Annotated in this window: 53 protein-coding genes and 3 pseudogenes (1 of these 56 cut by a window edge); 30 read left to right on the forward strand and 26 right to left on the reverse strand. The window is 59.5% G+C overall.

Going from position 1 to position 56,266, the window contains the following annotated elements; all coding sequences use genetic code 11:
• The 7 genes and pseudogenes from AACY02_RS11355 to AACY02_RS11385 all read right to left on the reverse strand — a co-directional run.
• Positions 1–147, reverse strand: a pseudogene (locus tag AACY02_RS11355) (IS5/IS1182 family transposase); the annotation flags it as partial.
• A 241-nt stretch (positions 148–388) separates the two neighbouring features.
• Complete coding sequence (locus tag AACY02_RS11360) at positions 389–727, reverse strand: HopJ type III effector protein (RefSeq protein WP_339432018.1); 339 nt, start codon at positions 725–727, stop codon at positions 389–391.
• On the reverse strand, positions 720–1,016 hold the full coding sequence (locus AACY02_RS11365; RefSeq protein ID WP_339432019.1) for a DUF1244 domain-containing protein: 297 nt from the start codon (positions 1,014–1,016) through the stop codon (positions 720–722). The genes AACY02_RS11360 and AACY02_RS11365 overlap by 8 nt, the downstream gene beginning before the upstream one ends.
• A 100-nt stretch (positions 1,017–1,116) precedes the next feature.
• Positions 1,117–1,488 carry a dihydroneopterin triphosphate 2'-epimerase gene (folX, locus tag AACY02_RS11370; RefSeq protein WP_339432020.1) on the reverse strand — a complete coding sequence of 124 codons (372 nt, stop codon included), beginning with the start codon at positions 1,486–1,488 and terminating at the stop codon, positions 1,117–1,119.
• Complete coding sequence (gene folE / locus AACY02_RS11375) at positions 1,489–2,049, reverse strand: GTP cyclohydrolase I FolE (RefSeq protein WP_339432021.1); 561 nt, start codon at positions 2,047–2,049, stop codon at positions 1,489–1,491.
• Between the two features lie 21 nt (positions 2,050–2,070).
• Positions 2,071–2,781, reverse strand: a complete 711-nt coding sequence (gene folM / locus AACY02_RS11380) for a dihydromonapterin reductase (protein ID WP_339432022.1) — start codon at positions 2,779–2,781, stop codon at positions 2,071–2,073.
• Positions 2,782–2,891: 110 nt separating this feature from the next.
• Positions 2,892–3,467 carry an antibiotic biosynthesis monooxygenase gene (locus tag AACY02_RS11385; protein ID WP_339432023.1) on the reverse strand — a complete coding sequence of 192 codons (576 nt, stop codon included), beginning with the start codon at positions 3,465–3,467 and terminating at the stop codon, positions 2,892–2,894.
• A gap of 213 nt (positions 3,468–3,680) precedes the next feature.
• Here AACY02_RS11385 and AACY02_RS11390 point away from each other — a divergent pair, with 213 nt between their 5' ends.
• Positions 3,681–4,640 carry a MerR family transcriptional regulator gene (locus AACY02_RS11390; protein ID WP_339432024.1) on the forward strand — a complete coding sequence of 320 codons (960 nt, stop codon included), beginning with the start codon at positions 3,681–3,683 and terminating at the stop codon, positions 4,638–4,640.
• 18 nt (positions 4,641–4,658) lie between these two features.
• On the opposite strand, the gene AACY02_RS11395 is transcribed toward AACY02_RS11390, so the two are convergent.
• Positions 4,659–5,264, reverse strand: a complete 606-nt coding sequence (locus tag AACY02_RS11395) for a hypothetical protein (RefSeq protein ID WP_339432025.1) — start codon at positions 5,262–5,264, stop codon at positions 4,659–4,661.
• A 72-nt stretch (positions 5,265–5,336) separates the two neighbouring features.
• On the reverse strand, positions 5,337–5,795 hold the full coding sequence (locus tag AACY02_RS11400; RefSeq protein WP_339432026.1) for a PAS domain-containing protein: 459 nt from the start codon (positions 5,793–5,795) through the stop codon (positions 5,337–5,339).
• 153 nt (positions 5,796–5,948) lie between these two features.
• Here AACY02_RS11400 and AACY02_RS11405 point away from each other — a divergent pair, with 153 nt between their 5' ends.
• On the forward strand, positions 5,949–6,404 hold the full coding sequence (locus tag AACY02_RS11405; RefSeq protein ID WP_339432027.1) for a flavodoxin: 456 nt from the start codon (positions 5,949–5,951) through the stop codon (positions 6,402–6,404).
• Here AACY02_RS11405 and AACY02_RS11410 read toward each other — a convergent pair.
• Positions 6,394–7,281, reverse strand: coding sequence for a LysR family transcriptional regulator (locus AACY02_RS11410; protein ID WP_339432028.1), 888 nt, complete (start codon positions 7,279–7,281; stop codon positions 6,394–6,396). The genes AACY02_RS11405 and AACY02_RS11410 overlap by 11 nt on opposite strands.
• Before the next feature lie 95 nt (positions 7,282–7,376).
• Here AACY02_RS11410 and AACY02_RS11415 point away from each other — a divergent pair, with 95 nt between their 5' ends.
• From AACY02_RS11415 to AACY02_RS11455, 9 genes are all read left to right on the forward strand, one after another.
• Positions 7,377–7,763, forward strand: a complete 387-nt coding sequence (locus tag AACY02_RS11415; protein WP_339432029.1) for a CidA/LrgA family protein — start codon at positions 7,377–7,379, stop codon at positions 7,761–7,763.
• Positions 7,753–8,439: an LrgB family protein gene (locus AACY02_RS11420; protein WP_339432030.1), complete on the forward strand. Its 687-nt coding sequence runs from the start codon at positions 7,753–7,755 to the stop codon at positions 8,437–8,439. The genes AACY02_RS11415 and AACY02_RS11420 overlap by 11 nt, the downstream gene beginning before the upstream one ends.
• A gap of 131 nt (positions 8,440–8,570) precedes the next feature.
• Complete coding sequence (locus AACY02_RS11425; RefSeq protein WP_221730000.1) at positions 8,571–9,353, forward strand: class II aldolase/adducin family protein; 783 nt, start codon at positions 8,571–8,573, stop codon at positions 9,351–9,353.
• Positions 9,353–10,255, forward strand: coding sequence for an alpha/beta fold hydrolase (locus AACY02_RS11430; RefSeq protein WP_339432031.1), 903 nt, complete (start codon positions 9,353–9,355; stop codon positions 10,253–10,255). The genes AACY02_RS11425 and AACY02_RS11430 overlap by 1 nt, the downstream gene beginning before the upstream one ends.
• Before the next feature lie 157 nt (positions 10,256–10,412).
• The gene (locus AACY02_RS11435; RefSeq protein WP_339432032.1) at positions 10,413–11,324 is read left to right on the forward strand and encodes an SDR family oxidoreductase; all 912 of its coding nucleotides are present in this window, start codon (positions 10,413–10,415) and stop codon (positions 11,322–11,324) included.
• Between the two features lie 515 nt (positions 11,325–11,839).
• Positions 11,840–13,633 carry a DUF1302 domain-containing protein gene (locus tag AACY02_RS11440; protein WP_339432033.1) on the forward strand — a complete coding sequence of 598 codons (1,794 nt, stop codon included), beginning with the start codon at positions 11,840–11,842 and terminating at the stop codon, positions 13,631–13,633.
• Between the two features lie 23 nt (positions 13,634–13,656).
• Positions 13,657–15,024 (forward strand): DUF1329 domain-containing protein, encoded by a 1,368-nt coding sequence (locus AACY02_RS11445; RefSeq protein WP_339432034.1) that lies wholly within the window; start codon positions 13,657–13,659, stop codon positions 15,022–15,024.
• A gap of 139 nt (positions 15,025–15,163) precedes the next feature.
• Positions 15,164–17,722, forward strand: coding sequence for a LuxR C-terminal-related transcriptional regulator (locus AACY02_RS11450; protein ID WP_339432035.1), 2,559 nt, complete (start codon positions 15,164–15,166; stop codon positions 17,720–17,722).
• A gap of 175 nt (positions 17,723–17,897) precedes the next feature.
• The gene (locus AACY02_RS11455; RefSeq protein WP_339432036.1) at positions 17,898–20,291 is read left to right on the forward strand and encodes a dermonecrotic toxin domain-containing protein; all 2,394 of its coding nucleotides are present in this window, start codon (positions 17,898–17,900) and stop codon (positions 20,289–20,291) included.
• 7 nt (positions 20,292–20,298) lie between these two features.
• Here AACY02_RS11455 and AACY02_RS11460 read toward each other — a convergent pair whose 3' ends face one another.
• Positions 20,299–21,096, reverse strand: a complete 798-nt coding sequence (locus tag AACY02_RS11460) for an IclR family transcriptional regulator (protein WP_339432037.1) — start codon at positions 21,094–21,096, stop codon at positions 20,299–20,301.
• A gap of 163 nt (positions 21,097–21,259) precedes the next feature.
• Between AACY02_RS11460 and hmgA the strand changes: the two genes are divergently transcribed.
• The 3 genes from hmgA to maiA are packed head-to-tail and all read left to right on the forward strand — an operon-like array spanning position 21,260 to position 24,520.
• A complete protein-coding gene (gene hmgA / locus AACY02_RS11465) occupies positions 21,260–22,564 on the forward strand; it encodes a homogentisate 1,2-dioxygenase (RefSeq protein WP_339432038.1) in 1,305 nt (434 codons plus the stop codon).
• Between the two features lie 3 nt (positions 22,565–22,567).
• Positions 22,568–23,872, forward strand: a complete 1,305-nt coding sequence (gene fahA, locus AACY02_RS11470) for a fumarylacetoacetase (protein WP_339432039.1) — start codon at positions 22,568–22,570, stop codon at positions 23,870–23,872.
• Between the two features lie 12 nt (positions 23,873–23,884).
• Positions 23,885–24,520 carry a maleylacetoacetate isomerase gene (gene maiA, locus AACY02_RS11475; protein ID WP_339432040.1) on the forward strand — a complete coding sequence of 212 codons (636 nt, stop codon included), beginning with the start codon at positions 23,885–23,887 and terminating at the stop codon, positions 24,518–24,520.
• A gap of 99 nt (positions 24,521–24,619) precedes the next feature.
• Here maiA and AACY02_RS11480 read toward each other — a convergent pair whose 3' ends face one another.
• A complete protein-coding gene (locus AACY02_RS11480; RefSeq protein ID WP_339432041.1) occupies positions 24,620–25,423 on the reverse strand; it encodes a SirB1 family protein in 804 nt (267 codons plus the stop codon).
• Positions 25,424–25,608: 185 nt separating this feature from the next.
• Here AACY02_RS11480 and AACY02_RS11485 point away from each other — a divergent pair, with 185 nt between their 5' ends.
• Entirely contained in the window at positions 25,609–26,628 is a 1,020-nt protein-coding gene (locus AACY02_RS11485) for a Glu/Leu/Phe/Val dehydrogenase family protein (protein WP_339432042.1), read from the forward strand.
• A 143-nt stretch (positions 26,629–26,771) separates the two neighbouring features.
• On the opposite strand, the pseudogene AACY02_RS11490 reads toward AACY02_RS11485, so the two are convergent.
• A pseudogene (locus tag AACY02_RS11490) lies at positions 26,772–27,026 on the reverse strand (YebG family protein); the annotation flags it as partial.
• Between the two features lie 286 nt (positions 27,027–27,312).
• On the opposite strand from AACY02_RS11490, the gene AACY02_RS11495 reads away from it, so the two are divergent.
• On the forward strand, positions 27,313–27,813 hold the full coding sequence (locus AACY02_RS11495; RefSeq protein ID WP_339432043.1) for a phosphate-starvation-inducible protein PsiE: 501 nt from the start codon (positions 27,313–27,315) through the stop codon (positions 27,811–27,813).
• On the opposite strand, the gene AACY02_RS11500 is transcribed toward AACY02_RS11495, so the two are convergent.
• Both AACY02_RS11500 and AACY02_RS11505 read right to left on the reverse strand, forming a co-directional pair.
• The gene (locus AACY02_RS11500; protein WP_221729982.1) at positions 27,810–28,127 is read right to left on the reverse strand and encodes a DUF3509 domain-containing protein; all 318 of its coding nucleotides are present in this window, start codon (positions 28,125–28,127) and stop codon (positions 27,810–27,812) included. The genes AACY02_RS11495 and AACY02_RS11500 overlap by 4 nt on opposite strands.
• Before the next feature lie 258 nt (positions 28,128–28,385).
• Positions 28,386–29,762, reverse strand: a complete 1,377-nt coding sequence (locus AACY02_RS11505; RefSeq protein WP_339432044.1) for an L-serine ammonia-lyase — start codon at positions 29,760–29,762, stop codon at positions 28,386–28,388.
• Between the two features lie 135 nt (positions 29,763–29,897).
• On the opposite strand from AACY02_RS11505, the gene AACY02_RS11510 reads away from it, so the two are divergent.
• The 8 genes from AACY02_RS11510 to AACY02_RS11545 all read left to right on the forward strand — a co-directional run bounded on the left by AACY02_RS11510 (position 29,898) and on the right by AACY02_RS11545 (position 38,088).
• Entirely contained in the window at positions 29,898–30,848 is a 951-nt protein-coding gene (locus tag AACY02_RS11510) for a LysR substrate-binding domain-containing protein (RefSeq protein WP_339432045.1), read from the forward strand.
• Between the two features lie 196 nt (positions 30,849–31,044).
• The gene (locus AACY02_RS11515) at positions 31,045–31,449 is read left to right on the forward strand and encodes an HPF/RaiA family ribosome-associated protein (RefSeq protein ID WP_221729979.1); all 405 of its coding nucleotides are present in this window, start codon (positions 31,045–31,047) and stop codon (positions 31,447–31,449) included.
• Positions 31,450–31,675: 226 nt separating this feature from the next.
• Positions 31,676–31,981, forward strand: a complete 306-nt coding sequence (locus AACY02_RS11520) for a DUF3649 domain-containing protein (RefSeq protein WP_339432046.1) — start codon at positions 31,676–31,678, stop codon at positions 31,979–31,981.
• Positions 31,978–33,564, forward strand: a complete 1,587-nt coding sequence (locus AACY02_RS11525; protein WP_339432047.1) for a PepSY-associated TM helix domain-containing protein — start codon at positions 31,978–31,980, stop codon at positions 33,562–33,564. Before AACY02_RS11520 ends, AACY02_RS11525 begins: the two co-directional genes overlap by 4 nt.
• Complete coding sequence (locus AACY02_RS11530; RefSeq protein WP_221729976.1) at positions 33,564–33,890, forward strand: DUF3325 domain-containing protein; 327 nt, start codon at positions 33,564–33,566, stop codon at positions 33,888–33,890. Before AACY02_RS11525 ends, AACY02_RS11530 begins: the two co-directional genes overlap by 1 nt.
• Position 33,891: 1 nt before the next feature.
• A complete protein-coding gene (locus tag AACY02_RS11535; protein WP_221729975.1) occupies positions 33,892–34,458 on the forward strand; it encodes an RNA polymerase sigma factor in 567 nt (188 codons plus the stop codon).
• A complete protein-coding gene (locus tag AACY02_RS11540) occupies positions 34,455–35,444 on the forward strand; it encodes a FecR family protein (RefSeq protein ID WP_339432048.1) in 990 nt (329 codons plus the stop codon). The genes AACY02_RS11535 and AACY02_RS11540 overlap by 4 nt, the downstream gene beginning before the upstream one ends.
• Positions 35,445–35,658: 214 nt before the next feature.
• On the forward strand, positions 35,659–38,088 hold the full coding sequence (locus tag AACY02_RS11545; protein WP_339432049.1) for a TonB-dependent siderophore receptor: 2,430 nt from the start codon (positions 35,659–35,661) through the stop codon (positions 38,086–38,088).
• A gap of 120 nt (positions 38,089–38,208) precedes the next feature.
• On the opposite strand, the gene AACY02_RS11550 is transcribed toward AACY02_RS11545, so the two are convergent.
• Positions 38,209–39,084 carry an AraC family transcriptional regulator gene (locus tag AACY02_RS11550; protein ID WP_339432050.1) on the reverse strand — a complete coding sequence of 292 codons (876 nt, stop codon included), beginning with the start codon at positions 39,082–39,084 and terminating at the stop codon, positions 38,209–38,211.
• A gap of 139 nt (positions 39,085–39,223) precedes the next feature.
• Between AACY02_RS11550 and AACY02_RS11555 the strand changes: the two genes are divergently transcribed.
• The gene (locus tag AACY02_RS11555; RefSeq protein WP_339432051.1) at positions 39,224–40,126 is read left to right on the forward strand and encodes a DMT family transporter; all 903 of its coding nucleotides are present in this window, start codon (positions 39,224–39,226) and stop codon (positions 40,124–40,126) included.
• Between the two features lie 20 nt (positions 40,127–40,146).
• Here AACY02_RS11555 and AACY02_RS11560 read toward each other — a convergent pair whose 3' ends face one another.
• The 4 genes from AACY02_RS11560 to AACY02_RS11575 form a co-directional block, all read right to left on the reverse strand.
• Positions 40,147–40,656: a DUF2165 family protein gene (locus AACY02_RS11560; RefSeq protein ID WP_339432052.1), complete on the reverse strand. Its 510-nt coding sequence runs from the start codon at positions 40,654–40,656 to the stop codon at positions 40,147–40,149.
• A 144-nt stretch (positions 40,657–40,800) separates the two neighbouring features.
• Entirely contained in the window at positions 40,801–41,775 is a 975-nt protein-coding gene (locus AACY02_RS11565; protein WP_339432053.1) for a 2-hydroxyacid dehydrogenase, read from the reverse strand.
• Positions 41,776–42,458: 683 nt separating this feature from the next.
• Positions 42,459–42,833: a DUF6124 family protein gene (locus AACY02_RS11570; RefSeq protein WP_339432054.1), complete on the reverse strand. Its 375-nt coding sequence runs from the start codon at positions 42,831–42,833 to the stop codon at positions 42,459–42,461.
• 406 nt (positions 42,834–43,239) lie between these two features.
• Positions 43,240–44,208 carry a LysR family transcriptional regulator gene (locus tag AACY02_RS11575; RefSeq protein ID WP_339432055.1) on the reverse strand — a complete coding sequence of 323 codons (969 nt, stop codon included), beginning with the start codon at positions 44,206–44,208 and terminating at the stop codon, positions 43,240–43,242.
• Between the two features lie 194 nt (positions 44,209–44,402).
• On the opposite strand from AACY02_RS11575, the gene AACY02_RS11580 reads away from it, so the two are divergent.
• From AACY02_RS11580 to AACY02_RS11595, 4 genes are all read left to right on the forward strand, one after another.
• Complete coding sequence (locus AACY02_RS11580) at positions 44,403–45,902, forward strand: efflux transporter outer membrane subunit (protein WP_339432056.1); 1,500 nt, start codon at positions 44,403–44,405, stop codon at positions 45,900–45,902.
• 138 nt (positions 45,903–46,040) lie between these two features.
• Positions 46,041–48,233, forward strand: coding sequence for an FUSC family protein (locus tag AACY02_RS11585; RefSeq protein ID WP_339432057.1), 2,193 nt, complete (start codon positions 46,041–46,043; stop codon positions 48,231–48,233).
• Positions 48,223–48,423, forward strand: a complete 201-nt coding sequence (locus AACY02_RS11590; RefSeq protein WP_007896379.1) for a DUF1656 domain-containing protein — start codon at positions 48,223–48,225, stop codon at positions 48,421–48,423. The genes AACY02_RS11585 and AACY02_RS11590 overlap by 11 nt, the downstream gene beginning before the upstream one ends.
• A 10-nt stretch (positions 48,424–48,433) precedes the next feature.
• Positions 48,434–49,303, forward strand: a complete 870-nt coding sequence (locus tag AACY02_RS11595; protein WP_339432058.1) for an HlyD family secretion protein — start codon at positions 48,434–48,436, stop codon at positions 49,301–49,303.
• A 90-nt stretch (positions 49,304–49,393) separates the two neighbouring features.
• Here AACY02_RS11595 and AACY02_RS11600 read toward each other — a convergent pair whose 3' ends face one another.
• From AACY02_RS11600 to AACY02_RS11610, 3 genes are all read right to left on the reverse strand, one after another.
• Positions 49,394–50,395 (reverse strand): sel1 repeat family protein, encoded by a 1,002-nt coding sequence (locus AACY02_RS11600; protein WP_339432059.1) that lies wholly within the window; start codon positions 50,393–50,395, stop codon positions 49,394–49,396.
• 248 nt (positions 50,396–50,643) lie between these two features.
• Complete coding sequence (locus AACY02_RS11605; protein WP_339432060.1) at positions 50,644–51,468, reverse strand: SDR family oxidoreductase; 825 nt, start codon at positions 51,466–51,468, stop codon at positions 50,644–50,646.
• A gap of 35 nt (positions 51,469–51,503) precedes the next feature.
• Positions 51,504–51,968, reverse strand: a complete 465-nt coding sequence (locus tag AACY02_RS11610; protein WP_339432061.1) for a multidrug transporter — start codon at positions 51,966–51,968, stop codon at positions 51,504–51,506.
• Between the two features lie 325 nt (positions 51,969–52,293).
• On the opposite strand from AACY02_RS11610, the pseudogene AACY02_RS11615 reads away from it, so the two are divergent.
• A pseudogene (locus AACY02_RS11615) lies at positions 52,294–52,491 on the forward strand (RHS repeat-associated core domain-containing protein); the annotation flags it as partial.
• Between the two features lie 486 nt (positions 52,492–52,977).
• Here AACY02_RS11615 and AACY02_RS11620 read toward each other — a convergent pair.
• The 3 genes from AACY02_RS11620 to AACY02_RS11630 form a co-directional block, all read right to left on the reverse strand.
• On the reverse strand, positions 52,978–54,429 hold the full coding sequence (locus AACY02_RS11620; RefSeq protein ID WP_339432062.1) for a mannose-1-phosphate guanylyltransferase/mannose-6-phosphate isomerase: 1,452 nt from the start codon (positions 54,427–54,429) through the stop codon (positions 52,978–52,980).
• A 125-nt stretch (positions 54,430–54,554) separates the two neighbouring features.
• On the reverse strand, positions 54,555–55,211 hold the full coding sequence (locus AACY02_RS11625) for an alginate O-acetyltransferase AlgF (protein WP_339432063.1): 657 nt from the start codon (positions 55,209–55,211) through the stop codon (positions 54,555–54,557).
• Positions 55,212–55,225: 14 nt separating this feature from the next.
• Positions 55,226–56,266 carry the 3' portion of an alginate O-acetyltransferase gene (locus tag AACY02_RS11630; RefSeq protein WP_339432064.1) on the reverse strand. It continues 135 nt past the right edge of the window, so only the last 1,041 of its 1,176 coding nucleotides appear in the window; the start codon falls outside the window, past its right edge — the gene reads right to left on this strand; it ends in the stop codon at positions 55,226–55,228.

The following is a 56,266-nucleotide window of genomic DNA, read 5'->3' on the forward strand; positions in this document are numbered from 1 at the left end:
CGCTTTGTCAAAGCCCAGTTGCACCAGATCCAGCTTGGCGACGTAGAGGTCGATCACACGAACGAGGTGATCCTCGGGGATCAGTTCCTCCAGCGAGGCCGGGAACACGCTGGTCTGGCTGCGGGACTCTCCTTGGATGTAGGCAATAACGAAAAATGCTCCGTATCTTTCGATACGGAGCATTTTCATTGAGCGCTGCGCAGATTGCTAGGTTTTCACACAGTCTGTTCGGCCGGTTTTTTTGTGTCCGTTACTCACAGGCGCCACAGTCCAAAGGTGGGTGGGCTTGCTCGCGAAGGCGTCATTTCAGGCGATATTTTGGGTGACTGGCACACCGCTTTCGCGAGCAAGCCTGCTCCCACAAGGGACGCGGGTTGGCAATGCAGGATCAGCGGCGGCAAAGGGGCTGGGTTTCGAACTTCACGCCGGCCAGACCGTTGTTGATCAGCGCTCGAATATTGCCGTGATCGCTGCCTTCAGGCGCCGCCACCACCGAGCGGTAGTGCTCGCCGAACGCCAGCAGCGCTTCTTCATCGCTAAAGCCTTCCAGCAGCGCCAGACCGAGGGTCTTGCACGAGCCTTCGTTCTGCCCGGCAGCGTTTTCCACGCCGCCGTTGTTGAACGCCTGAGGCTGGTAGTCGTAACCGGCGGCGATGAAGGCCAGGGTGTCGGCAAAAAGGTGCTCGCCGCTCTTGAGGCTGGTGCGCAGGGTGTTCAGATCACTCATGAGGTTTTCCTTTGGCGAACGCCGCTTGTTGTTCGGCGCTGGCTTCTTGCTGAAATTGAGACTTCCACTCGGCGTACGGCATGCCGTAAACCACTTCGCGGGCTTCATCGAGGCTGACCTCGATCTGGCGCTCGTCGGCTTCGGCCTTGTACCACTTCGACAGGCAGTTGCGGCAGAACCCGGCGAGGTTCATCAGGTCAATGTTCTGCACGTCCTTGCGGCTGTCCAGATGGGCGACCAGCCGGCGGAAGGCGGCGGCTTCGAGTTCGAGGCGTTGTTGATCAGTCATGGGGGTCTCTGCGAGACAGCGTTGAGCGGCAAGCTTCAAGCTGCAAGATTTCAATGGTGGGGTGCCTGTAGCTTACCGCTTGCAGCACGAAGCTTGAAGCTCAGCGGCTTGCCGCAAGGGTAATCGACACCGACTCGGCAAAACGCAGCGCATGCGGCTTGTCGACTTCGACTTCGGCATACAGCACCGAGCCGTTACTCATCACCAGATCCAGTAGTTCCTGGGTCAGACGTTCGAGCAGCGCGAAGCGGTTGCCCTCGACGTGGGCGATGATCGCCTTGGTGATGGTGCGGTAGTTCAGCGCGTGATCGATGTCGTTGTCGCGCACTGCTTCCTGCGCCGCGTACAGGATGGTGAGGTTGATCAGCACATCCTGCTTGTTGAGGATTTCGTCCTCGTTGATCCCGATAAAGGTGCGCAAGCGCAGATCCTTGACCCGGATGCGTGCCATTCCCGGTTGAAGTTGTGCCATTTACTTGCTCCGTCCAATCAATTGCAGGAACTCCTGGCGGGTGTTGCTCGACTCGCGAAAGGCGCCGAGCATGACCGAGGTGTTCATGGTCGAATTCTGTTTCTCGACACCGCGCATCATCATGCACATGTGTCTGGCTTCAATGACCACGGCGACGCCGGCGGCATCGGTGACTTGCTGCACCGCATCGGCAACCTGTCGGGTGAGGTTTTCCTGAATCTGCAGGCGCCGGGCGAACATGTCCACCAGCCGCCCGATCTTCGACAACCCCAGCACCTTGCCCGTCGGAATATAAGCCACATGGGCCTTGCCGATGAAGGGCAGCAGGTGATGTTCGCACAATGAGTACAGTTCGATGTCGGCGACGATGATCATCTCGTCGCTGTCGGAGGCAAACAGCGCGCCATTGACGATCTCATCGACGCTCTGTTCGTAGCCGTGACACAGGTATTGCATGGCCTTGGCTGCGCGTAGCGGCGTGTCTCGCAGTCCTTCGCGTTCGGGATCTTCACCAAGACCGATCAGTATGTCGCGGTAATGCTCGGGCAGGGAGCGGGTCATCGAACATCCTCGCGGGCGTTGTTATTTGACGTGCCGTCCGCCGTTGACGGTCAGGGTCGTACCGGTGACATACGGGTTGTCGAGCAGGTAGCGCAGGCTCTGATAGATCACTTCACTGCCGGGTTCGATACCCAGCGCGGATTTGGCCAGCGCTTTGGCGCGGTACGCCGCGTCGTCGTCGGGATTGAACGATAGCAGGGCAGGGGCGATGCCGTTGACCTTGATCGCCGGCGCATAGCGAGCGGCGAACGACAAGGTCAGGCTGTCGAGCCCGGCCTTTGTGGCGCAGTAACCGATGTGCTTGCTGCTGCCCTTGCGGGTGACATCATCGCTGATGTGGATGATGTCCGCAGGCGTCGATAGCGTGAGCAGATCGGCGCAATGCAGGTTGATCAGATAGGGCGCGAGCATGTGCAGGTTGAACAGGCGTGTGAACGCTTCGGCTCCGTTGTCCGGGGTTTCGGCCAGCCATTCGGAGGCGTTGTGTACGATTGCCCGCAGGCTGTCGGTGTGGGTTTTCAGTTCGGCGATGAAGGCGAGTATGCCGGCTTCGCTGGAAAAATCCGCGAACACGCCGATGGCGCCCAGATCACGCAGCACTTGCACGCCGGGACGTTCGCTGCGGTAACTGAAGATCACAGCGTGGCCATCTTCAAGCAAACGCTGCGCGCAATGCAGGCCGACACGCTGGCCGGCGCCGGTGATGAGGATCGGGGCGGAGGTTGTGGTCATGTACGGCTCGCGTCGCGGTTGAAGTAAAAACTATAACAGCGACACGAGCGACCTACCTATTGCAGAACCGACTTCAGATGGCTGCGAGCAAGCCCGCTTCCACAGAGGGATCAGCGATTTTGCGCGCAAGGGGTAACGGGCAACGGGCGGGCTGGCGTACTGTTCAGCCAATTTGCCAGTAATCGGGTCGACAACGGAATAAAGAAATAAACCATCAACGGCGTCAGGCATGCCGTGCTGATCAGCATCCGTGGCAGCAGGCTCATTTCACTGAGCAGCGGACCGAGGACAAAGTTGAACAGCAGCGATACCGGGAAGAACGCCAGCCAGATCGCGACAGCCTGTTTCCAGCGTGGCGGGCGCTGGCCGATCGCATCGGCGCCGAACCAGCCCTCAATGCCGCTGACGCGATGCTCCTTCGGGTGCGCAAACAGGTCGCTGCCACGATCCAGCCAGGCAGTACGCGAGGCCGAATGCTCCCACGCATGCAGTGTGTGCTCATCGGCAAAGCGGAAAATGATTTGAAACTCGTTATCGCCGGGCGGTGGAGCGAGCACACCGGAGCCGAGATAACCGGGGAAGTCGGTGGCCAGTTGTTCACCTTCGCGCAGCCAGGCGATCAGATCCTGATAGCGTCCATCGGCGACGCGACGCGCAACCATCAGCGTGACGGGGGAAGTAGACATTGTATATCTCCGTATTTCGAGTGCGTCGCTCCGGGTAGGAGTTTCGCCTGACGCAGGGCCGGGGGTAGTGGCCAGCGTTTTACAGTATGCAAGGAATATTCCGGATTTTACCGATTTAACCAGCGACTTTGGTCGCTGTTCATCGCTTGAATCTTAATGCTCCATCAAGGTTAGAATAGGATCCAATTCGCCAACAAGGAAGTTGATTGTCTTATGTCTGTCATCACGGACAAAAGCCCTGCTTCGCAGGCATCCATTGCGCTGGAATGTGAAGATCTGTTCCCCATACGTGAAGTCGCACGATTGACCGGCGTTAACCCGGTCACGTTGCGTGCATGGGAGCGGCGCTATGGTTTGATTCAACCAACACGCACCGAAAGTGGGCATCGCTTGTATTCGATGGCCGATATCGAGCGCGTTCGCAGCATTCTCGACTGGATCGATCGTGGTGTGTCCGTCAGCAAAGTCGGCAAGATTCTGGCCAAGACCGAGCCGTTGAAAGTGCTGGCGCACATCATCCCCGACGATCGGGTGCAGGCCGATTATCTGCAATGGCAGGTGCAACTGCAGGATGCGATCAGTTCGTTCGATGATCAGCAACTGGATCTGGTCTACGGTCAGATCTTTTCTTCTTATACGTTGCCCGTCGTGTTCCAGGACATTCTGATGCCCTTGTGGCTGCAACTGCTGCAGCGACAAGATGCTTTTGGGCAAACCAGCGAATGGCTGTTCTTCGATGGGTTTCTCAGAGCGCGGGTATTGCAGCGGATCGTCATGCTGCGCGGCTCGAAACCGCGCAGGGTGATTGTCAGTGCCTTGGCCGGACAATGCCGAGAGCTGGAACTGCTGGTGACGGCACTGTTCCTGAGTGGTAATGGCTCAGGGATCCGCGTGCTGACCACCGGCCAGCCGTTCGATGAACTCACCCTGGTCTGCGAACGGACCCGGCCTGACGTACTGGTATTGTTTTCCAACCACGCACCGAGCGCCGACCTTCCGCGACGCTTGAGCCGGCTGGCGTTGAGCCTTGATTGTCAGGTGCTGCTGGCGGGGGATGCCTCCGATCTGGCGCAGGAGAGCCTGGCTGGAACGTCAATCGGTTGCATTGGTAATGAAGGGGCGACAATGTTTCAGCGGCTGACGCAGTTTCTGGCGGGCACGCTGGATACCTGAAGGCCAGGTTTTAAAGGCTCAGGTGTGCAGGGCCGGATGTGTCAGGCGATGTTGTTGCAGGATGAACTGGCGCAGACGTTCGGTTTCATCGGCATCGGTCTGGCTCAGTTCGTAGGCGAAGAAACCTTGCTCGGTTTCTCGTTCGAAATGGCCACGCAATGAAATCCGCTCATAACCCGATGGGCTGAACCACAGAGCGAAATGCTTGGGCGGTTTGGTTTTGTTGCGCACTTCCAGCAATACGCCTTTGTGCGAGATCTCGTGTACCCACAGCGGGCCCGGCTGGCCTTTGGCGTTCTCCAGTGCCACCGGTTCTTCAAGAGCCAGTCGCCATGGGCGAACCATCGGGCCGTCTTCGTAAATGCTAGGTACGCCGAGGCGCAGATGCAGCGCGTGAAACTCGTCCTCCACCAAATGCAGCGGGAAGGTCATCTGCTGATTTTCGAAGTTGGCCTGGATGGTGACCTGTTCGTGAGCGGCCAGACGCGTGAGCAAGTCACGGATCTGCGAACCACCATTCACCAGCAGGCTCGACGTCGCATCCCGCACATTCAATTGCGGGTTGTGTTGCATGGTCTGGATGAAATCCAGCTCATCCTGAGTGAGGAGGGCGTCGCGTTGCATGGCGGACTCGAAAGGAATAGTTACAAAGTCTTTGGTGATTGTAGTTAATGACAATTGGTTCGCTGTTTTGTTTTAACCGTTTGTCGCTTTCAGTTCAGCCAGTTCGGCTTTGAGTGCGGCGACCTGTGCTTCCAATTGCGCAACGCGTTGCTGGGCCTTGACCTGAACCGTCACATCTTTTTGAACACCGACGAAATAGGTTTGTCCGTCATCGGCGTTTTTAACCGTTGAAAGCGACAGTTCATTCCAGAACGGTGTGCCGTCCTTGCGATAGTTGCGCAAGATTTCCCGGCAAGATCCGCTATTGCGCAGCGCTTCGCGAATCAGTGTCAGGTTTTCCTGATCCCTGTCTCCGGATTGCAGAAAGCGACAGTCTTGATAGAGGATTTCCTCGCTGGCGTAACCGGTCAAGCGCTCGAAGGCCGGGTTGACGTAAATCAGGATGTTGTCCTGTTCGCCTTCCTTTTCCGCGACCACAATTCCATCGTTCGATGCGTTGATTACCATTTGCAGCAGGCTGGCGTTGATCATCTTTGAATCCTTTCAGAGGTGTCTGTGACGGGCATTCTAGAAGATCGGCGGAGGCTGTCTATAGGTCATTGGCGCTTATTGGGAGTTAATCGCAACTTCACGGCTCAGGCTGTTAATATCGGCGCTCTTTTTTTCAGCTCCAGGATCAGATTGATGAAAGTCGCCATCCTCTCCGGTTCGGTCTACGGCACCGCCGAAGAAGTCGCCCGCCACGCCCAGAATCTGCTGAAAGCCGCCGGCTTTGAAACCTTCTACAACTCGCGCGCCAGCCTGACGGACCTTCAGTCTTTTGGCCCTCAAGCGCTGCTGGCGGTGACCTCGACCACCGGCATGGGCGAGTTGCCGGACAACCTGCAGCCGTTGTATTCGGCCCTTCGTGACCAATTACCCGCTGCCTGGCGCGGTTTGCCGGGGGCGGTGATTGCGTTGGGCGACGCCAGTTACGGCGACACCTTCTGCGGCGGCGGCGAGCAGATGCGCGAACTGTTCGGCGAACTGGGCGTGCGCGAAGTGCAGGAGATGCTGCGCATCGACGCCAGCGAAAGCGTGACCCCGGAAACCGACGCCGAGCCTTGGCTGGCTGAGTTCATCGGCGCGCTCAAGGGCTGATTGGTCGCTCGCGCAGCAGAGAAAGCCAGGCTTGCGCCGCTTTCGACAGATAGGCGCCCTGACGCCAGATGAAAACGATATCCCAGCGAAGCGAGTCCGGTGCTTTCAAGGTCAGGCGCACGACGCCTGGCCGCACCAGACCCCGCGCGACCACGCTGGGCAGCAACACCACGCCTTGCCCGGCGGCCACCAGTGACACCAGAAAATCCGCCTGCCCACTGCGTCCGCCTTCCTTCGGTGTGAAGCCCATCTGCTGGCACGCCTGGAGCAAGCGATCATTGAGCACAAAACTGCGCTGATACAGCAGAAACGGCGTATCGGCCAATTCTTCCAGACCGATTTCGCCCCGCTCAGCCAACGGATGATCCCTCGGCAACAGTGCATCGAGCTTCTCATCGCAGAACGGCTGATAGTCGAACTGCGCATCCTTGGGCAACAAACTGCCGCCCAATTCCAGTTCTGCACTCAACACGGCTTGCTCAATATGGCGGCTACCGCCTTCAAGTAATTGGATCTTGATATTCGGATAGCGCCGACGGTATTCGGCAAACAGCCCGGCGAACAACGTGTCACTGCCCAACAGCGGCAGGCCCAGGCGCAATTCGCCACGGGCCAGATGGCTGAGGTCGTCGAGTTCGCTGAGCAATTCGTTGCGCAAGCGCAGCATGCCCTCGGCTCGTTGCAACACCACGCTGCCGGCGGTGGTCAGGCGCAACTGCGAACCCAGCCGTTCGAGCAACGGGGTGCCCAGGCTTTGTTCGAGTTGCGCGACTTGTTTGCTCACGGCCGATTGGCTGATGTGCAGGGTTTTCGCGGCCTGGGTAAAACCGCCCTGATGCATGACTTCGACAAAACTGCGCAGTTGTTTGAATTCCATAGTCTGATTCCTTTTTGGAATGGCTTGGAGTCTAACAATTCGCTTCTGGGATGGGTGCTCGGTTCGTAAAATAAGCCCCTGTCAGGAGCAAAGCCATGAACGCCGCAACCCTCAAGTACCTTTCCCGCCTTGTTGTCGAACTGGCCGTGCTGCTCGGTCTCTACCTGCTTGGCTGCCAACTCGCCGCTTGGCTGGCGTGGCCGATTCCCGGTGGCGTGATCGGCATGGCGCTGTTGCTGCTGGCGTTCGCCTTTGGCTGGGTCAAACCGGCGGCATTGCAATTGGGCGCGGGGCTGCTGATGGCGGAGATGCTGCTGTTCTTCATCCCGGCGTTGATGAGCCTGCTTGATTATGGCGCGCTGCTGCGCAATGACGGTTGGCGGATTCTGTTGGTGATCGCCGCCAGCACGTTGATGGTCATGCTGGTGACGGCGTTCACCGTGGAATGGGCCGTGCGCCTGAGGCGGTCCCATGAAGCTTGAATTGATGCCGATGTTCTGGCTCGCATTCACCCTGCTGGCGTACTTGTTCAGCCGCTGGATTTATCGGCGCACCGGCCGTTACCTGCTGTCGCCGCTGATTCTGGTGCCAACGCTGTTGTTGGCGCTGGCCGTGCCGCTGCACACCGCTTACGCCGAGTATTCCAGCAACACCCACTGGTTGATGCGGGTGCTCGGTCCGGTGACAGTCGCCTTCGCCGTGCCGATCTGGCAGCAGCGGCATCTGTTGATGCGGCACTGGCCTGCATTGATGCTCGGCATGGTTGCCGGCAGCACGGCATCAATCGCCACCTCGTTCGGACTGGCCAAGGCCCTGGCACTGGACAGTTCGGTGACGATGTCGCTGGTGCCGCGCTCGATCACCACGCCATTCGCCATGCCGCTGGCTCATGATCTCGGCGGCGTACCGGAATTGACGGCGGTGTTCGTGATGTTTACCGGGGTGTTTGGCGCGATGCTCGGCGGCGTTCTTTTGAAGTGGTTGCCAGTGCGCAGTGCCTTGGCCCGTGGCGCCCTGTTCGGTGTCGGTGCCCATGGCGCCGGTGTCAGCCGCGCCCATGAAGTGGGCGGTGAGGAGGGCTCGGTGGCGGGGCTGGTGATGGTCCTCACCGGGTTGCTCAATCTGTTCGCGGCCCCTTTGTTGGCGTCGTTGCTTTGACACGGATCCAAGCTGTTTGCCGGGCTGACTCGTTCAGTCATCAAGCTGGCTGCCAATGCAACTACGCGATGGCCTGCGCCTGACTAGACTGCTCACACGTGCAGAACAATAAGAACGCAGAGGTGCATACAGTGAGCGTAGCCCCCGTCCAATCGTCCCTAAATGTCAAAGATCAGGTCAGCGCTGCGGAATGGCAGACCCGAGTCGATCTCGCCGCCTGCTATCGTCTGGTCGCGCTGCATGGCTGGGATGATCTGATCTTCACGCACATTTCGGCCAAGGTGCCGGGCACCGAAGATTTCCTGATCAATCCGTTTGGCCTGATGTTCCACGAGATCACCGCATCAAGCCTGGTGAAAGTCGATCAGGCCGGCAACAAACTCATGGACAGTCCTTACGAAATCAACCCCGCCGGTTACACCATCCACAGCGCCGTGCACGAAGTTCGACACGATGTGGTTTGCGTGCTGCATACGCACACGGCCTCGGGGGTTGCGGTGTCGGCGCAAAAGCAGGGTGTGCTGCCGATCAGTCAGCAATCGCTGTTTGTCCTGTCCAGCCTCGCTTATCACGCCTATGAAGGCGTGGCCCTCAATCACGAGGAGAAGGCGCGCTTGCAGGCCGACCTCGGCGATAACCATTTCCTCATGCTGCACAACCACGGTCTGCTGACCTGTGGCGGCACTATCGCTGACACTTTTCTGATGATGTTCACCTTCCAGCGTGCCTGCGACATTCAGGTGATGGCGCAGACCGGCGGCGCTGAACTCATTGCCATCGAACCGCAGGTTCTGGCGGGCGCCAAAGCGATGATCGCCGGCGTCACCAAAAGTGCTCAAGGCATGGGCGGCGCGCTGGCGTGGCCGGCATTGCTGCGCAAACTCGATAAACAGAACCCTGGATATCAACTCTGATGCCTCTTGCCGAGATTCCGTTGTGTGTCTGGCGCAAGCGCAGCCAGACCTTTGTTTTTGGTGGTCAGTCGATCCGTTACTGGACGGCGGGGCAGGGTGAGCCGCTGCTGCTGATCCATGGTTTTCCGACCGCCAGTTGGGATTGGCATTACCTGTGGCAGCCACTGGCTCAACGGTATCGCGTGATCGCCTGTGACATGCTCGGTTTCGGCGACTCGGCCAAACCGGTCAATCACCGCTACAGCCTGCTGGAACAAGCCGATCTGCAACAGGCGTTGCTCGCGCATCTGCAGGTCGAGCAGCCGGTACACCTCCTCGCTCATGACTATGGCGACAGCGTCGCGCAGGAACTGCTCGCGCGGCATTACGAGGCGCACATCAAGGTCGCCAGTTGCGTGTTCCTCAACGGCGGGCTGTTCCCGGAAACCCACCGCCCGGTGTTGATGCAAAAACTGCTGCTCAGCCCTTTAGGCTGGATGATCGGTCGCGCCTTCACCCGAGACGCGCTGGTGAAAAGCTTCGGCCAGATTTTCGGCCCGCAGACCCGGCCAAGCGAGAGCGAGCTGGATGATTTCTGGAGTCTGATCGACACCCATCAAGGCCCGCGCATCATGCACAAGCTGATTGGCTACATCCCCGAGCGTCGCGTGCAGCGCGACCGTTGGGTGGCGGCCATGCAGCGTGGCGAAATCCCGTTGCGGGTGATCGATGGCGAAGTCGATCCGATCTCCGGTGCGCACATGGTCGAGCGGTACCGGGAGTTGATTGCAGACGCGGACACCGTGCTGTTGCCGGGTATTGGTCACTATCCGCAGACCGAAGCGCCGGTGCAGGTGCTCACGCATTACCTGGCGTTCCGCGACCGTTTGGCGCTGCCGCCGCGCAAAGTGGCGTGCTCCTGAAAGATCAATGGATCGCCGCCAGCGATCTATTGATCTTGCTTGGCATCATCCCCTCACCTTATCGCGCATCATTCAGCCTCAGCCGTGTTCGTTGTGACCCAAAGCCCCGTGCCTGACACTCGGGCTCTCTGTCCTTTGGCCTGCTGGAGTTGCCCTGATGAATGAGTCTGTGCGTTTCGAAGATAAAGTCGTGATCGTCACCGGAGCCGGTGGCGGTCTGGGACGGGCGCATGCACTGCTGTTCGCCAGACAGGGCGCCAAAGTGCTGGTCAATGACCTCGGAGGCTCGACCCAGGGCGAAGGCGCCAATGCTAGCGCCGCCGACCGCGTGGTGGCAGAAATTCGTGAGGCCGGCGGCATCGCCGAAGCCAACCACGACTCGGTCACTGACGGCGACAAACTGGTGCAGAACGCCCTCGACGTCTTTGGCCGCGTCGACGTGGTGGTCAACAACGCCGGGATCCTGCGCGACAAGACCTTCCACAAAATGGACGATGCCGACTGGGATCTGGTTTACCGCGTCCATGTCGAAGGCGCCTACAAAGTCACCCGCGCCGCGTGGCCGCACCTGCGTGAACAAAACTACGGTCGAGTGATCTTCACCGCGTCGACTTCCGGCATCTACGGCAACTTCGGCCAATCCAACTACGGCATGGCCAAACTTGGCCTGTACGGCCTGACCCGCACCCTTGCCATCGAGGGCCGCAAGAACAACATTCTGGTCAACGCCATCGCCCCGACTGGCGGCACGCGCATGACCGAAGGCCTGATCCCGCCGCAAGTATTCGAGCAACTGAAGCCGGAGCTGGTCAGTCCGTTGGTGGTGTATCTGGCCAGTGAACAGTGCCAGGAGACCTCCGGGCTGTTTGAGGTCGGTGGTGGCTGGATGGGCAAGGTGCGGTGGGAGCGCAGTTTGGGGGCCGGGTTTGATCCGCGTGCTGGATTTTCCCCGGAAGATGTCGCGGCGCACTGGCAGCAGATTTGCGATTTCGAAGGCGCGGCGCACCCCAAGGACAACATTGAGGCGCTGAAGGAAATGATGGCGAATTTGCAGAAATATTCGCTCTGAACCCTGCGCAACAATCGGCAGGGCTGCGCCAGCCCTGCCATCTCCCCGCTAAAACCCGTCACCCATAAAAAAGGCCGCTGCAAACGCAGCGGCCAAGGTAAGACGTTGGATCAAGGAGCTACAAATCAACGTCAGTGAACACCGGGGCGAGCAACCGAAGACCTTCGGTTGATCTGAAATCTGTCAGCAATGGCTTGAGTGGTTAAGGCGCCAAGGCCGAATGCTTTGCGGCGTGTCCCGTGAAAGCCCGCTCAGAATACGGATTTGAGTCTGTAGGAAAAATAGCGATTGCGGACATGAACTGTTACGGGGCATGTAACAGTCTGCCCCGTACCACATGCACCATGCGCTGCAATGATGTTCGACTATCCAGCGCACTCATGGCCCGCGCAAAGGCGCATCCCACCGGGGCATTCATCCTTTCGAGCGACAACGCGAATACCTCCTTGGTGCGCTTATCGACCCGTTCAACCGGCAGTAGGGTGGGGCCTTCTGTCACTCACCGGGGAAGACGCATGAAAACAAGAACAATGCGCGCCATCTTCACACCGCAGGCGCTGGCAGCCGCGGTGGCTATGGGCTGCTGCGCCCAGGCGCACGCGGTTTCGTTCAACATCGGGGAAATCGAGGGCACCTTCGACTCGTCACTGTCGGTCGGTGCGAGCTGGGGCATGCGCGATGCCGACAAGTCGCTGGTCGGCACGGTCAATGGTGGTACCGGGCAATCTTCGACGGGTGATGACGGACGCCTGAATTTCAAGAAGGGCGAAACCTTTTCGATAATCTTCAAAGGCATTCACGACCTCGAACTGAAGTACGGCGACACCGGGGTGTTTGTGCGTGGCAAATACTGGTACGACTTCGAACTCAAGGATGAAGACCGCGAGTTCAAACAGATCAGCGACAAGGGGCGCAAGGAGGGCGCGAAGTCTTCCGGCGCGCAGATTCTCGATGCGTTCGTCTATCACAACTACGCCATCGCTGACTTGCCGGGCACCGTGCGTGCAGGCAAGCAAGTGGTGAGCTGGGGCGAAAGTACCTTCATCGGCAACTCGATCAACAGCATCAACCCGATCGACGTGTCGGCGTTTCGGCGTCCTGGCGCCGAGATCAAGGAAGGTCTGATCCCGGTGAACATGCTGTTCGGCTCGCAAAGCCTGACGGACAAGCTCTCTGTCGAAGGTTTCTACCAACTGGAATGGGACCAGACCGTCCTCGACAACTGCGGTACGTTCTTCGGCGTCGATGTGGCGGCGGACGGTTGCAACAACGGGTATACCGTCGGCAGCCCGGCGATTGCGCCGTTTGTGCCGTTGACCACGGCCTTCGGTCAGGGCATTGAGGTGACTCGCGAAGGCGTCGTGGTGCCCCGGGGTGGCGACCGCGATGCACGGGATTCGGGGCAGTGGGGCACGGCGTTGCGCTGGCTCGGCGACGACACCGAATACGGTCTCTATTTCATGAACTACCACAGCCGCACGCCGACGGTGGGCACCACCACGGCCGGGCGTTCGACGCTTGCCGCGTTGCCGGGCATGGTCGGCATCGCCAATGGTCTGGCCCCCGGCAGCGGCTCGGGACTGGCGCAAAGCGTGATGTTGGGACGCGGTCAGTATTACCTCGAATATCCGGAAGACATTCGTCTGTACGGCGCCAGTTTCTCTACCACACTGCCCACCGGCACCGCGTGGACCGGCGAGATCAGCTACCGGCCAAACGCGCCGGTGCAGGTCAACACCAACGACCTGACCCTGGCGTTGCTCAACCCGATTGCCGGGGGCGCTGCTTCGCCACTGGCGACTTCGCCCGGTGCTGACAACAAGGGCTATCGTCGCAAGGAAATCACCCAGATCCAGAGCACCCTCACGCACTTCTTCGATCAGGTATTAGGGGCCCAGCGCCTGACCGTCGTCGGTGAAGCAGCGGTGGTGCGGGTCGGCGGTCTGGAGTCGCGCAGCAAGCTGCGTTACGGCCGCGACTCGGTGTACGGCCAATACGGTTTCGGCGGCGACACCGATGGCTTCGTCACGTCGACTTCGTGGGGCTACCGCGCCCGGGCCATCCTCGATTACGCCAACGTGATTGGCGGGGTCAACCTCAAGCCGAACCTGTCGTGGTCGCATGACGTCGCCGGTTACGGCCCCAATGGCCTGTTCAACGAAGGCGCCAAAGCGATCAGCGTCGGCGTCGATGCCGACTACCGCAACACCTACACCGCGAGCCTCAGTTACACCGATTTCTTCGGCGGCGATTACAACGTCCTCGAAGACCGTGACTTCGTCGCCCTGAGTTTCGGCGTGAACTTCTGATCTGCCCGAGAAGGATGAATGCAATGCGCAAAATGATTCTGCAATGTGGTGTCCTGGCCCTGAGCCTGCTGGCGGCCAACGTGATGGCGGCAGTGTCACCGCAAGAAGCCAACAAGCTTGGCACCAGCCTCACGCCGCTGGGCGCCGAGAAGGCCGGTAACGCCGATGGCTCGATTCCGGCATGGACCGGTGGCATCCCGAAAAACGCCGGGGCGGTCGACAGCAAAGGGTTCCTGGCTGACCCGTTTGCCAATGAAAAACCGTTGTTCACCATCACCGCCGCCAATGTCGACCAGTACAAGGACAAACTCTCGGACGGTCAGGTGGCGATGTTCAAGCGTTACCCGCAAACCTACAAGATCCCGGTTTACCCCACCCACCGTACCGTCGCCGTACCGCCTGAGATCTATGAGTCGGCCAAACGCAGTGCGCTGAACGTGACCACGATCAATGACGGCAACGGCCTGGCCAATTTCACCGGCAACCGCTACTACGCCTTCCCGATTCCGAAGAACGGCGTTGAAGTGTTGTGGAACCACATCACCCGTTACCACGGCGGGAATCTGCGCCGGATCATCACTCAGGTCACACCACAGACCAACGGCAGCTACACGCCGATCCGCTTCGAAGAAGAGATCGCCGTGCCGCAACTGATGAAAGATATCGATCCGGAAAAAGCCGCCAACGTCCTGACCTTTTTCAAGCAGTCAGTCACCGCGCCGGCACGTCTGGCCGGCAACGTGCTGCTGGTTCACGAGACGCTCGATCAGGTGAAGGAGCCGCGTCTGGCGTGGGTCTACAACGCCGGTCAGCGTCGGGTACGCCGCGCGCCGCAAGTGGCCTATGACGGGCCGGGCACCGCCGCGGACGGTCTGCGCACCTCGGACAACTTCGACATGTTCTCCGGCGCCCCGGATCGTTACGACTGGAAACTGGTGGGCAAGAAGGAAATGTACATTCCTTACAACAGCTACAAGCTCGATTCGCCGAAACTCAAGTACGACGACATCGTCAAGGCTGGCCACATCAATCAGGATCTGACCCGCTATGAACTGCATCGCGTGTGGGAGGTGATCGGTACGGTCAAACCGAACGAGCGGCACATCTACGCCAAGCGCCACATGTACATCGATGAGGACAGTTGGCAGGTGGCGCTCGCTGACCATTACGACGGTCGCGGCCAACTGTGGCGGGTCGCCGAAGGTCACGCTCAGTACTACTACGATCACCAGACGCAGGCCTACACTCTGGAAGCGCTCTACGACATCATTGCCGGCCGGTACATTGCCCTGGGGATGAAGAACGAAGAGAAACACAGCTTCGAATTCGGCTTCGAGGCCAAGGCTGCCGACTACACACCATCGGCCCTGCGCGCAGCGGGTGTGCGGTAACGTTTGTGATACAACGGCTGTACAAAAGGCGACCGCACGGTCGCCTTTTTTATGGCTGCCAATCAGCGCGCTGAATATTTATCAACAAGCTGACAGCAGAGGGCTAGGGTGGCTGCAAAACAATAAGAAGGCTCACCCGATGACCGCCATGACGCCGTGTCTGGATCGCCCCGGTTTCCTGCCCAGACTGTCTTCCCATCACCAGCCACGTTTGCGATTGAGCGAACCACTGCTTGAGTCGATGGCGCGGGTCAGGCTGATCTGTGCGCCCCCCGGTAGCGGAAAAAGTGCGCTGCTTACCGAATGCCTGCTTCAGGCGCCCGCGACGTATAAGGTGCTCTGGTTGCCACTGGCAGGTGCGCAATTGAGCAACGGCGAGATGTGCCATCGATTGACTGCAGCGCTGGGCCTGACCGACACGGATGAGGCTGGTCTGATCGCGGCATTGACTCATTGGGAGGCACCAACCTGGCTGTTCATCGACGATTACAGCCGTTTGCCGGATCCGTCACTCGATGCCTTGCTCGACCGTTTGCTGACAATCAGCAGCCCCGCATTGACCTGGTGGATCGGCTCTCGCCGGCGTCCGCAATGCAACTGGCCGCGGCTGTTGCTGGACGACGAATTGTATGAATGCGAAAGCCCGACGCTGGCGCTGACCCAGGACGAGATCGCCCAGGCACTGAAACACTTGTCAGCCGAGCAGGCCGCCAATGTGGCTGGACGGATTGTTCATCGCACCGGTGGCTGGTGCGCCGGAGTGCGAATGACGTTGCTGCAAAAATGCGACTGGTCGCAAAGCACCCAACCGCAGCAACGTGTGGAAACCTTGCTTGATTATCTGCAGCACGAACTGTTCAGCGGTTTGACGCCGGAGCTGGCGGAAGTCTGGCGAGTACTGGCGAATTTGCCGCGTTTCAACGCTGAACTGTGTGAACACTTGTTCGGTGCCGGTGAGGGGGCTGATTACCTGCGAACGCTGCAAACGCTGGGTTGCTTTATCGAGCCATGGAATGAATCGTCGCAGTGGCTACAGATATTCGCGCCTTTGGCGCAGGTGATGCGCGATGAACATTGGCCCGCGTCTCGTTCATGGCATCGTCGGGCGTGCCAATGGTTCGCCGCTACCGGTGATTGGCGTTCGGCTTTCGAGCAGGCGTTGCTTGCCGAGGAATTCGAAACGGCAGTGAGCCTGTTGCAGCATTTCAACTTCGAGCATCTTTTTGAAGAGCAAACGGTGGTGCTGTTGTTGCGCCTGCATGAATCTCAGGGCGAAGGATTGACCTTGGGATCACCGCAGTTGGTCGGGCTGATCAGCGCAGCGCTGTTGTTTGCCGGCCGGTTCGAACAGGCCACGCAGTGCATCGCGCACCTGGCGAGGTTCATGCCACAGCCTTCGGCCACGCTCGAGCGGCAACTGATTGCGCGCTGGCAAACCTTGAATGGCTGGCTGCTGCATCTGGAAGGGCAGATGACTTGCGCTCAGGGTCATTTTTCCGAGGCGCTGGATTCGCTCGACGACGACCACTGGATGGCTCGGGTGATGTGTTTGTCGGGGGTGACGCAACAGGCGCTCTTGAGAGGGGCGCTGGATGTGGCCTACGCCCACAATCGGCAGGCGCTGTGTCTGGCGCGGGCGCAAAATTCGCTGGTTTTCGAGGCGCTGCTTGAGCTCGATCATGCACAAATACTGGAGCAGCGTGGCGCGGCGGCGCGGGCCGAATGTCTGTTGGCCGCAGTGCACGCTCTGCTCGGCAGACGACCGGATCGACCGACGCCGCTATTGGGCAGGATTGCACTGCGTCGGGGGCGTCTGGCTCTCAGTCAGGGGCAGGATGCCCTGGCGGCCGCTTTTTTTCAGTCCGGCCTCGACGATTGCAAGCGCAACCATGACAAGCGGGTCTTGTATGGCTATCTGGGGCAGGCACAACTGGCGGCCAATCAGGCGGATTTTGAAGGCGCATTTGTCTGGTTGCGCGATGCACAGCGGCTGATGCAGCAGCGGCAGATTCCGGAGACTGTCTATCGTGGGGTGTTGTTGCAGATCAGCAGTCTGTTGTGGCTTCAGCAAGGGCGTGCCGAACTGGCCAACGAGGCGATGGCGCGTCTGCTGCGTCACTATCAAGGGGCCGGTGCATTGCAGGCACCGCCGGCGACCATCGAGTTGATTCCACGGGTTGAATACCTGCTGATCCTGGCGCAAACGGGTCTGCGCATCGCCAATAATCCGATCATCCGCCTTGAGCAGTTATTGGCGGACGCGAAGCAGTGCAGAATGGTCGCCCTCGAAACTGACTTGCTCCTGGCGTTGGCCGAAGTTGCCTTTCTGCAGTGCGATCAGGCCGGCGCGCAACACTATTTGCAGCAGGGCCTTGAATTGGTTGCTCATCACGGCCTGCACCAGGCGTTGCGTGAACTGGAATTGCGCCAGCCGAACGTGTTGCAGGCACTGAATAACAAGATCGCTGAAGATGCAGCCGCGCAGACATTAAGCAACTACGGCGTGCTGAGCCAGCGAGAACTTGAAGTTTTACGACTGATCGCCAAAGGCTATTCCAATCAACAGATTGCAGATGAACTGTTTATTTCGCTACATACCGTAAAGACTCATGCCAGGCGTATACACGGAAAGTTGGGTGTCGAACGAAGAACTCAAGCGGTGGCAAGTGCAAAGCTGTTGGGTCTCGATCTAAGTTGAATTTGTGACAGTCAAATGGAGGATTATTTATTTTGGCGTTTGTCTGAGATGTTTTATGACGTTTGAAAACTTGCAGTAACGGCTGTTGGATTTTGTTCGCTGTTTATATTCGATAACTTGCTCGCAATCGAAGTGGCGCAATGTCATTTCTTGATCGTGGACCAAGGAGTTAGGTATGAGCGTTATCAATGGCTTTTCAGAAGTTCGACCCGCATGGCTGTCAGGTGCCAGTGAACAAAATAAGCAGCGTCATGACCATTTGCTACAGCAAGTGCGCGCTGAGGAAACCCGGCGTGACCAGTTTCTGGATAAGGCAGCATCGCTGAAAGCCTATGCTGCTGCGCGAAGTAAAGAGTGGATCAACAGTGCATTGGGTGTTTCGGTTGATCCTGAAACTATCAAGGTCACCTGTCGCTATACCATCAAGGTCGGAGCGCGCACCCTGGTTCAGGAAGACAAGCGCACGTTTGTGGAACTGGCGCTGTTCGGCGTACATGATCGCAATCAACGCTTCGAGATGGCTTTTGAAGGGCCGGTTCCTTCCGGCTTGACACCTGTGCGCGTAGAAAACTGGCTGGCGTCTGTCAACATCCGCTCGGATTTCTGGGACACGCGCCGTAAAGCCTTTAACGATTACGACGTGCAGATGGCACTTCTGCAGGTCTTGGGGGCGCGCATCGCCTACAGCACTTTTTGCGCTGCCGTGCAGGGGCATCTCAATCAGCCAAACATGGCAATGGTCGAACGCTTTATGCAAGGAGACCGGAGTATTTCGGCATCGGCCTTCGTGATGAATGGCTTCCGGTTCGGTTTCCGCGATCTGATGGTTTTCCAGCAAAAGGCCAATCCCCACGGCAACTGCGTCTTGTACGCTCCAGGTTCGCCGGAAGAGCGCGACTGGTATCAATTTCCCAACAGTCGCGAACTTGAATTTCATGTGGCTGGCTGGGTGAGAACAGCCGAAGGGCAGAGCTATCTGGCGGCGCAAACCCAACCTGCGGAAAGGGCGCCACTGGCCAAATACGTGGCCACGCTGCGGCAGCTACCGAGTGCCTGGAAAGGGGTAACGTTTTCCGAATGGCCGGACGCACCGGAAGGCATTCTTGTCGAGGCAATCTTCCATCAGATCGCCTGGGACCTGGCACAGGAAACGCTCGCCCATCCTGCCGCCTATCGAAGCGCCCCTGATGAAATGCGCCAGTCGTTTGCCCGCTTGAATACGGAGTTGAAAGCGCTCTACACCATCGGCACTCGCGAAGCGGGCATCCTGACCTATGAGCGCTTCTGTTACGACTTGATCAAGCAACGGATCGAAGATCTTTTAAAGACCTTTGGAAAAACGGTGCAGGTAAACCCGGACGAGATCCTCCTTGATCTGAGTGAAAACGAGACGATTACACTCACCCGGTTGATCATCAAGGAAACGCAGTTTTATGCCCATGATCGTGGCGGCGAAGTGATTGGGATTTATCCGCGCTTTCGTGTAGGCGCGAAGCATCCAGCACTGCCCGACCTGGACATACGTCAACTGGCCAGTTGGTCGAGAACGTTGCGTCCGGGAGAGAAGTACATCGCCATGTTGCGTGCCGATTATTTAAACAGACAACACCCCGATTATGAATTCAAGAAAGACGTTCACTTCAAGTCTCGACAGGTTGAAATGCAACGTTCGGTGTTGTCGAGTTTTTATGCCGGTGCTATCACCCTCACGTTGGCTGAGCAATTGCGCACGTTGATCCTGAACTTCGATAAAGGAACGCCTGCCTCTTTTCCGCCTTTCGGAGAAGTGCCTTCGACCGTGCAGTTCAGTGCAGTCTTCAAGTTTCACGTAAAACGGTGTCTGGTTGAGGGCGTGTATGTTTTCAGGCTGGTACAGGGCGGCAAAGTCAGTGAAATTCTTTATACGCCTGACGCGCCGGACGGCGTCTACTTGCGACCGTTGAGCGGTTTTTTCGAGGCGATCAAGGAACACGGGCTGGGTCAGTATTTCTACGACCGGGTCAAGTACGTCGATCAACGGATCATGGGGACGTTCATCAATAACATTGAATTCAACAATGTTTCTGAAAAACTTCCCGTGCTTGAGCTCAACAGCCGCGTGCTGTCGTTGCGCGCGAGTTATAACGAACGTATTGAACGGATCATTGCTGATATTGACGCGCAAACCACCAGCCTGAACGAAATCATTGGCAAATTGGCCTATGACTCGGTGGCGTTGGCTGCGAGTGTCGTCAGTTTGGTAATACCGCCCGTTGGTTTCGCGCTGTCCGTGGTGCAAATCACCAAAAACGTACTGGAAGGCGCCGAGTCCTACCGATATGGCGATCGAGAAACGGCCTTCAACAGTTTCAAGGAAGCTCTACTGGACCTGGCGTCTTTGATTCCTGGAGGCAAGGAAGCAACCAAGGCGCAGAAGACGCTGATTCAACTCATGGGTGACGGCAAGGCAATCGTCGGCCTGATTGGATCGGCGACCGGCCAGACCCTCGGCCATGAACGTCTTTTGGCGATAATTGAAGAAATTCTCCAGGAGGAGCCAGCGGGGGACAGCAAAACCGTATTGCTGTAACCCCCTGTTAGCGAACCGGCGGCGCCGCTGCGTCGAACCCCATTCGCCAACTCACGGCCCGCGTCGCAGCCAGCAAGCGCTGCGCCGCCGGGCCGTTTTCGTCGGCGTGAAACAGTGAGGTCGGGCCGACGATGGTGATCACGGCGGCGATCTGTCCGACAGCGTTGAATACCGGGGCCGACAAGGCATCCACCCCCGGCATCAGCAAGCCATGCACATGATGCAAACCACGTTCGCGGATCTGCTCACACAACGTCGTGTAGGCGTGCTCGTCTTTTAATGGATGATCGGCGACGGCGATTTCCTGCTCGCGCAATTCGTCAACTTCCCGATGGGGCAAGTAGGCGCTGAACACCAACCCCGTCGAAGAGCTGAGCAGCGGCAGCACTGAACCCAATTGCGTCACCACCGTCACCGCACGCACCGCCGGCTCGATGTGCACCACAGTGGCCCCCTGATTACCCCACACCGCGAGGAAACAGGTTTCGTTGAGTTCGTCGCGCAATTGGGCCAATGGCAGGGCCGCAACTTTCAGCACGTCCATACTGTTGAGTGCGGCCAGACCCACGCGCAGCGCTTCGCGGCCGAGGCCGTAATGGTTGGTGGCGGGGTTCTGTTCGGCAAATCCCGAGGCGATCAACGCTTGCAGGTAGCGGTGCACCTTGCTTGCGGGCATTTGTACGTGCTCGGCCAGGCGCGACAAGGAAGTGGCGGGCGACAACTCGGCCAGGGCCTTGAGGATGTCGGTGCCGACTTCGGCGGAGCGGACTTTCTGTTTGCCGTGACTGTCGCTGGTTTTTTCCATGATGCTGCCGGGTTCCGGAACGAATGGGCGTCTTTATAGCTTGACGCTGGATAGCGAGCAAATTACGTTATGCGTAATCGAATTACGATAAAAACAACCCCGGCGTGCCGAAACCTCTGAGCCAGAGCGATGGGCCATGCCGACTCCCTGTTCAGGAGGCTCCATGAACCTCGATTCAACCGTGTCGACGCTGACTTATCAGTCCGGTTTCGGCAACGAATTCAGCACTCAAGCGTTGCCCGATGCGCTGCCCGTCGGCCAGAACTCCCCGCAAAAAGCCCCGTACGGTCTCTACACCGAATTGTTTTCCGGTACCGCGTTCACCATGACCCGCAGTGAAGCCCGGCGTACCTGGATGTACCGAATTCAGCCATCGGCCAATCACCCGGCGTTCGTCAAACTTGAACGGCAACTGGCTGGCGGGCCGTTGGGCGAGGTGACCCCCAATCGTCTGCGCTGGAACCCGCTGGATATCCCCAGCGAGCCGACCGATTTCATCGACGGTCTGGTGAACATGGCCGCCAACGCCGGCGCCGATAAACCCGCTGGCATCAGCATCTACCACTACACCGCCAACCGCTCGATGGAGCGTGTGTTCTTCAACGCCGACGGCGAACTGCTGCTGGTGCCGCAACTCGGTCGTCTGCGCATCGCCACCGAACTGGGTGTGCTGGAAGTGGCACCGCTGGAAATCGCCGTGCTGCCACGCGGTTTGAAATTTCGCGTCGAACTGCTTGACCCGCAAGCACGCGGCTACATCGCCGAGAACCACGGCGCGCCGCTGCGCCTGCCGGATCTGGGGCCTATCGGTAGCAATGGCCTGGCCAACCCGCGGGATTTCCTGACCCCGGTCGCCGCTTACGAAAACCTTCAACAACCGACCACCCTGGTGCAGAAATTTCTTGGGCAGTTGTGGGCCACCGAGCTCAATCATTCGCCGTTGAATGTGGTCGCCTGGCATGGCAACAACGTGCCGTACAAATATGATCTGCGCCGCTTCAACACCATCGGCACGGTCAGTTTCGATCACCCGGATCCGTCGATCTTCACCGTACTGACCTCGCCGACCAGCGTGCACGGTCTGGCCAACCTCGACTTCGTGATCTTCCCGCCGCGCTGGATGGTGGCCGAGAACACCTTCCGTCCGCCGTGGTTTCACCGCAACCTGATGAATGAATTCATGGGCCTGATCCAGGGCGAATACGACGCCAAGGCTGAAGGCTTTGTGCCTGGCGGCGCCTCGCTGCACAGCTGCATGAGCGCCCACGGCCCGGACGGTGAGACCTGCACCAAGGCCATCAACGCCGACCTCAAACCGGCGAAGATCGACAACACCATGGCCTTCATGTTCGAGACCAGTCAGGTGCTTCGCCCAAGCCGCTTCGCCCTCGACTGCCCACAACTGCAACCCCATTACGACGCCTGCTGGGCCACACTGCCCGCCACGTTCGACCCGACCCGGAGATAACCCATGACTCAGAATTCCATCACCCGCAGTTGGGTGGCGTCGGCCAACGACCACGCTGATTTTCCTCTGCAGAACCTGCCGCTCGGCGTGTTCAGTGTCGACGGTTCGGCGCCGCGCGCTGGCGTAGCGATTGGCGATCACGTCTTCGATCTGCAAGTGGCGCTTGAAGCCGGTCTGTTCGACGGCGCAGCGCGCAGTGCCGTCGAAGCCATGAAGGGCGGTTTGCTCAATGCGTTCTTCGAACTCGGTCGCCCGGCTCGCACTGCGCTGCGCCAGCGTCTGCTTGAATTGTTTGCAGAGGGCAGCACCGAGCGCGGCAACATCGAAGCCCAAGGGGCAACACTGCTGCCTTTGGCCGTGGACTGCCAGATGCATCTGCCGGCGCGCATCAGCGACTACACCGACTTCTACGTCGGCATCGAACACGCGCAGAACGTCGGCAAACTGTTCCGCCCCGACAACCCTCTGCTGCCCAACTACAAGCACGTACCGATCGGCTACCACGGTCGCGCCTCGACGGTGCGCGCCTCCGGCACCGACGTGCGCCGCCCCAAAGGCCAGACGCTGCCCGCCGGTCAGACCGAACCGACTTTTGGCCCGTGCGCTCGCCTGGACTATGAACTGGAACTGGGTATCTGGGTCGGTCAGGGCAATGAGATGGGCGACTCGATTGCCATCGGTGATGCGGCTGAGCACATCGCCGGTTTCTGCCTGCTCAACGACTGGTCGGCTCGCGACATTCAGGCGTGGGAATATCAGCCGCTGGGCCCGTTCCTGTCCAAGAGCTTCATCACCAGCGTCTCGCCGTGGGTGGTGACCGCCGAAGCGCTGGCGCCGTTCCGCACCGCGCAACCTGCGCGCCCGCAAGGTGATCCGCAGCCGCTGCCTTACCTGCTCGACAAACGCGATCAGGACGCTGGCGCCTTCGACATCGAGCTGCAAGTGTTGCTGCTTACCGAAGCCATGCGCGAGCAAAACCTGCCGGCCCATCGCCTGACACTGAGCAACACCCGCTACATGTACTGGACCGTCGCGCAAATGGTTGCGCACCACAGCGTCAACGGTTGCCAGTTGCAGGCCGGTGATCTGTTCGGCTCTGGCACTTTGTCCGGTCCTGAAAACGGTCAGTTCGGCAGCCTGCTGGAAATCACCGAGGGCGGCAAAAAGCCGATAGAACTGGCGTCCGGCGAAGTGCGCAAATTTCTTGAGGATGGCGACGAAATCATCCTGCGTGCGCGTTGTGCCCGTGACGGTTTTGCTTCCATCGGTTTTGGCGAATGCCGCGGCAAAGTGCTGGCGGCGCGCTGACAGGAGCGGCTCATGGATCTCTATACCTATTACCGTTCGACCTCGTCGTATCGGGTGCGGATCGCGCTCGCGCTCAAGGGGCTTGATTATCAGGCACTGCCGGTCAACCTGATTGCACCGTCCGGTGGCGAACATCGGCAAGCGGCGTATCTGGCGATCAATCCGCAGGGGCGGGTGCCGGCGTTGCGTACTGACGAAGGCGAACTGCTGATTCAGTCGCCGGCGATCATCGAGTATCTGGAAGAGCGTTATCCACAGATGCCTCTGCTGCCCGAAGACCTTGCTACCCGTGCGCATGTGCGCGGCGTGGCGGCGGTGATCGGGTGCGATGTGCACCCGCTGCACAACGTCAGCGTGCTCAATCGTCTGCGTCAGTTGGGGCACGATGAGCCGCAGGTGGTGGAGTGGATCAGTCACTGGATCGGGCAGGGGCTGGCGACGGTGGAACAGTTGATCGGTGACAGCGGTTTCTGTTTCGGTGAGTGGCCATGCTTGGCGGACGTCTACCTGATCCCGCAGTTGTATGCCGCGCAGCGGTTCAATGTTTCGCTGCAGGCTTATCCGCGGATTCGCCGCGTGGCGGCATTGGCCGCTGAACATCCGGCGTTCATCAAGGCGCATCCCGCCAACCAGCCAGATACACCGTAAATTCCTGTGGGAGCGGGCTTGCTCGCGAAAGCACCGTGTCAGACACAGAGATTTTGACTGATACAGCGCATTCGCGAGCAAGCCCGCTCGCACAAGGGATCAGTGGACTATGGAATTGGGCGGGAGATGCCCGAGCCGTTCGGTCAGGCGCAAGCGCTGAATCGGGTCATCACTGAGCAGTAGCGCATGCTCCAGATCGAAGCGTTCGGCATTCGGGCAGTCGAGCCGCTGATAGAGACTGGCGCGGGCCAGGTAATCGGCGGCGTTGGCGTCGCCCAGTTCAAGCACGCGTTCGGCGTCGATCAGGGCCGCGATAAAGTCATCGTGAGACAGGTACAACTGGCGCAGGTTGCGTGACAAGCGTTGAAGCATCTGCACCGGCGTTGCAGTCAGCAGATGGTCGGCGTTGAGCTTCATGTTCGGGCCGTATTGGCGCTGCAACAGTTCTCGACAGTCGTTGGGGTACAGGCGTCGCCCCCCGCAGGGGTCAAGCAAGTGGTCGGCCCCGGGTACCCGGAGCAGGAAGTGCCCGGGAAAGTTGACCCCGGCCAGTGGAATTTCCAGCGCGCGCGCCAGTTCCAGGGCAATCAACGCCAACACCAAAGGCTGGCCGCGTCGGGTTTGCAGCACTTTGTGCAACAACGCGGCTTGTGGGCGCAGCGGGAGGAAGTCGTCCTGAGCGAAGCCTAGCTCTGTCATCCGCCGTAATAGCGGCTGTGCCAGTTCGCTGACCGGCAGCATCGGCAAGCCATAGCTGACCCGCTGCTGCAACTCCTTGAAGTCCTGCATAAGCGCCTCGGGATTGACCGTTTTATCGTGTTCGGCCGCGATCCACAGCGCGGTCTCGAACAGGGCAGGCGGTGAACGTTGCAGACACTCGAAAAAACGTTGGCGCGCACTCATCAGGATCTCCGGGTAATGCCCCGTTTTAGCCCCGTCCATGCCATTCGTCCAGTGCCTGGCTGCGCCAATCTGGGGTTATGCCGCAAATCCAGTGTCAGCGCGGGTGCTTATTCCGGTGCGCTGCAGCAATTTTCGGGCGCAAGCCTATACTGGCGTTCTACAAGAAGTGATTCGGGAGCCCAACGATGTTTGCGCTCATGCAAAGCACTCGCCTGGAATCGCTGCACCTGAGCGTTGATCCGGTCTCCGGGTTGAAGGCGGTCATTGCCATCCATAACAGTCGCCTCGGGCCAGCCCTTGGCGGATGTCGTTATCTTGCCTATCCCAATGACGAATCAGCCGTTGAGGACGCCATTCGTCTCGCTCAGGGCATGAGCTACAAAGCTGCGCTGGCCGGGCTGCCGCAGGGCGGAGGCGTGGCGGTGATCGTGCGCCCGGTGCATGTGGAAAATCGCGGGACGTTATTTGAAGCCTTCGGCCGCTGCATTGATCAACTCGACGGTCGCTACATCACCGCCATCGACAGTGGCACTTGCGTGGCGGACATGGATTGCATCGCCCAGCAGACGCAGCATGTCACCAGCACCACCTCGGCCGGCGACCCCGCGCCACACGCGGCCATGGGCGTGTTCGCCGGAATTCGGGCCACCGCCATGGCGCGGTTGGGCAGCGATAACCTCGAAGGCCTGCGCGTGGCGATTCAGGGTTTGGGCAATGTCGGTTACGCACTGGCCGAGCAGCTTCACGCGGCGGGCGCCGAACTGCTGGTCAGCGACATTGACCACGGCAAGGTGCAACTGGCGATGGAGCAACTCAACGCCCATCCAATCGCCAACGATGCGCTGCTCTGCACGCCTTGCGACATTCTGGCGCCGTGTGGGCTGGGCGGTGTGCTCAACAGTCACACGGTCACGCAACTGCGTTGCTCGGCGGTAGCGGGTTCTGCGAACAATCAGCTGACGCATCTGGACGTGGCCGATCAACTGGAGCGGCGCGGCATACTGTATGCCCCGGATTACGTGATCAATGCCGGCGGCCTGATCTACGTTTCACTGAAACATCGCGGCGAAGAGTTGCCCACGATCACCGCGCATCTGTCGAAAATCAGTTCGCGGCTAACTGAAGTGTTTGCCCATGCACAGGCGGAAAAACGTTCACCGGCGAGGGTGGCCGATGAGTTGGCGGAAAAAGTGTTGTATCGCTGAGACACCTGCATGAAAAAGGCCCTGAGCCATTCGACTCAGGGCCTATTCAGTTCGGGCATTGATTACTTCGCAGCTTTCACCGCTTTTGCCGGTTTCAACGGCGCTTCGGCAGATTCCTCTGCCTCGGCCTTCTCGACCGGCTCAGCCGGTGCATTGATCAGCTCCGAGAGTGCATCAGGCTGGTTCTTGAACGCCCGGGCGAACACATCGCGGTTCTTCGCCATGTAGATCCCGGCTTCTTCCACTTGCTGCTCAGTCATGGACGGAACGGCTTTTTGCAACACATCGGCCAGATATTCGGCCAGTTCGAGCATTTTGTCATGACGGTCAGCTTCGGCTTTATCCATGAACAAGCGCTCCAGATCTCGGCTGCTGCGGTATACCACTTCGACGGCCATTCACCACCTCACATGCCTTCACGTTAAGTTGTCTTCACGACTACTGTATCCATATACAGCGAAAAGGATAAGCGAATCCCTGCGCCATGGGTAGTGGCTTTTCAATGTAGACCGAATTCAGGGTTTGTCAGCCTTGCGCAGGCACTGCGACGAAACGCCACGGCGCGCGCTTCGTGGCACCTCGCCATGATGGCGTGGCCTCTTTTCTGCATGAAACCCAAAGCATGCAGAAAAACGTCATGTCCAACACGCATCATCCGCTCGAATCGGGCTAAGGAACATCATCGTGAAAATCAACTGGGCCGAGAAACTGCGGCAAAACGTGCATCAACTGGCCGAGTCCCTGGGCAACCTGTTCGTCGAAACTTTCCACTACCTGGCGCTGTTCGCCATCGGGGCGGTGACGGCGTGGGCGGCGGTGATGGAGTTTCTCGGGATGCTCGAAGAGGGGCATATCAAGATTGATGACATTCTGTTGCTGTTCATCTATCTGGAACTGGGCGCGATGGTCGGGATTTACTTCAAGACCAACCACATGCCGGTGCGCTTTCTGATCTACGTGGCGATCACCGCACTGACCCGTCTGCTGATCTCCAACGTCTCGCACCACAACCCTCCGGACATGGGCATCATCTACCTGTGCGGCGGGATTTTGCTGCTGGCGTTTTCGATTCTGGTGGTGCGTTACGCCTCGTCGCAATTTCCTTCGGTGAAAATCGACAAGCCGCAACGCAAGCTCGGAGCAGGTTCCGGTGAACACCCTGAGATCGAGAAGGGCGAGCTTTAAAGCCCGGCAGCCTGCCGAGGCTCACCGCTGATTCGCTGCGGTGGCGGGGTCAGGCCGTCGCCGCTGGTCATCGCTTCAAGGATCGCCATGGCACTGTGGCCTTGTTCGATGGCGATGCCGAACTGGATGCTTTGCACCAGACGCTTGAGGCGCTTGGGGTCGTTGCGTTGTTCGGTGCTGATCATGCGTTTGGCCACGATGCGGCCGCTGTTGGACAGGGTCAGCATGATGCTGCCATCCAGGCCCTGAATGCTCAGGTTGATCTGATAGTCCGGCGCGAAGGCATCGGTAATGATCTGAAAAGGATTGTCCATGATGCGTCACCGCCTGATTGAACGTGCAGTTGTTGACCGGCCGCGATCGGGTTGGTTCGCCCATCCAGACCACCGGCCATTCCGTGGCCATTTCGCCATATCGCTTTATGCAAGTGCTGTAGCAAGGGCTATGCCGGAATAATTGTCGAATAATGAACACGGACAAAAACAAGGCGAGCCATGGGCTCGCCTTGTTCATTGACGTCCTGTTTCAGGGCAGGAACGCGTCGATGATCGCTGACAGTGCAGTCAGGCTGATCAGCATTCCACCCAGTTCACCGCCAGGCCACCCCGTGAAGTCTCTTTGTATTTGTCGTGCATGTCGGCGCCGGTATCGCGCATGGTGCGGATCACCCGGTCGAGGGAAATGAAGTGGTTACCGTCACCGCGCAGGGCCATTTGCGTGGCGTTGATCGCCTTCACTGCGGCGATGGCGTTGCGCTCGATACAGGGCACTTGCACCAGCCCGCCGACCGGATCGCAGGTCAGGCCCAGGTTGTGTTCGAGGCCGATCTCGGCGGCGTTCTCCAGTTGCTCCGGGGTGGCGCCGAGCACGTCGGCCAGGCCGGCAGCGGCCATCGCGCAGGCGGAACCGACCTCGCCCTGACAGCCGACTTCGGCGCCGGAAATCGAGGCGTTTTTCTTACACAAAATGCCGACAGCGGCGGCGCTCAGGAAGAAAACGACGACGTCATCGTCGGACGCGTCCGGGTTGAATTTCATGTAGTAGTGCAGAACCGCAGGAATGATCCCGGCGGCGCCGTTGGTCGGTGCGGTAACCATGCGCCCGCCCGCGGCGTTTTCTTCGTTGACGGCGAGGGCGAACAGGTTGACCCACTCCATCGCCGACAGCGTCGAGCTGATGACATTCGGTTTGCCGATTTCCAGCAGACTACGGTGCAGTTTTGCCGCGCGGCGCGGCACATTGAGACCGCCGGGCAACAGGCCTTCGTGGCGCAGGCCTTGCTCGACGCATTCGCGCATCACCGACCAGATGTGCAGCAGGCCCTGACGAATTTCGGTGTCGCTGCGCCAGGCCCGTTCATTGGCCATCATCAGCTCGAAAACCCGCAGGTTGTGCTGCTTGCACAGCGACAACAGTTCGGCGGCGCTGGAAAAGTCGTACGGCAATACCACGTCGCTGGCCGGCGCCACGCCGGATTCGGCTTCTGCCGCTTCGATGATGAAACCGCCACCGACCGAGTAGTACGTTTGCGTAAACAGTGCAGCGCTTTCGCCAAAGGCTGTCAGGGACATGGCGTTGGGATGGTAGGGCAGGCTCTCGTCGAGCAGCAGGAGATCGCGTTGCCAGTTGAAGGCAATTGACCGCTGGCCGGCGAGGGACAGTTGGCCGGTCTCGCGCAGTTGCTGGATGCGCGGGTCGATGGTCGACGGATCGATGCTGTCCGGCCACTCGCCCATCAGGCCCATGACCGTGGCGCGGTCGGTGGCGTGGCCGACGCCTGTGGCGGACAACGAACCGTACAAGCGGATTTCCACGCGTTGCACATCGTTGAGCCAATGCTCGTCGATCAGTGCCTGAGTGAAGGTTGCAGCAGCGCGCATCGGGCCGACGGTGTGGGAACTGGACGGGCCGATGCCGACTTTGAATAGATCGAAAACACTGATAGCCATGCTAAAGCCTTACAAGCAATGGTGTAGGAATCGCTGCCATTTTTTGTAGGCCAAGCGCAAGGTCGGCGATACTGCCTACCTCGGTCTTGTGTGACCAACGAAATTTCCTAAGACAGCCTTTAGCAGGACTAAACGATGAGTCGTCAATTGCATGCCCAGACTTACGTCTGGCTGCAGGTGTTTTCCTGTGCCGCGCGGCACCTGTCCTTCACTCGCTGTGCAGAAGAACTGCACATCACGCCGGGGGCGGTCAGCCAGCAGATTCGTCAACTGGAGGAGCGTCTTGGTTTGCGTTTGTTTCATCGTCGTGCGCGAGGGGTGGAACTGAGCGCCGAAGGGCAGCGGTTGGCGATGACGGTCAACGAGGCCTACGGCAGCATCGACGCCGAATTGCGGCGCCTGGATGCGGGGATGATCAGTGGGGTTTTGCGGCTGCGTTCGATTCCGTCGTTCCTCAGCAAATGGCTGACGCCGCGCCTGCCACGCTTGCAGCAACGATACCCGGACATCCAGTTGCGGCTGGTGGCTGAAGACAGCAGTGTGCCGCTGCACGAGGGCGATTTCGATCTGGCGATCGATCTGAACGACGGCAGTTACCCGGGATTGTTATCCACAGCCTTGCTCGATGAGCAGATTTTCCCGGTGTGCGCGCCGAGCCTGCTGCGCGGGCGTCCGCCGCTGCATGGGCCGGCGGATCTGGGGCATTTTCCGTTGCTGCACGACATCACCGCCTGGCGCGGCAGTTATGAATATGCGGAATGGGAGTTTTATTTGAACGCGATCGGCTTCGAGGGCGCGGACGTGCGACGAGGGCATACCTTCAATCGCAACCACCTGACCATCGAAGCGGCCATCGCCGGTATGGGGGTGGCGATTGCCCGGCGCACGCTGCTCAACGATGAGCTGGAGCGGGGCACGTTGATGGTGCCGTTCGGGCTGTCGGTGCCCAATCACAAACGTTACATGTTGCTGTATGCGCCGGGGGCGTTGAGCCATCCTGGCGTGCGTGCAGTGCACGATTGGCTGGTGGAGGAGGCGGGGATTTTTCGCAGTTTGCACCCGTTGAACGAGGGCAATTGTGAGTAAATCTTGCAGGATGACGAGTCGACCCAACTCCCGACATTACCAGTGACTTGCTCGGTTGTCCGGCTTTTTTTGCGAATGAATATTTATCTTTTTTCAGGGGTTGAAATGTTCGTCAGTCGGGCCGATTGTTGTAATCAAGGGGTCACGAAATCCTGATCAAGGCCTCTTGCGAGCTAGCTGAAATAAGGGATGAACTATGCAAATCCAAGTCAACAGTGATAACCATATTCAAAGCAGTAAACGACTGGAGGAGTGGGTACGTACAACCATTGAGAGCACGCTCGACCGTTATGAAGAAGACCTGACCCGTGTCGAAGTCCATCTGAGCGACGAGAACGGTGACAAACCTGGTCCCCATGACATGCGCTGCCAACTGGAGGCGCGGCCAAAAGGCCATCAACCGATTTCCGTCACCCATAAAGCCGATACGCTGGAACAAGCGATCGATGGTGCAGCCGAAAAACTGGAGCATGCGCTGGATCACCTTTTCGGCAAACTGCGGGGCAAACCACGCGCTGCTGTGGTGCCATTTAGCAAGGCGAATGACGCACTGCTGGAGGAAGAATTTCTTGAGAATGAACAGGCAGCGATCAACAGTTGATACGCTGATTTTTTAAGCCATCCCCAGAAAACGGGCCTGCGAAAGCAGGCCCGTTTTGTTTTCAGCGCATTTTGCCAAGGCAAGCCACGGCCCGGCTTGCCAATTGAACGGGTAAAACCCTGCGCCGGCAATCAGATGCTTTTGCGTATGAGAATATTTATCATTAGTATTGCTCGCCTGTTGGTTCGGCTTGTCGGCCGAGCGTTTTCCGTTTCAGGGTCGAAACATGAAAGGCAAACTTGCCACTCTCCCCATGTCCTATCGTCTGGCCGTTACCTCACGGGTGTTGGCCGCGGTGTTCGGCGGCTATCTGGTTGCGGCGCTGGCCAGCGTGACCTTGACGATGTGGCTGCCACTGAGCCGTGCTGAAGCCGTGGTCACCGGCATGACCCTCTCGTTTCTGGTCTATCTGGTCGCTGTGCTCTGGTGCTTTGCCTGTCGCACGGCGTGGTCGGCATGGGTTGGCTTGCTGGTGCCGAGCGTGATTCTGGCGACCATTTGCGGCGCGGCACGTGGGTTGGGTTTTGCATGAAAGAGGGTTTTCGTCAGGCCATGGCCTGGCTGCACACGTGGGCCGGACTGCTGTTCGGCTGGCTGTTGTTCGCGATTTTTCTGACGGGAACCCTGGCTTATTTCAAGGATGAAATCAGTCACTGGATGCAGCCGGAAATCCCCGCGCGGCCAATCAATGCCGAGGCAAGCCTGAGCCTGGCCCAGGATTATCTGCAACAACACGCTGCGGGTGCCTCGCGTTGGCTGATCGACTTGCCCGATGCTCGCGATCCCGGCTTGACCGTGCGCTGGCAGCAGGCACCTGCGAAGCCTGGCGAGCGCGGCCGCTTTGAATCCAAAACCCTCGACGCGCAAACCGGCACCGAAGTGCTGGGCCGCCAAAGCATGGGCGGCGAGTTCTTCTACCGTTTCCACTTCCAGCTACAAATGCCATACCCGTGGGGCCGCTGGCTGGCGACGATCGCCGCGATGGTGATGTTCGTCGCGTTGATCACCGGGATCATCACCCACAAGAAAATCTTCAAGGACTTCTTCACGTTTCGCCCGCGCAAGGGCCAGCGTTCCTGGCTCGACGGACATAACGCCGTGGGCGTGCTGGTGTTGCCGTTTCACTTGATGATCACCTACAGCAGTCTGGTGATTTTCATGTCGATGGTCATGCCCGCGAGCATTAAGGCGTCTTACGGCGGCGACGTGCGGTCGTTTTACGATGAGGTGTTTCCCGCCTCGAAGGCGCCGGAACGGGCCAATATCCCTGCTGCACTGGCACCCATGGCACCCTTGTTGGCCAAGGCCAGTGCGCAATGGTCCGGTGGCCGCACCACGCGGCTAACGGTGAATAACCCAGGGGATGAGAATGCCTCTGTGGTGCTCTCGCGTGCTGGTGACCGTGTGGTGCACGATTTCGGCAGCGCAGTGACCTTCAATGGCGTTACCGGAAAAATGCTCGGGCGCACACCGGCTCAACCCGTGGCGATGGAGGTGAGCGGCACTTTCTATGGTTTGCACATGGGCCACTTTGCCGGGCCGGTGCTGCGCTGGCTGTATTTCATTTGTGGTTTGGCCGGCACGGCGATGATCGGCACTGGGCTGGTGATCTGGCTCGGCAAGCGCCAGCTCAAACACGCCAAAAGCGGTGTTATGCCGTTCGAGTTGCGGCTGGTTGAAGTGCTGAACGTTGCCAGCATGGCAGGGTTGCTGACGGCGGTTGCGGTGTACTTTTTGGCCAATCGGCTGTTGCCAGTGGCTTTGACCGGGCGGGCAGATTGGGAAGTGAATGCGTTTTTCATCGCTTGGGGATTGAGCCTGGCGCATGCGCTATTGCGTGTCGGGCGCAAGGCATGGATCGATCAGCTCGTGCTGGGTGCTGCACTGTTTATGGCGGTGCCGCTGATCAATGCGCTGACCACGCCATGGAATCTCGGCGTAACGCTGAGGCAGGGCGATTGGGCAATGGCCGGGTTTGATCTGACGTGTCTCGCCGCCGGTTTCTTCCTGGCTTGGGCCGCATGGAAAATGCAGCGCGCCGGCAACACCGCCAGCGTTAAAAAAACGCGCCGCGAAACGCTTCGACCGATCACGCTTGAACAAGGGGCGAACTGATGCTGCTGGCGCTGTTGCTGTGTTACGCCGGGTTCACGGCGCTTTGCCTGTCGATGCCTCGACATCACGATGAACTGCTCGGCCACAAACCCTCTGCCCGACGCCGTCGTGGCCTGATGCTGGCGGGAGGGTTGCTGTTGTGTGTATCGCTCTGGGCGGCGGTGACGGCCAACGGCTGGAGTTTCGGTCTGGTCGACTGGGTCGCGGTGTTGATGATCAGTGCGTTGACGCTGGTCCTGTTGCTGCCGTATCGACCGCGACTGGCAATGGCGCTGGCCGGGATGAGCCTGTTGGCCAGTCCGGTTGCCGCATGGGCGCAGGGCTGACGTGTTGATCGGTCTGCCCCCGGAATCTCGCGACGACGAGCCGCGTGGGGCGCGTGCACATTTTCTTCAAGTGTTCCTGTCCCAGCGCTCGCAAATGGAAGCGCTGGTCACTCGCCGTGTCGGTTGCCGGGCGACGGCAGCCGACCTGGTTCAGGATCTGTTTCTGCGTTTCTGGCGGCGTCCGCTGGTGCAGGTGGAAGAACTCAGCACCTACCTGTTGCGCTGCGCCGGCAACATTGCCATTGACCATCTGCGCAGTGAAGGCACGCGGGTGCGCGTCAACGAGGGCTGGCAACCTGAAGAGCCGGACAGCCGGGGCAGCGAACCGCAAGCCGCGCTAGAAGCGGGCAATGATCTGCGTCATGTCGAAGCGGCGTTGCGGGCTTTGCCCGAGCGCACCCGGCAAATCTTTTTGCTCAATCGCATTCACGGGCGCAAGTACGCGCAAATCGCCAAGGCCATGGGCCTGTCCCAAAGTGCCGTCGAAAAACATATGATGCGCGCCCTCGAGGCCTGCAAGGCCAGCCTGCGCGAACCCGCGCCACGCCTGCCAGGGAAAGCACCGTGAACCTTTCAGAGCCCATCATCCCGACCCTTGCGCAGGAACAGGCAGCGTTTGCCTGGCTGAGCCTGTTGCATGATCGGCCTAGCGCTGGCGATCAACTCACGTTCAGCCAATGGCTGCGCGCTGATCCCGCCCACGCCGAGGCCTATGCGCAGGCGCAAGTGGTCTGGGAATTGAGCGAAGGCCCCGCGCGAACATTGGCCGATGAGCAGGCGTTGGCGCTACAGGGCTACCTCAATGCGATGGATCGCCCGCGCCGTTCGCTGCTTTTGCGTGGGGGCGGGGCTTTGGCGATGGCCGCGTGCCTGCTGTTGATGGTCAGCCTCGGTACGGGGTGGCAGCCGCAGCGCTGGTTCGATGATCTGGGCGCTGACTATGTCTCGGCGCCCGGTGAGATTCGCACCGTGACCCTGGCCGATCAATCGCAAGTGACCCTCGATGCCGACAGCGCCATCGCGGTGGACTTCAGCCATGGCGAGCGTCATGTGCAATTGCGTCGCGGTGCCGGTTTTTTCAGCGTCACGCACACTGGCGAGCCGTTTGTGGTCGAGGCCCGCAAGGGCGAGGCGCGGGTGCTCGGCACGCAATTTGAAGTGCGTCTGCAACCCAATGGCGCGCAGGTCACGGTGTTGTCCGGGCGGGTCGGGGTGACGGCAGATCGCGATGGCGAGCAGCAGATTCTTACGGCCGGCCAGCAAGTGGCCTACGGTGAAGGTGCTGCGCAAAAACTCCACGCCGTCGACAGCGAGGCGCAGCTTGCCTGGCGTCAGGGCTGGCTGACTTATTACAAGTCGACGCTGGGCGATGTGGTGGCGGATCTGCGTCGCTATTACCCCGGACGAATTGTGTTGCTCAACGATGAACTGGCGGCGCGCAAGGTCAGTGGCAGTTTTCCGAGCAGGGATGCGCAGGCTGTGCTGAGTTCGCTGCAATCGGTGTTGGGGTTTGAGCAGCATCAGGTGCTCGGGCAACTGATCATTGTGCGTTGAGGTCACTGGCCTCTTCGGGAGCAAGCCCCCTTCCCACAATTTGAAATGTGGTGCCCTTGTGGGAGGGGCTTGCTCCCGAGGGCGTCGGCACATACAACACGTCGTCCAAAAATATTTTCAAAATTGTGGTGAGGTAAACCCGAGCCCCATTCGTGTAGTGACTGAAACTGCGAGTCATTCGCATCCGTTGCGGTTCTACACAGGTCATTGAGCAATGAAGTCCAGGGCAAAGTCGGGTTCGGTCAAACAGTGGTTCGGTGCGTCGGCGTTGAGTTTTTCGGCATTGGCGTTGTTGCCGATGAGCGTGGCGCTCGCCGCTGAAACCGCCAGCAGTCAGGCGCAAAAGCAGTTCAGTTTCTCCCTGGCCGCCCAACCGCTGCCGCAAGCCCTGAGCGATTTCAGCCGTGTCACCGGGCAGAGTGTGGTTTACACCGATGAAGCGCCCTACGGCCTGAACGCTCCGGCGGTCAACGGCCAGATGAGTGCCGAGCAAGCCTTGCAGCAAATGCTCACCGGTTCCGGCTTGAACTGGCGCCGCACCGACAGCCACACCCTGGTGCTTGAACCGCAACCCACTGCCAGTGCGTTGAACCTCGGCGCCACCACGATCACGTCGGTGCGCGACGAGTCGATGAGCTACCAGCCGCCGCAAACCAGTTCGGTGATGCGTTCTTCGGCGTCGCTTCAGGAAATCCCGCAGACCGTCAACGTCATCCCGGCCCAGGTCATTCGCGATCAGGCGCCACGCAATCTCGACGATGCGCTGGCTAATGTCAGTGGCATCACCCAGGGCAACACCTTGGGCAGCACTCAGGACTCAGTGATGACCCGGGGTTTCGGTGACAACCGCAACGGCTCGATCATGCGCGACGGTATGCCGTTGGTGCAGGGCCGAGGCATGAACGCCACCGTGGACCGGGTTGAAGTGCTCAAGGGGCCGGCGTCATTGCTCTACGGGATTCAGGACCCGGGCGGTGTGGTCAACATGGTCAGCAAGAAGCCTGAGCTGACTCAGTACAACGCCCTGACCCTGCGCGGCTCGACCTACGGCGAAGGCAAGAATGGCAGCGGTGGCACCTTCGACAGCACGGGTGCGCTGGGCGAGTCCGGCCTGGCGTATCGTCTGGTGATCGATCACGAAGACGAGGATTACTGGCGCAACTTCGGCACCCACCGCGAAACCCTGATCGCCCCGTCGCTCGCCTGGTTCGGCGAACGGACCAAGCTGTCCTTCGGCTACGAGCATCGTGAATTTCTCACGCCGTTCGATCGTGGCACGGTCATCGATCCACGCACCAACCACCCGCTGAACATCTCGCGCAAGGAGCGTCTCGACGAGCCGTTCAACGATATGGAAGGGCGTTCGGACTTGTATCACGTCGAAGCCGATCACGAACTCAACGACGACTGGAAAGCCCACTTTGGCTACAGCTGGAACCGCGAAACCTACGACGCCAGCCAAGTCCGTGTCACAGCGATCGACACCAACAAAGGCACGCTGACCCGCAACATGGATGGCACGCGCAACGCGATCACCACCGACCGTTTCACCACGGCCAGCCTCGAAGGCAAGGTCAACGTGCTGGGCATGCAGCATGACCTGGTGTTTGGCGTCGATGACGAGTACCGCAAGATCTACCGTGCTGACCTGATCCGCCAGAAAAGCCTGAGCACCTTCAGCTACGTCAACCCGGTGTATGGCCGTGAAGTCGAAGGCACCACGGTCAGCGCGGCGGACAGCGCGCAGACCGATCTGCTGCGCAGCGACTCGGTGTTTTTGCAGGACTCGATCCACCTTGATGACCAGTGGATTCTGGTCGCCGGTGCTCGTTTTCAGGCGTACGACCAGTACGCTGGCAAAGGCGTGCCATTCAAGGCCAACACCGACAGCAATGGCCAGAAATGGGTGCCGCGCGCAGGTCTGGTGTATCGCTACACCGATGAGCTGTCGTTCTATGGCAGCTACACCGAATCGTTCAAACCCAACTCGACCATCGCCCCGCTGAGCGGCAGCAGCACCGTGCTCGACGGCAGCATTGCGCCGGAAGAGGCCAAGTCGTGGGAGCTGGGCGCACGGCTGGACATGCCGGGGCGCATCACCGGCAACATCGCGCTGTTCGATATCAAAAAACGCAACGTGCTGGTCGCCAACTCTGAAGGCCCGACGACGATTTACAGCGCTGCCGGTGAAGTACGTTCGCGGGGTCTTGAAATGGATTTGACCGGCCAACTCAGCGACCGCTGGAGCCTGATCGGCAGCTACGCCTACACCGATGCCGAAGTGACCGAGGACCCGACCTACAAGGGCAAACGTCTGCAGAACGTGGCGAAAAACAGCGGCTCATTCTCGGCGGTGTATGACTTCGGCAGTGTGATCGGTGGCGATCAATTGCGCGTGGGTGCCGGGGCGCGGTATGTCGGCGAGAGAGCGGGTAACGCGGTGAATGATTTCGACCTGCCGAGCTACACCGTGGCCGATGCCTTTGCGACTTACGACACCAAGGTAGAAGGGCAGAAGGTCAAATTTCAGCTCAATGTGAAGAACCTGTTTGATCGCACGTATTACACCTCGTCGGCGAGCCGGTTCTTTGTGTCCATGGGGGATTCGCGGCAGGTATCGTTGTCGAGCACCCTGGAGTTCTGACCTGAAACCGCGTCATCGTTCTTCGCGAGCAAGCCAGATTTCACAGGAGGGAATACATTTCCAAGTGTGGGAGCGGGCTTGCTCGCGAAGGGGCCATGACAGGCGATAAAGACTTTGGCACTAACGCAAAAACGCCTGCCGATACTCCCCGGGCGTCCCGCCCGAAATCTGCCGGAACCGATTGGCGAAATGACTGGCGCTGGCAAACCCGCACGCCAGCGCAATCTCACCCAACGGCAACGTTGTATTGCGCAGCCATTCCCGCGCCCGGCTCAGACGTCGCGCCAACACGTACTGATGCGGTGGCAGTCCGAAACTCACGCGAAACATCCGTGCAAAGTGGTACTCCGACAGGGCACACAACCCGGCCAATTGCCCAAGGCTGATGGGCTCGGCCAACTGCGCATCAATGAACTCCACCAATTGTCGGCGCTGGTGCGGCGCCAGCCCGCCCTTGAGGCGCAAGCCCTGACGAACACCAACCTGACTGAGCAAGGTATGGCTGATCAATTCATGAGCAAGGCTACTGGTCAGCAAACGTTCGGCGGGTTCGTCCCAGTTCAGCGTCAGTAACTGTCGGAAACGTTGCGCCTGGTGTGGGTCTTCAAGAAAGGTCTGCTCGCGCAACTGCATCTGTCGCGGTTCGCGATCAAGCAAGGTGATGCAACCAAGGGCAAATTGTTCAGCGCTGAAATACAAGTGTGCCAGGCGGATATCGCCGTTGATGACCCAGCCCGATTCGTGATCGGCCGGCAGGATGCACAACTTGTCCGGGCCACCTTTGTGCCCCGGTTGACCGCGGCGAAATGTGCCGGTGCCACCGGCGATGTAGCACGACAGGGTGTGATGACTCGGTGCTTCGTATTCCTGGGCGTCGTGGTGGTTGGTCCACAGGGCCGCAGACAAACCGTCGCCGAGCTCGGCGCTGTGCAGCAGGCGAGAGTTCGGCGAGCGGTTAAGCGCCTGGAAGACTTGCAGGTTATCGATGGCGGACATGATCGGTTCTCTTCAACGCCTTGCATCGTACTCCGTAGCCGTCCCGCTGCCAGCCGGCCGCCCGACAAAAGCGCAAGTTTATGCAAGCGCTTGTCACCTGCCGCAACTGACACTCAAGGCCTATCTAGGAGTGTTTACCATGAACCTGTCGTTGTATCTGCTGACGGTGCTGATCTGGGGCACCACATGGATTGCCTTGAAATGGCAATTGGGTGTGGTGGCGATCCCGGTGTCGATCGTCTACCGCTTTGGACTCGCCGCGCTGGTGTTGTTCGTGCTGTTGCTGTTGAGTCGTCGACTGCAACCCATGAACCGGCGCGGCCATTTGATCTGCGTGGCCCAGGGCTTGTGTCTGTTTTGCATCAATTTCATGTGCTTTCTCACCGCCAGTCAGTGGATTCCCAGCGGCTTGGTGGCGGTGGTGTTTTCTACCGCCACGCTATGGAACGCGCTCAATGCAAGGGTGTTTTTCGGTCAGCGTATTGCCCCAAACGTGCTGATGGGCGGTGCGCTGGGCCTGTTCGGGTTGGGCATGTTGTTCTGGCCGGAGTTGGCCGGTCATCACGCCAGTCCGCAAACCTTGCTCGGCTTGGGGCTGGCGCTGTGCGGCACCTTGTGTTTCTCGGCGGGCAACATGCTGTCGAGCCTGCAACAAAAGGCGGGTCTCAAGCCGCTGACCACCAACGCCTGGGGCATGGCCTACGGCGCGGCGATGTTGTCGGTGTGGTGCCTGGTCAAAGGCATTCCATTCAACATGGACGGGTCGCCGCGTTATGTAGGGGCTCTGCTGTATCTGGTGATACCGGGTTCGGTCATCGGTTTCACGGCGTATCTGACGCTGGTCGGGCGCATGGGGCCGGAGCGCGCCGCGTACTGTACGGTGCTGTTCCCGGTGGTGGCGTTGAACGTCTCCGCGTTTGCCGAAGGGTATCAGTGGACGGCGCCGGCGCTGTTCGGACTGGTGTTAGTGATGCTGGGCAACGTGCTGGTGTTTCGCAAACCGAAAGCGGTGGCGCCGCCGATGTCGGGAAAGTTGGTTTGAAATAAAACGAGCGCTGAACTTCAGCGCTCGACTTTCAAGGTGATGTAAATCATGACAGGGAAGATGAAGTCAACGATATGCCGTGCCCAGTCCTTGGCATTCCATGATTGCGAAGTGTCCATGTCAAACCATTCCACCCCCACGGTTTGCAGGCACACGTAATAAATGAATATTGCCGCGAGGATGCCCATGATCGAGAACTTTTTTGCCTCGTGGAATATTTCGGCGGAGGCGTTGATGTTGCGATAGAGCTGATAGGTGCCTATCAGGCACAACACTGTATACGTGACTTCCAGGGTGATAATGAACCAGTAGATCCGGTGATGAATCATCGGCGACTCGATGGCTCGATACTTGATGGTGTCACTGGCAGTGGTGGTGTCCATGCTCAGGATGTGCGCCACGTAAGTGTAGTTTGAATCATAGTCGGTGAAGTTGTGAGTCATCACCAGTAGGCCAAAGAAACTGATGTAAGCCATCAATATAACTTTGCTGTAACGGATAAGTCTGTCGGTGGTCAGGGCGTTCAAGGTTTTAGCTCTCCATTGCATTGTCGATTATTCGACAATTCGGAGAGCTTATAATTTTGTTGTTTAATTAGGTTTGTTGTTCAATTTCAAGTTGTGTATTAAACCAACTAACGGGCAAGTGCCATGGCGCACTTGCCCGTTTTTTCAGCCACGCCAAACTTGCGGGTTTACCAGGTCTTGCGGGCGTTCGCCGAGCAACGCGCTGCGCAAGTTGGCCAAGGCGCGATTGGCCATGGCTTCGCGGGTTTCATTCGTTGCCGAGCCGATGTGCGGCAGGGTCACGGCATTTTTCAACTGGAACAGGGGCGACTCGGCCAGCGGTTCTTTCTCGTAAACGTCCAGGCCGGCACCGCGAATCCGGTTGTTTTGCAGGGCTTCAATCAGCGCCGGTTCGTCGACTACCGGGCCACGGGAGATGTTGACCAGAATCGCGCTTGGCTTCATCAGGCCCAGTTCGCGATGGCTGATCAGGTGGCGGGTCTTGTCACTGAGCGGAACGACCAGGCAGACGAAATCGGCTTCGGCCAGCAGTTGATCGAGGCTGCGAAATTGTGCGCCGAGTGCTTGTTCAAGTTCGCTCTTGCGGCTGTTGCCGCTGTAGAGGATCGGCATGTTGAAACCGAAGCGACCACGGCGGGCGATAGCGGCGCCGATGTTGCCCATGCCGACGATGCCGAGGGTTTTGCCATGCACGTCGCAGCCAAACAGCGGGGCGCCGACGCTGGCTTGCCATTGCCCGGCCTTGGTCCAGGCGTCGAGTTCGGCGACGCGGCGGGCGCTGCTCATGATCAACGCGAAGGCGAGGTCGGCGGTGCTTTCAGTGAGCACGTCCGGGGTGTTGGTGAGCATGATCCCGCGTTCGTTGAAGTAGTCGAGGTCGTAGTTGTCGTAGCCGACGGAGACGCTGGAGACCACTTCGAGTTTTGTCGCGTTTTCGAGTTGGGTTTTGCCGAGTTTGCGGCCGACGCCGATCAGGCCGTGGGCGTGGGGCAGGGCTTCGTTGAATTGGGCGTTGATGTCACCGGCCTTCGGGTTGGGGACGATGACGTCGAACTCTTGTTGCAGGCGTTCGATCATGGCAGGGGTGATGCGGCTGAAGGCCAGGACTGTTTTTTTCATCGTTTTTGGCTCTTGTTCGGGCTTGATGCCAAGCAAGCTAACATTTTTGTTTTGGGGTGTCTTGGCGGCCTCTGGGCCGACCAGGGTTTGGTGGGTGGGGTGAATATCCGGTTTGTTTGTGATGGCGGCTTGAGGTTTCGCCCTTACGGCGACTCACTTTTTTTTACAAACGCCTAAAAAAAGTAAGCAAAAAAACGCTTGCTCCTACGTGCGGCCCGCTCGCTGGGGCTCGGGGTGCCTTCGCTCCGGGATCGATCCGGGGGCATCGCTTCCGGTTTGCTTCGCTGCACCTCCTTTCGATGTGTTTGGCTGCGCCAAACGGTCGCTGCGCTCCCACCCCCAGATCAATCCCTCCGCTCAGCCTTCCGACGTCGCCCGTGGATCAAGATCAAGAGCTGCAGCCGAGCTAACGCTCATCCTGTTGAGTGGGGCGGCATTCGCCGCGTGCGGGTTGTCCTTGCCTCCTTTGTAGGAGCTGCCGAAGGCTGCGATCTTTTGATCTTGCTGTTGCTTTTGTGTGGAGTTGGCCTGCCAGCGATGGCGGCCTGACAGCCGATCGATTTTTAGCAGGTTGTATGCGATTCACATTGTAGGAGTGAGCCTGCTCGCGATGACGGTGTGTCAGGCACCTACGATGTTGAATGTGAGCCTGCAATCGCGAGCAGGCTCACTCCTGCAAGGGGTCAGCTGTGTGGCGCGGGTTGGGGGATGTCGACGTTATCCAGTACGCGATTCACGGCCAGTTCCGCCAGCATGATGATCTGCTGAATCGCCAGTATTGTGCGGCGTTGCGGGAGGTCGACGTAGGCGGCGATGTCGCTGCTCATGATGTTGGCTTGGGCCAGTGATTCGCAGGCGTGGACGAGGAGGCTTTCGTTGTCTTGGCCCGGCGCGACCTGAAACATGGTGCTGGGTTTGTGGAAGCGCAGGGTCAGGGCGTTGGGTTTGAGGTAGTGGTCGAGCGCTCGCTCGGCGGCTTCGTGGAATTTCTTCGAATCAGGCGATTCGTAGGGAGAGGTGTTATCCGCTCCGGGCGGATTCGGGCTGTGCTTTTTCATGACAAAGATCCTTTAGATGGAAATGGAGCTGCCATGTTTCGTTTTCCAGGCGAAAGGGTGGCAGCTGTACGCGGACTGGAAAAACCGGCAAAGGATCAAACCCGGCAGACCCGAAGGTCTCCCACGTACAGCCGCCATAACTCAAAAACCGGCGCTGAAAAAGCGCGGCATTATGTCATGTGCTGTGATCCTGCGGGTTTTCCAGACCCGGTCGCTGATTCGTCAGCGACACCCAAAGCCTATCCACCGCACTTGCGACGGACAACCTGCAAAACACGTCGGAAAGTTCCGCGAAAAGCCCGAAATGTAGGAGCTGCCGTAGGCTGCGATCTTTTGATTTTTAAACATCAAGGTCAAAAGATCGCAGCCTGCGGCAGCTCCTGCAGGTTTCACGGTGTGTTGAAAATCAGTTGGCTACGCGTGCTCCGGCGAGGCTGCCGCTGAGTTCGTAGGCGGCCAGTTCTGCCTGGTGTGCAGCAAGGATTTCCGGCAACGAGCCGCGCAGGTACTCGACCCACGTCTTGATCTTTGCATCAAGGTATTGCCGCGATGGGTAGATCGCGTACAGGTTCAGTTCCTGCGAGCGGTAGTTGGGCATGACCCGTACCAGCGTGCCGTTGCGCAAGCCTTCGATGGCGGCGTACACCGGTAGAACACCCAGGCCCATACCGCTGATGATCGCGGTTTTCATGGCGTCGGCGGAGTTCACCAGGAACGGGGAGCTGTTGATGGTGACCATTTCCTGGCCTTCGGGGCCGTCGAAGGCCCATTTTTCCAGAGGGATTACCGGGCTGACCAGGCGCAGGCAGGCGTGGTTGAGCAGGTCGCTGGGCTTTTGTGCGCAGCCGTTGGCTTTCACGTAGGCCGGTGAGGCACAGACGATGCTGTAGGTGATGCCCAGGCGTTGCGAGACGAAGCCGGAGTCCGGCAGTTCGCGGGCCAGCACGATGGAGACGTCGTAGCCTTCATCGAGCAGGTCCGGCACGCGGTTGGCCATGGTCAGGTCGAAGGTGACGTCCGGGTGGGTCTTGCGATAGCGGGCGATGGCGTCGATGACGAAGTGCTGGCCGATGCCGGTCATGGTGTGCACTTTCAACTGCCCGGCAGGGCGCGCGTGGGCTTCGCTGGCTTCGGCCTCTGCCTCTTCGACGTAGGCCAGAATCTGCTCGCAGCGCAGCAAGTAACGCTTGCCGGCTTCGGTCAGGGCGATGCGCCGTGTCGTGCGGTTGAGCAGGCGGGTTTGCAGGTGGGCTTCCAGGTTGGAGACCGCGCGCGAGACGTTGGCTGTGGTGGTGTCGAGTTGCACGGCGGCGGCGGTGAAGCTGCCTGCTTCGGCCACACAACTGAAGGCGCGCATGTTTTGCAAAGTGTCCATGGGGTGCTCTCAAGGGAGATGGCAAATTGTGACACGAAGTTTCGGGGGCTGAGACCCCCGACCAACGGATTATCTCGTTAACGGTAACAAAGATTCACAGGAATCCCAGCTTATCGCCGCCAGGTCGCCCCCCTAGAATTGCGCCGTTCCCTATACACCTCCCCGCCATACCCCTTTCTCAGGAATTCGCAGCTGTGCCGCGTCGCATCAACAGAGCGCTTTTGCCGCTCAGTGTTCTGGCTTTTTCCCTGGCTCTCGGCGGCTGCATCGGTACCGAAGGAATTGCCCCACAGGGCAAAGCGTTGGAGGCCAATGCGCTGGCCACCGACGAGGCCATCGCCCACGCCGCCCGTGACGCCCACTGGCCCACCGCACAATGGTGGCAAGCCTACGGCGACCCGCAACTCAATCGCTGGATCGACCTCGCCGTGCAAGGCAGCCCGAGCATGGCCATGGCCGCTGCGCGGGTGCGTCAGGCCAAAGCCCTGGCAGGCGTCGCGCAAGCGGCCGAGTCGTTGCAGATCAATGGCGAGTCGACCCTCAAGCGTCACAACTGGCCAACCGATCCGTTCTACGGTCCCGGTGATCTGGCCAATTCCACCACTTGGGACAACAACGCTGCGCTGGGTTTGAGCTACGCGCTCGACCTCTGGGGCCGCGAGAGCAACGCCAGCGAGCGTGCTGTGGATCTGGCGCACATGAGCGCCGCCGAGGCGCGGCTGGCGCAGTTGGAGTTGCAGAACAACATCGTGCGCGCCTACATCCAGATGTCGCTGCAGTACGCCCAGCGCGACATCGTCGCCGCCACGCTCAAACAGCAACAGCAGATTCTCGATCTGGCGCACAAGCGTCTGGACGGCGGGATCGGCACGCACTTCGAAGTCAGTCAGGCCCAAACGCCGTTGCCGGAAACCCATCGACAACTCGATGCGCTGGACGAGGAAATTGCCCTGAGCCGCAATCAACTGGCCGCATTGGCGGGCAAGGGGCCGGGCGAGGGGGCGCAGTTGCAGCGTCCGACCTTGTCTCTCGGCGCTGCATTGAAATTGCCCGGCGCGCTGCCCGCCCAATTGCTCGGCCAGCGTCCGGACGTGGTTGCCAGTCGCTGGCAAGTGGCGGCGCAGGCGCGGGGGATCGATGTGGCGCACGCCGGGTTTTATCCCAACGTCGACCTGGTCGGCAGCCTTGGTTACATGGCCACCGGCGGTGGCGCGCTGGAGTTTTTGACCGGCAAGAAGCTCAACTACAACGTTGGCCCGGCAATCTCGTTACCGATCTTCGACGGTGGACGACTGCGTGCCGAATTGGGAGAAGCGTCGGCCGGTTACGACATCGCCGTGGCGCACTACAACCAGACCCTGGTCAATGCGCTGAAAAACATCTCCGATCAATTGATCCGCCGCGAGTCGATGGACAAGCAACAAGGGTTCGCCGCCGAGTCGGTGGCCGCTGCGCAGAAAACGTACGACATCGCGATGATCGCCTATCAACGGGGCCTCACCGATTACCTCAACGTGCTGAACGCGCAAACGTTGCTGTTCAAGCAGCAGCAGGTGCAACAGCAGGTGCAGGCGGCGCGGCTGAGTGCGCATGCCGAGTTGGTGACCGCGCTCGGCGGCGGGCTCGGTGCCGGCAACGACGTGCCGACTGCCGAACAAACCCAAGCCCCGAAACCCCCGGCCCTTTTACGGTGAACCCAAAACCTGTTGTGCGAGCCTGCTCGCGATGAGGGCGCGTCAGTTGGCTTTTTCGTCGACTGACACACCGCTGTCACTCGCACGCTAGCGCCCACATGTTTTGCGACCTGACTGAACTTCATTGAGCACAATCAAATGACTCCCTTGCCCGCCCCGCTGCGCTGGCTCTACTCCCTGGAATGGCGCCGGGGTGTGTTCGACTGGGCGCGCAGCGATGGCGTGACCTGGGTCTACATCTTCAAGGTGCTGTTCGCCGCTTTCCTGACCCTGTGGCTGGCGATGCGTCTGGAACTGCCGCAGCCGCGCACCGCGATGATCACGGTGTTCATCGTCATGCAGCCGCAGAGCGGTCATGTATTTGCCAAGAGTTTCTATCGCTTCCTCGGCACCCTCGCCGGGTCGGCGATGATGGTCACGCTGATTGCGTTGTTTGCGCAGAACACCGAGTTGTTTCTCGGCTCGCTGGCAATCTGGGTGGGCATCTGCTCGGCCGGTGCCGCACGCTGCCGTAACTTCCGTGCTTACGGTTTTGTGCTGGCCGGCTACACCGCTGCGATGGTCGGTTTGCCAGCGTTGGCGCACCCGGATGGCGCGTTCATGGCGGCGGTATGGCGGGTGCTGGAAATCTCCCTGGGGATTGTCTGCTCGACCGTGATCAGCGCCGCGATTGTGCCGCAGACCGCCAGCGCCGCTATGCGCAACGCGTTGTATCAGCGCTTTGGTGTGTTTGCCTTGTTCGTCACCAATGGCCTGCGCGGGCGAAGCAAAGCGCAAGACTTTGAAGCCAGCAACGTACGGTTCATCGCCGAAGCCGTGGGCCTGGAAGGGCTGCGCAGCGTGACCGTGTTCGAAGACCCGCACATGCGTCGGCGCAACGGTCGGCTGAGTCGTTTGAACAGTGAGTTCATGGGCATCACCACCCGTTTCAATGCGCTGCATCAGTTGCTCGAACGCTTGCGTGGCTATGACGAAGAACACGTCGTGGTGGCGATCAGACCCGGTTTGCAGGATCTGGCCGAAGTGCTCGATGGCTTCAGTGGCCGTGCCTTGACCAGCCCCGATGCGGCACGGCTGGTCGCGGCGCTGGCGACCTACAAAGAAGGCTTGCCGGCGCGGGTGCGCAGCTTGCGGGCAATCTTTCAGGAGTGCGAGCCGAGCGACGCCGAGCAACTGGATTTTCACACCGCGTACGAGTTGCTCTATCGCTTCGTCGATGACCTGCACAGTTATGCACAGACCCACGCCTCGCTCGCCGATCACCGCCACGAACGCGAGCGCTGGGACGAGCCGTTCACCTCGCAAACCAACTGGTGGGCAGCCGCGGCGTCGGGCATTCGCGCCTCGTTTATTTTGATCGTGCTGGGCAGTTATTGGGTCGCGACGGCATGGCCGAGTGGTGCGACGATGACGCTGATCGCCGCGGCCACAGTGGGCCTGTCCGCCGCCACGCCAAACCCGAAACGCATGGCCTTTCAAATGGCTTGCGGCACCTTCCTCGGCGCACTGATCGGCTTCGTCGAAATGTTTTTCATCTTCCCGTGGATCGACGGTTTCCCGTTGCTGTGCGTGATGCTCGCGCCGGTGATCGTGCTGGGCTCGTTCCTGACCTCGCGGCCGCAGTACGCCGGTGTCGGCCTCGGTCTGTTGATCTTCTTCAGCACCGGTTCTGTACCGGACAACCTGACTGTCTACAACCCGTACGCCTTCATCAACGACTACATCGCCATGGTCATGGGCATGCTGGTCTGTGCGGCGGCTGGCGCGATTATCCTGCCGCCCAACAGCCGTTGGTTGTGGCAGCGTCTGGAGCAGGATCTGCGTGGCCAGGTGGTCTATGCGATCAGTGGCAAGCTCAAAGGCCTGGCGTCGAGTTTCGAGAGCCGTACCCGCGACTTGTTGCATCAGGCCTACGGTCTGGCGACGGGCCAGCCGACCGTGCAAAAGAACCTGTTGCGCTGGATGTTCGTGGTGCTCGAAGTCGGTCACGCGATCATTGAGTTGCGCAAGGAACAGGCGATCTTGCCGGTGCACCCGGCCTATGCCGAATCGCAGCCGTGGCGTCAGGCGATCCGCGTGATGGGCCGGGCGTTGGTGCGGCTGTTCTTGCAGCCCAATCAAAGCAATCTGGAGCGCGCACTGGTGGCGGTCGATCACGCGATCAGCCGGGTCGCGGCCACCGATGAGCCGTTCGCACCGCACTTCGACACCTCCGCGCTGCGCCGGGTGAAGAGCTATCTGCACTTCATTCGCACCTCATTGCTCGACCCGCAATCACCGCTTGCTGCGCTCACGCAAGCCAAGCCTGAAGGACTTGCCCATGCCCCGTGAAATCGCTTTCCACGGCGTGTACATGCCGACCATGACCCTGATGTTTTTCATCGCTGCAGCGCTGGCCTGGGCGCTGGACCGGTTTCTCTCAGGGTTCGATCTGTACCGCTTCTTCTGGCACCCGGCGCTGCTGCGCCTGAGTCTGTTTACTTGTCTGTTCGGCGCCTTGGCGCTGACTGTCTACCGTTGAGAACGTACTGATGAAAAAGTTTTTCAGCCTGCTCGCGACCCTGTTGGTGCTGGCCCTCGCGCTGTGGATCGGCCGCACGTTGTGGGTGCATTACATGAACACGCCGTGGACGCGGGATGGGCGGGTTCGTGCGGACATCATCAACGTCGCCGCCGATGTCACCGGTGAAGTGATCGACGTACCGGTGCGCGATAACCAGTTGGTGAAGAAGGGCGACTTGCTGATGCAGATCGACCCGGAGCACTACCGCATTGCGGTGAAACAGGCGCAGTCGCTGGTGGCTTCACGCAAGTCGACCTGGCAGATGCGCAAGGTCAACGCCCACCGCCGCGCCGATCTGGACAACCTGGTGATCTCCAAGGAAAACCGCGACGACGCGAGCAACATCGCCGACGCTGCACTGGCTGACTACCAGCACGCCCAAGCGCAACTGGAAGCCGCTGAACTCAACCTCAAACGCACCGAAGTGCGCGCAGCGGTGGACGGCTATGTGACCAACCTCAACGTCCATCGCGGCGACTACGCACGCATCGGCGAGGCGAAAATGGCCGTGGTCGACATGAACTCGTTCTGGGTTTACGGCTTCTTTGAAGAGACCAAACTGCCCCATGTACGCGTCGGTGATCAGGCCGACATGCAACTGATGAGCGGCGAAGTCTTGAAGGGGCATGTGGAAAGTATCTCGCGCGGCATCTACGACCGCGACAACCCGCAAAGTCGCGAGCTGATTGCCGATGTGAACCCGACCTTCAACTGGGTGCGACTGGCCCAGCGCGTGCCGGTACGCATTCACATTGATGAAGTGCCGGCGGGGGGGCTGTTGGCAGCGGGGATGACTTGTACGGTGGTGGTGAAGCAGGACGCTGTGGATAACGGATAGACCGCGTGGCTGCCAGCGCTAGCAGGCTCCCACAGAGGTTCTTCGGTGTGACACAGACCTGTGTGTGAGTGAGCCTGCTCGCGACTGAGCTTATCGGTAGAACGTGTTGACTACCCGCAGTCCAGACTCGATGGCTTCGTCCACCGACAATGCTTGATCTTCCATGAGGGCGACGATCCGCGGGTCTGTTGCGATATTCGCGTCAGGCTTTTTCAACTGAGCGGCGCGGTTCAGTACGATGTAGGCCACAACGTCGCCACGGTTTTTGGTGAAGGGCTGCTCGATAGCAGTGCGCATGGTTTGCTTCACATAGTCGTAACGCTCGACAGATGACATGCCCTTGAAGGTGTCCGGATAGTTCTGATAGATATCGGCGGAGTAACGTCCGACGTCTTCTTCGCGTGCTTCAGCGAACAATGTTTTCTTGCTGGTGACCTGGGTGACAAGTTCGCTGTAAAGCTTGTCGCCTTCGGCGATCTGAGCGGCGTTCATCTTGGCTTTCAGGTCAGCGCCCGCCGTGGTGTCTTCGGCTTTGGCCATGATCCTGGTCCAGGCGTAGGCGGCGCTCAGGTTACCCAGTTCCTCGTATTGCTCGATCAATATCTGCTGGGATTCGGCATAGCCATGCAGCGAGGAACGCTCCAGCCAGCGAGTGGCGAGCGCAGCATCTTGCCGGGTCCCGACTTTGCCGTATTTGTAGCTCTCGTACATACCGTATTCCGCGCACCAGTCGTTCTGCGTCGCTGCGTAAGCCATGTAGTTGAAGGCTTCGGTGTTACGTTGGTCGGCGGTCAGGGTTGAGTCATAGCGGGTGGTCATCGACAGGTAGCAAAACGCGCGAGTGTGCTTGGGGGCGGCCATGACCATGCAGGTTTTGGCGTCCTTGTACTCTCCGTTTTCGTACAACCGGTAGCCGACGCCATACAGAATGTCGCTGTCCATCTGCGCGTTGCAATGCTCGTTGGCGGTCACGACCGGCAGCACGTTTTGCAGGGTCAGTTTGGGCAGCGTGTCATTGAGGGGCAGTTCTTTGGTCGCGCAGCCTGCCAGCACCGTGAGCAATGCCAGAGGCAATACGTTGAAGAGTTTCAAGGGATGTTTCCTGATCTGAATTGATGCGTGTGAGCAGAGCTCGCGTCAGGCAGGTCAACAAAGCAGCGACCGCTTCGGGCGGAAACAGTCGGGGAGGGGGAGATCAGTGTTCAGCAATTCCCTTGCTTCGATGCTTGCCCCAGCGACTCCATGCGCTATCGGGTTTCGGGTTCACATGAAGCGTCGGGTACTTCATGCGCGGCGCATTCTACGTAGATCGACCGGTTTGGCCATTTCATCAGTTGTAATCAAAAGTTTCCGCGCAAGCCGAACCGCTTCATCAACGCCGATTCCAGCAACCCCTTGGGCAACAACGTTGCCAGCAACGGTAACGCCCGGCTGCCATTGCCGAGACGGATCAGGCGTGGCGGCTTGCGCTGCTGCACGGCCTTGAGGACCCCGGCGGCAAACTCACTGGCCGGTGTCGGCTTGTCCTGCGAGGCCTTGGCCCGTGCGCGAATGCCTTCACGCAGGGGAAACCATGGCGATTGCTCGTTGATCAACTGCTCAGCCTCATGCCCGGCGCTTTTGGCGAAACTCGATTGAATCGCCCCCGGTTGCACTTCCATCACGCGAATGCCCAACGGCGCCAACTCCATGCGCAGCGCATCGCTCAAGGCATGCACCGCCGCTTTCGAGGCGCAGTAGGCACCGGCGAACGGCGTGACCAAAACGCCGGAAACGCTGCCGATATTCACCACCAGCCCTTTGCCCCGGCGCAGGGCGGGGAACAGTGCGCGGGTGACACCGATAATGGAGAAAACATTGGTTTCGAACTGGCGCTGCATGGCGGGCACACCGCCGTCGAGCAACGGGCCCATGGCGCCGTAACCGGCGTTGTTAATGAGCACGTCGAGGCTGCCGTGTTGCTGGTTGATCCGTTCGCCGAGTTGTTCCAGTGCCGCGCCGTCGTTGACGTCCAGTTGAATCGCGGTAAACCCGGCGACGCTGAGCGCGGCGATGTCTTCAGGCTTGCGTGCAGTGGCCCAGACTTCAAAACCGGCGCTTTTGAACGCATCGGCCAGCGCACGGCCAATGCCGCTGGAACAACCGGTAATCAACGCAACGGGCATGGCGCATTCCTTGTGCAAAAAAGTGGGGAAGGGGATCAGTCGGAGAAACTGCCCTGCAATCGCTCGGCGCGAAACTCCAGGGTTTGCGGGCGATAACCGGGGCGCAGGGGCGGCATGGGCAGGCAGTCTTCCCAATCAGCGCCGGCCTGTAACTCGCCGGGGCCGCGATAACGCGGGGCGGTGTATTGGTTATCGGCCAGATTCACGGTGTCGCCGGGTGCGTAGGCACCGATGCGCCAGCGCAGTTCGGTCAGTGGCACATCGTTGCCGTTGTTCATCTTCAGTTGCAACGGCCGATCCGCGGGGCATTGTTCCGGTGCGTAGCTGATGCGCATCTCCAGGCGAGCCAATTGCTTGACCTCGCGGTTGTCCAGCCAAACGACCCACATCGCCACCAACCCCAAGCCGATAGCCGCCGCTACGGAGACAGGCAGGGCCTTGGCCGGATAGCGCAACAACAGGATCAACCAAGTGATGATCAGCAAGATGCCGATGAACATGTTTGAACGCTCCTTGAACACTCCTTGAACACGTGCCCACCATCCTACCGAAGGGGCGCGGGAATGGACATTCGGCTGTTAAACCGGGCACCGTCGGTCGGGACTGTAATTTCTGACAGTTGGCAGGGCCGTTCGCCGCTGCTCTGATGTTCGAGGTAAAGGGATGCCGGCGCGGCGCGGCGCGGGCCGGCAGCGATCGCCAATTACTCACAAAGCTATCGGTATGACGCTGGCGGCAATCTGCTCAAATTGATTCACGTCGGTGCACAAAACCCGGGCCATGACCTGCAAGCCGCCCGCTACAGCAATCGCTGTCTGCCCTGGCGCAAGTTACAAGAACATTCGCTATTCGGGCAAGGAACGCGATGCCACCGGTTTGTATGACTTCGGCCATCGCTATTACATCCCGTGGTTGCAGCGCTGGTTGAATCCGGACCCTGCCGGGGCCATCGATGGCCATAACCGCTACCGGGCGATGCGCAACAGTCCTGTGGTCTATCGAGACAGCGACGGACGCAAGCCAGAGAAGAAACTCGATGATCGGGTCTATCACGATCTGGCCGAGCAAAAACTGGTCAGCCCGATCCAGGCGGCCGGCATGCAACCGGTGCGCAATTATTTTCAGAGCAGTCCGGACCCGAAAGTGCAGGACTACCGACGGCAAATTCCCGTTGAACTGGCAAAGCTGGAGGCCAAAAGCGGCGCGCTGCTCAATACCCATGAGGCCCACGTCAGGGCCGTCGTGATCACCGAAACTTCTCCGCCGTCGGGCCCTGTGATGTATCACGGCGGCGAAGTGCTTTCAGCGGGACTCAGTACGCTCCTTGGCGAAGTGATCGTGCAGGGTGGGAACGTTATAGACCCGCGCGGGAAGAGCAAGCGGTCAAGACTGCCCAGTCCTCTGGGTGAAAGGCTGGCTGAATGTAGAGACCTGCAAAAAAGCCCCCGCCCAACCCACTGCGGATAGGGGACGCAGTGGGCTGGACGAGGGCTTTTTATTGCAGGTCGATCACTGCGCGATGGTTTTCACCGACACGCCGCGTTCGATCGGGGTCGAGCGACCGTAGATGTCTTCGAAACGCTCGATATCGTCTTCACCCAGGTACGAACCGGACTGCACTTCGATGATTTCCAGCGGGATCTTGCCGGGGTTGCGCAGGCGATGCACCGAGGCGATCGGGATGTAGGTCGACTGGTTTTCGCAGAGCAGGAACACGTTTTCATCGCAGGTCACTTCGGCGGTGCCGCTGACCACGATCCAGTGCTCGGCGCGGTGGTGGTGCATCTGCAGCGACAGGCACGCACCCGGTTTGACCGAGATGTGCTTGACCTGGAAACGCCCGCCCATGTCCACCGAGTCGTAAGAACCCCACGGACGATAGACCTCGCAGTGGTTCTGGGTTTCGCTGCGGCCCTGCTCGTTGAGTGTGTTGACCATCTGCTTGACGCCTTGGACCTTGTCCTTGTGGGCGATCATCATGGCGTCCTTGGTTTCGACCACGACGATGTTTTCCAGACCGATCACCGACACCAGTTTGCCGTTGCCGTGGATCATGCAGTTCTTGCTGTCCTGAATGACCACGTCGCCCTTGGTGACGTTGCCGTTGGCGTCCTTCTCGTTGACTTCCCACAGCGACGACCAGCAACCGACATCGCTCCAGCCGGCGGTCAGCGGCACCACGCAGGCGCGCTGGGTTTTCTCCATCACGGAGTAGTCGATGGAGTTGTCCGGGCAGCAGGCGAAGGTGGCTTCGTCCAGCGTGACGGTGTCGGCGTCTTGCTCGCTGCGCTCAAGGGTCAGCAGGCAGGTGTCGTAGATGTCCGGGTCGTGCTTTTTCAGTTCTTCGAGGAAGCGGCTGGCGCGGAACAGGAACATGCCGCTGTTCCAGTAGTAACCGCCGGACTCGACGTACTCGGTAGCGCGTTTCACATCGGGTTTTTCGACAAAGTGCGAAACGCGGCTGACGCCTTCTGGCAACAACGAATCGTTGCTGGACTTGATGTAGCCGTAACCGGTTTCCGGTTTCGTTGCGGGTACGCCGAACAACACCATTTCACCGTTTTCGGCGGCGACGGTGGCCAGAGCCAGTGCGCGTTGCAGGGCTTTCTGATCTTCCAGAACGTGGTCGGCCGGCAGCACCAGCATCAGTTCGTCGCGACCTTCATTGACCAGCATCATCGCGGTCAACGCCACGGCCGGCGCGGTGTTGCGGCCGAACGGTTCCATCAGGATGCGTTGGCATTCCAGGTTACGGTTGCTCAACTGCTCGTTGACGATGAAGCGGTGATCCTTGTTGCAGACCACGATGGGCGTGTCCATGCCTTCGAACACCAGGCGTTCCAGGGTTTGCTGGAACAGCGTGTGTTCGCCGGTCAGGGCGAGGAATTGCTTGGGGAACTGTTTACGCGAAAGCGGCCAAAGACGTGAACCGCTACCACCTGACAAGATCACCGGAATCATATTGTTTACTCCATAAAATCGATTGGGTTAGAGCCACGAACCTGTGTCGTTTCACTCTTGTTTTTGTCTCGTATCCGAACTGACAACCCTCCCACAGCGGGGACGGGGTCAGGCAGGAAAAATTGTTAGCGCGTCGACACCGGGCGTTTCACCCAGACCGGCGACAGGTTGCTGCCGTTACCGGTGACGTACAGCACCGCGGCTTCACCGCGTTCCAGCGCGACCGGTTTCACGTCGCTGACTTTTTTGTCGCCCTCAAACAGCGCCAGGCTGACTTTCACCGGGTTGATTTCACGTTCGCCACGGCCCTTGGCGGCGACGCTCTTGACCACTTCGGTCTTGCCGTCGGCGGTTTTCAGGGTCAGCGGTTTGTCGCTGAGGTTCTGCACGCGCACCAGGGATTTCTGCTTGTTCTTGAACGGCGGCTCTTCGATCAGTTGCGGCGCGCCGGAGGCGTTGTTGACCAGGGTGTAGTAGTGGTCACCGGCGAGTTTCACCGCCAGGCTCTGGCTGCCGACCTTGGCGCTGTAATCGCCGCCCGGCATGAAGCTGAAGTCGCTGCTGGCCAGTGGTGCGATATCGCTCAGGCTGGTGCTGCCGACAGTGGCGCTGACTTCGGCGTTGCTGGCGTTGTAGACCCGCACGAAGGTCGAGCCTTTCGGTGCGGTCGGGCCGTAGAGCGCGGCGTCGCCACCGGCAAAGGCCTGGACCGACAGCACGCTCAGACCTGCAACCAGTGCAATGCGTTTCACGAGACTTTGATGATTGGTAGTGAAAGTCATGGTGTACCTCTCTTTCAGTTTTGCGCCCGGTCGGGCGTCTCGGATTGAGTGTTTACAGCGACGTTTTGTTGGCGGGCGCCGGCTTGTTTAAGCTCTGCGACCCACTGCGGGTCGGCGTCGCCGATTTCGTTGTTCACAGGCAGATAACGTTCAGGAAACTCCCAGATCAGCACCTGTGGCGAGCTGTTCTTGAAGTCATCGCTTTTGAGGTAGCTGAGCATCGGTCGAATCGGGCCGTGGCCGTCCTCGGCGTAGCTCACCACGTCGCTGTGCAGCGCTTGTTTGAGTGCGCCGACGAAGTTCCAGTTGGGGTTGGCGCTGTAGCTGGTACCGACCAATGCGACCGGTACTTCGTTGTTGGCGAACAGGGCGTCGTCACCGGCCGGCTGATCACCCGCGGCCACGGTCTTGCGCTTTTGCAGTGGCTCTTGCGCCGGCATCAGGTTTTCGAACAGCGGGTCCAGCGGCAGGAACAGACGCAGGTCGCCCTTGTGCGTGACCTTCTCGGCCGGCGTGGTGACAAAGCGCTGCGGCTCGCCGCTGAGCGGGAACTTGTCAGTGATGGTTTTCGCCAGGGTGTTGGCCGCAACCTCGGCGCCCTCAGGCGTCCAGTGCGTGTCGGTGCGCAGGAACACTTGCTGACCGTTCTGCTTGGCCTGTTGCAATGGCTTGAGCAGGTCGGGGGCGAGGATCTTGTCCGCCGCCACGCGGGCGTGGAAATCCTGATAGAGGTTTTCGTGGATGCTCGCCGGTTTCACTTCACCTAGGTGCTCCGGGTACAGGCGAACCTTGGCCGGCACGATCGCCATCACCAGTTTCACGCCTTTGGCTTTCAAGGTCTGGCGCACGCCTTCGACCAGCGCGTAGTTGCCTTGCAGGTTCAACTCTTCGTTGACGATCGGGTTGAATTCCTCGTCGCTGTACAACCACTGATCGCGACCGAGCACCACGCCCGGACGGCCTTCGTTGAACAGTTTGAAATCCAGCGCGGCCCAGAGATTGGTGCCCAGACGCTTGATCGGGAATTCATCGTCGTAATGGGTTTCCACAGCCTT

This window comes from Pseudomonas sp. EA_65y_Pfl2_P78 (genome assembly GCF_963970495.1).
GTDB classification, from domain to species: Bacteria; Pseudomonadota; Gammaproteobacteria; order Pseudomonadales; family Pseudomonadaceae; genus Aquipseudomonas; species Aquipseudomonas baetica_A.

Excerpts from the sequence above, each read along its gene's own strand:
- AACY02_RS11360 (WP_339432018.1), bottom strand. The coding sequence starts at position 727 with ATGAGTGATCTGAACACCCTGCGCACCAGCCTCAAGAGCGGCGAGCAC.
- AACY02_RS11365 (WP_339432019.1), bottom strand. The coding sequence starts at position 1,016 with ATGACTGATCAACAACGCCTCGAACTCGAAGCCGCCGCCTTCCGCCGG.
- folX (WP_339432020.1), bottom strand. The coding sequence starts at position 1,488 with ATGGCACAACTTCAACCGGGAATGGCACGCATCCGGGTCAAGGATCTG.
- folE (WP_339432021.1), bottom strand. The coding sequence starts at position 2,049 with ATGACCCGCTCCCTGCCCGAGCATTACCGCGACATACTGATCGGTCTT.
- folM (WP_339432022.1), bottom strand. The coding sequence starts at position 2,781 with ATGACCACAACCTCCGCCCCGATCCTCATCACCGGCGCCGGCCAGCGT.
- AACY02_RS11385 (WP_339432023.1), bottom strand. The coding sequence starts at position 3,467 with ATGTCTACTTCCCCCGTCACGCTGATGGTTGCGCGTCGCGTCGCCGAT.
- AACY02_RS11390 (WP_339432024.1), top strand. The coding sequence starts at position 3,681 with ATGTCTGTCATCACGGACAAAAGCCCTGCTTCGCAGGCATCCATTGCG.
- AACY02_RS11395 (WP_339432025.1), bottom strand. The coding sequence starts at position 5,264 with ATGCAACGCGACGCCCTCCTCACTCAGGATGAGCTGGATTTCATCCAG.
- AACY02_RS11400 (WP_339432026.1), bottom strand. The coding sequence starts at position 5,795 with ATGATCAACGCCAGCCTGCTGCAAATGGTAATCAACGCATCGAACGAT.
- AACY02_RS11405 (WP_339432027.1), top strand. The coding sequence starts at position 5,949 with ATGAAAGTCGCCATCCTCTCCGGTTCGGTCTACGGCACCGCCGAAGAA.
- AACY02_RS11410 (WP_339432028.1), bottom strand. The coding sequence starts at position 7,281 with ATGGAATTCAAACAACTGCGCAGTTTTGTCGAAGTCATGCATCAGGGC.
- AACY02_RS11415 (WP_339432029.1), top strand. The coding sequence starts at position 7,377 with ATGAACGCCGCAACCCTCAAGTACCTTTCCCGCCTTGTTGTCGAACTG.
- AACY02_RS11420 (WP_339432030.1), top strand. The coding sequence starts at position 7,753 with ATGAAGCTTGAATTGATGCCGATGTTCTGGCTCGCATTCACCCTGCTG.
- AACY02_RS11430 (WP_339432031.1), top strand. The coding sequence starts at position 9,353 with ATGCCTCTTGCCGAGATTCCGTTGTGTGTCTGGCGCAAGCGCAGCCAG.
- AACY02_RS11435 (WP_339432032.1), top strand. The coding sequence starts at position 10,413 with ATGAATGAGTCTGTGCGTTTCGAAGATAAAGTCGTGATCGTCACCGGA.
- AACY02_RS11440 (WP_339432033.1), top strand. The coding sequence starts at position 11,840 with ATGAAAACAAGAACAATGCGCGCCATCTTCACACCGCAGGCGCTGGCA.
- AACY02_RS11445 (WP_339432034.1), top strand. The coding sequence starts at position 13,657 with ATGCGCAAAATGATTCTGCAATGTGGTGTCCTGGCCCTGAGCCTGCTG.
- AACY02_RS11450 (WP_339432035.1), top strand. The coding sequence starts at position 15,164 with ATGACCGCCATGACGCCGTGTCTGGATCGCCCCGGTTTCCTGCCCAGA.
- AACY02_RS11455 (WP_339432036.1), top strand. The coding sequence starts at position 17,898 with ATGAGCGTTATCAATGGCTTTTCAGAAGTTCGACCCGCATGGCTGTCA.
- AACY02_RS11460 (WP_339432037.1), bottom strand. The coding sequence starts at position 21,096 with ATGGAAAAAACCAGCGACAGTCACGGCAAACAGAAAGTCCGCTCCGCC.
- hmgA (WP_339432038.1), top strand. The coding sequence starts at position 21,260 with ATGAACCTCGATTCAACCGTGTCGACGCTGACTTATCAGTCCGGTTTC.
- fahA (WP_339432039.1), top strand. The coding sequence starts at position 22,568 with ATGACTCAGAATTCCATCACCCGCAGTTGGGTGGCGTCGGCCAACGAC.
- maiA (WP_339432040.1), top strand. The coding sequence starts at position 23,885 with ATGGATCTCTATACCTATTACCGTTCGACCTCGTCGTATCGGGTGCGG.
- AACY02_RS11480 (WP_339432041.1), bottom strand. The coding sequence starts at position 25,423 with ATGAGTGCGCGCCAACGTTTTTTCGAGTGTCTGCAACGTTCACCGCCT.
- AACY02_RS11485 (WP_339432042.1), top strand. The coding sequence starts at position 25,609 with ATGTTTGCGCTCATGCAAAGCACTCGCCTGGAATCGCTGCACCTGAGC.
- AACY02_RS11500 (WP_221729982.1), bottom strand. The coding sequence starts at position 28,127 with ATGGACAATCCTTTTCAGATCATTACCGATGCCTTCGCGCCGGACTAT.
- AACY02_RS11505 (WP_339432044.1), bottom strand. The coding sequence starts at position 29,762 with ATGGCTATCAGTGTTTTCGATCTATTCAAAGTCGGCATCGGCCCGTCC.
- AACY02_RS11510 (WP_339432045.1), top strand. The coding sequence starts at position 29,898 with ATGAGTCGTCAATTGCATGCCCAGACTTACGTCTGGCTGCAGGTGTTT.
- AACY02_RS11515 (WP_221729979.1), top strand. The coding sequence starts at position 31,045 with ATGCAAATCCAAGTCAACAGTGATAACCATATTCAAAGCAGTAAACGA.
- AACY02_RS11520 (WP_339432046.1), top strand. The coding sequence starts at position 31,676 with ATGAAAGGCAAACTTGCCACTCTCCCCATGTCCTATCGTCTGGCCGTT.
- AACY02_RS11525 (WP_339432047.1), top strand. The coding sequence starts at position 31,978 with ATGAAAGAGGGTTTTCGTCAGGCCATGGCCTGGCTGCACACGTGGGCC.
- AACY02_RS11530 (WP_221729976.1), top strand. The coding sequence starts at position 33,564 with ATGCTGCTGGCGCTGTTGCTGTGTTACGCCGGGTTCACGGCGCTTTGC.
- AACY02_RS11545 (WP_339432049.1), top strand. The coding sequence starts at position 35,659 with ATGAAGTCCAGGGCAAAGTCGGGTTCGGTCAAACAGTGGTTCGGTGCG.
- AACY02_RS11550 (WP_339432050.1), bottom strand. The coding sequence starts at position 39,084 with ATGTCCGCCATCGATAACCTGCAAGTCTTCCAGGCGCTTAACCGCTCG.
- AACY02_RS11555 (WP_339432051.1), top strand. The coding sequence starts at position 39,224 with ATGAACCTGTCGTTGTATCTGCTGACGGTGCTGATCTGGGGCACCACA.
- AACY02_RS11565 (WP_339432053.1), bottom strand. The coding sequence starts at position 41,775 with ATGAAAAAAACAGTCCTGGCCTTCAGCCGCATCACCCCTGCCATGATC.
- AACY02_RS11570 (WP_339432054.1), bottom strand. The coding sequence starts at position 42,833 with ATGAAAAAGCACAGCCCGAATCCGCCCGGAGCGGATAACACCTCTCCC.
- AACY02_RS11575 (WP_339432055.1), bottom strand. The coding sequence starts at position 44,208 with ATGGACACTTTGCAAAACATGCGCGCCTTCAGTTGTGTGGCCGAAGCA.
- AACY02_RS11585 (WP_339432057.1), top strand. The coding sequence starts at position 46,041 with ATGACTCCCTTGCCCGCCCCGCTGCGCTGGCTCTACTCCCTGGAATGG.
- AACY02_RS11590 (WP_007896379.1), top strand. The coding sequence starts at position 48,223 with ATGCCCCGTGAAATCGCTTTCCACGGCGTGTACATGCCGACCATGACC.
- AACY02_RS11595 (WP_339432058.1), top strand. The coding sequence starts at position 48,434 with ATGAAAAAGTTTTTCAGCCTGCTCGCGACCCTGTTGGTGCTGGCCCTC.
- AACY02_RS11605 (WP_339432060.1), bottom strand. The coding sequence starts at position 51,468 with ATGCCCGTTGCGTTGATTACCGGTTGTTCCAGCGGCATTGGCCGTGCG.
- AACY02_RS11610 (WP_339432061.1), bottom strand. The coding sequence starts at position 51,968 with ATGTTCATCGGCATCTTGCTGATCATCACTTGGTTGATCCTGTTGTTG.
- AACY02_RS11620 (WP_339432062.1), bottom strand. The coding sequence starts at position 54,429 with ATGATTCCGGTGATCTTGTCAGGTGGTAGCGGTTCACGTCTTTGGCCG.
- AACY02_RS11625 (WP_339432063.1), bottom strand. The coding sequence starts at position 55,211 with ATGACTTTCACTACCAATCATCAAAGTCTCGTGAAACGCATTGCACTG.